The 57,671-nt window shown below is 44.5% G+C and carries 47 protein-coding genes and 1 riboswitch (2 of these 48 running past the window's edge); of the genes, 21 read left to right on the top strand and 26 right to left on the bottom strand.

The window, feature by feature from the left end; all coding sequences use genetic code 11:
* A protein-coding gene (locus Q1A86_RS09195; RefSeq protein WP_299805702.1) for an ABC transporter substrate-binding protein crosses the window boundary here: on the bottom strand, positions 1 to 1,270 show its 5' portion. 263 nt of this gene lie to the left of the window's left edge; 1,270 of the gene's 1,533 nt are visible here — the first part of the coding sequence; its start codon is at positions 1,268 to 1,270; the stop codon falls past the left edge of the window.
* A gap of 186 nt (positions 1,271 to 1,456) precedes the next feature.
* On the opposite strand from Q1A86_RS09195, the gene nikR reads away from it, so the two are divergent.
* Complete coding sequence (gene nikR / locus Q1A86_RS09190; protein ID WP_299805700.1) at positions 1,457 to 1,867, top strand: nickel-responsive transcriptional regulator NikR; 411 nt, start codon at positions 1,457 to 1,459, stop codon at positions 1,865 to 1,867.
* Positions 1,868 to 1,893: 26 nt separating this feature from the next.
* On the opposite strand, the gene Q1A86_RS09185 is transcribed toward nikR, so the two are convergent.
* Entirely contained in the window at positions 1,894 to 2,685 is a 792-nt protein-coding gene (locus Q1A86_RS09185; protein ID WP_299805697.1) for a helix-turn-helix domain-containing protein, read from the bottom strand.
* Between the two features lie 117 nt (positions 2,686 to 2,802).
* On the opposite strand from Q1A86_RS09185, the gene Q1A86_RS09180 reads away from it, so the two are divergent.
* From Q1A86_RS09180 to Q1A86_RS09170, 3 genes are all read left to right on the top strand, one after another.
* The gene (locus Q1A86_RS09180) at positions 2,803 to 3,924 is read left to right on the top strand and encodes a multidrug effflux MFS transporter (RefSeq protein WP_299805695.1); all 1,122 of its coding nucleotides are present in this window, start codon (positions 2,803 to 2,805) and stop codon (positions 3,922 to 3,924) included.
* A 268-nt stretch (positions 3,925 to 4,192) separates the two neighbouring features.
* Complete coding sequence (locus Q1A86_RS09175) at positions 4,193 to 4,861, top strand: YoaK family protein (protein ID WP_299805693.1); 669 nt, start codon at positions 4,193 to 4,195, stop codon at positions 4,859 to 4,861.
* 134 nt (positions 4,862 to 4,995) lie between these two features.
* Entirely contained in the window at positions 4,996 to 6,987 is a 1,992-nt protein-coding gene (locus Q1A86_RS09170; protein WP_299805691.1) for a hypothetical protein, read from the top strand.
* Positions 6,988 to 7,043: 56 nt separating this feature from the next.
* On the opposite strand, the gene Q1A86_RS09165 is transcribed toward Q1A86_RS09170, so the two are convergent.
* Positions 7,044 to 7,538, bottom strand: a complete 495-nt coding sequence (locus Q1A86_RS09165; protein WP_299805688.1) for a peptidylprolyl isomerase — start codon at positions 7,536 to 7,538, stop codon at positions 7,044 to 7,046.
* Between the two features lie 362 nt (positions 7,539 to 7,900).
* Here Q1A86_RS09165 and Q1A86_RS09160 point away from each other — a divergent pair, with 362 nt between their 5' ends.
* Positions 7,901 to 9,286, top strand: a complete 1,386-nt coding sequence (locus Q1A86_RS09160; protein WP_299805686.1) for an aminotransferase class V-fold PLP-dependent enzyme — start codon at positions 7,901 to 7,903, stop codon at positions 9,284 to 9,286.
* Between the two features lie 103 nt (positions 9,287 to 9,389).
* On the opposite strand, the gene Q1A86_RS09155 is transcribed toward Q1A86_RS09160, so the two are convergent.
* The 6 genes from Q1A86_RS09155 to Q1A86_RS09130 form a co-directional block, all read right to left on the bottom strand.
* The gene (locus tag Q1A86_RS09155; RefSeq protein ID WP_299805684.1) at positions 9,390 to 11,759 is read right to left on the bottom strand and encodes a bifunctional diguanylate cyclase/phosphodiesterase; all 2,370 of its coding nucleotides are present in this window, start codon (positions 11,757 to 11,759) and stop codon (positions 9,390 to 9,392) included.
* Positions 11,746 to 12,669 (bottom strand): transporter substrate-binding domain-containing protein, encoded by a 924-nt coding sequence (locus Q1A86_RS09150; protein WP_299805682.1) that lies wholly within the window; start codon positions 12,667 to 12,669, stop codon positions 11,746 to 11,748. Before Q1A86_RS09150 ends, Q1A86_RS09155 begins: the two co-directional genes overlap by 14 nt.
* Before the next feature lie 442 nt (positions 12,670 to 13,111).
* On the bottom strand, positions 13,112 to 14,278 hold the full coding sequence (gene norW / locus Q1A86_RS09145; protein WP_299805679.1) for an NADH:flavorubredoxin reductase NorW: 1,167 nt from the start codon (positions 14,276 to 14,278) through the stop codon (positions 13,112 to 13,114).
* A gap of 4 nt (positions 14,279 to 14,282) precedes the next feature.
* Complete coding sequence (gene norV, locus Q1A86_RS09140; RefSeq protein WP_299805676.1) at positions 14,283 to 15,764, bottom strand: anaerobic nitric oxide reductase flavorubredoxin; 1,482 nt, start codon at positions 15,762 to 15,764, stop codon at positions 14,283 to 14,285.
* Between the two features lie 347 nt (positions 15,765 to 16,111).
* Positions 16,112 to 17,218, bottom strand: a complete 1,107-nt coding sequence (locus Q1A86_RS09135) for a cysteine synthase A (RefSeq protein WP_299805673.1) — start codon at positions 17,216 to 17,218, stop codon at positions 16,112 to 16,114.
* Between the two features lie 147 nt (positions 17,219 to 17,365).
* Positions 17,366 to 18,520, bottom strand: a complete 1,155-nt coding sequence (locus Q1A86_RS09130; protein ID WP_299805670.1) for an aminotransferase class I/II-fold pyridoxal phosphate-dependent enzyme — start codon at positions 18,518 to 18,520, stop codon at positions 17,366 to 17,368.
* A 382-nt stretch (positions 18,521 to 18,902) separates the two neighbouring features.
* On the opposite strand from Q1A86_RS09130, the gene Q1A86_RS09125 reads away from it, so the two are divergent.
* Together Q1A86_RS09125 and Q1A86_RS09120 are read left to right on the top strand one after the other, a co-directional pair.
* Positions 18,903 to 19,214: an Mg2+ and Co2+ transporter gene (locus Q1A86_RS09125; RefSeq protein WP_299805667.1), complete on the top strand. Its 312-nt coding sequence runs from the start codon at positions 18,903 to 18,905 to the stop codon at positions 19,212 to 19,214.
* Positions 19,211 to 20,242, top strand: a complete 1,032-nt coding sequence (locus Q1A86_RS09120) for an efflux RND transporter periplasmic adaptor subunit (protein ID WP_299805665.1) — start codon at positions 19,211 to 19,213, stop codon at positions 20,240 to 20,242. The genes Q1A86_RS09125 and Q1A86_RS09120 overlap by 4 nt, the downstream gene beginning before the upstream one ends.
* Before the next feature lie 61 nt (positions 20,243 to 20,303).
* Here Q1A86_RS09120 and Q1A86_RS09115 read toward each other — a convergent pair whose 3' ends face one another.
* Positions 20,304 to 20,978 carry a Bax inhibitor-1 family protein gene (locus Q1A86_RS09115; protein WP_299805663.1) on the bottom strand — a complete coding sequence of 225 codons (675 nt, stop codon included), beginning with the start codon at positions 20,976 to 20,978 and terminating at the stop codon, positions 20,304 to 20,306.
* A gap of 271 nt (positions 20,979 to 21,249) precedes the next feature.
* Between Q1A86_RS09115 and Q1A86_RS09110 the strand changes: the two genes are divergently transcribed.
* Positions 21,250 to 21,501, top strand: a complete 252-nt coding sequence (locus Q1A86_RS09110; protein WP_248471200.1) for a DUF2999 family protein — start codon at positions 21,250 to 21,252, stop codon at positions 21,499 to 21,501.
* A gap of 192 nt (positions 21,502 to 21,693) precedes the next feature.
* Here the strand turns inward: Q1A86_RS09110 and Q1A86_RS09105 are convergent, their stop codons facing one another.
* Entirely contained in the window at positions 21,694 to 23,019 is a 1,326-nt protein-coding gene (locus tag Q1A86_RS09105; RefSeq protein WP_299805658.1) for a toxin-antitoxin system YwqK family antitoxin, read from the bottom strand.
* Between the two features lie 145 nt (positions 23,020 to 23,164).
* Positions 23,165 to 23,656, bottom strand: a complete 492-nt coding sequence (locus Q1A86_RS09100; RefSeq protein ID WP_299805657.1) for a MarR family winged helix-turn-helix transcriptional regulator — start codon at positions 23,654 to 23,656, stop codon at positions 23,165 to 23,167.
* Between the two features lie 135 nt (positions 23,657 to 23,791).
* Between Q1A86_RS09100 and Q1A86_RS09095 the strand changes: the two genes are divergently transcribed.
* Positions 23,792 to 24,688, top strand: a complete 897-nt coding sequence (locus tag Q1A86_RS09095; protein WP_299805654.1) for an EamA family transporter — start codon at positions 23,792 to 23,794, stop codon at positions 24,686 to 24,688.
* Positions 24,689 to 24,791: 103 nt separating this feature from the next.
* A riboswitch (purine riboswitch) is annotated at positions 24,792 to 24,891 on the top strand.
* 109 nt (positions 24,892 to 25,000) lie between these two features.
* The gene (locus Q1A86_RS09090; RefSeq protein WP_299805651.1) at positions 25,001 to 26,371 is read left to right on the top strand and encodes an NCS2 family permease; all 1,371 of its coding nucleotides are present in this window, start codon (positions 25,001 to 25,003) and stop codon (positions 26,369 to 26,371) included.
* A 71-nt stretch (positions 26,372 to 26,442) separates the two neighbouring features.
* On the opposite strand, the gene Q1A86_RS09085 is transcribed toward Q1A86_RS09090, so the two are convergent.
* Both Q1A86_RS09085 and Q1A86_RS09080 read right to left on the bottom strand, forming a co-directional pair.
* Positions 26,443 to 27,975, bottom strand: coding sequence for a TerC family protein (locus Q1A86_RS09085; RefSeq protein ID WP_299805648.1), 1,533 nt, complete (start codon positions 27,973 to 27,975; stop codon positions 26,443 to 26,445).
* 382 nt (positions 27,976 to 28,357) lie between these two features.
* Positions 28,358 to 30,925, bottom strand: coding sequence for a hypothetical protein (locus Q1A86_RS09080; RefSeq protein WP_299805645.1), 2,568 nt, complete (start codon positions 30,923 to 30,925; stop codon positions 28,358 to 28,360).
* A 238-nt stretch (positions 30,926 to 31,163) separates the two neighbouring features.
* Here Q1A86_RS09080 and Q1A86_RS09075 point away from each other — a divergent pair, with 238 nt between their 5' ends.
* Complete coding sequence (locus Q1A86_RS09075; RefSeq protein ID WP_299805643.1) at positions 31,164 to 31,424, top strand: hypothetical protein; 261 nt, start codon at positions 31,164 to 31,166, stop codon at positions 31,422 to 31,424.
* Positions 31,425 to 31,468: 44 nt separating this feature from the next.
* Here Q1A86_RS09075 and Q1A86_RS09070 read toward each other — a convergent pair whose 3' ends face one another.
* From Q1A86_RS09070 to Q1A86_RS09060, 3 genes are all read right to left on the bottom strand, one after another.
* Positions 31,469 to 32,239, bottom strand: coding sequence for a hypothetical protein (locus tag Q1A86_RS09070; protein ID WP_299805641.1), 771 nt, complete (start codon positions 32,237 to 32,239; stop codon positions 31,469 to 31,471).
* A 2-nt stretch (positions 32,240 to 32,241) separates the two neighbouring features.
* The gene (locus Q1A86_RS09065; RefSeq protein ID WP_299805639.1) at positions 32,242 to 33,408 is read right to left on the bottom strand and encodes a BamA/TamA family outer membrane protein; all 1,167 of its coding nucleotides are present in this window, start codon (positions 33,406 to 33,408) and stop codon (positions 32,242 to 32,244) included.
* Between the two features lie 202 nt (positions 33,409 to 33,610).
* Positions 33,611 to 36,877 (bottom strand): HD domain-containing phosphohydrolase, encoded by a 3,267-nt coding sequence (locus tag Q1A86_RS09060; RefSeq protein ID WP_299805636.1) that lies wholly within the window; start codon positions 36,875 to 36,877, stop codon positions 33,611 to 33,613.
* A gap of 279 nt (positions 36,878 to 37,156) precedes the next feature.
* Here Q1A86_RS09060 and Q1A86_RS09055 point away from each other — a divergent pair, with 279 nt between their 5' ends.
* A complete protein-coding gene (locus tag Q1A86_RS09055) occupies positions 37,157 to 37,438 on the top strand; it encodes a pyrimidine/purine nucleoside phosphorylase (protein WP_220765378.1) in 282 nt (93 codons plus the stop codon).
* A gap of 184 nt (positions 37,439 to 37,622) precedes the next feature.
* Here Q1A86_RS09055 and Q1A86_RS09050 read toward each other — a convergent pair whose 3' ends face one another.
* Positions 37,623 to 38,027, bottom strand: a complete 405-nt coding sequence (locus Q1A86_RS09050) for a hypothetical protein (RefSeq protein ID WP_299805631.1) — start codon at positions 38,025 to 38,027, stop codon at positions 37,623 to 37,625.
* Between the two features lie 102 nt (positions 38,028 to 38,129).
* Positions 38,130 to 39,089 carry a tetratricopeptide repeat protein gene (locus tag Q1A86_RS09045; RefSeq protein WP_299805628.1) on the bottom strand — a complete coding sequence of 320 codons (960 nt, stop codon included), beginning with the start codon at positions 39,087 to 39,089 and terminating at the stop codon, positions 38,130 to 38,132.
* A gap of 391 nt (positions 39,090 to 39,480) precedes the next feature.
* Between Q1A86_RS09045 and Q1A86_RS09040 the strand changes: the two genes are divergently transcribed.
* Positions 39,481 to 39,759 carry a hypothetical protein gene (locus tag Q1A86_RS09040; RefSeq protein WP_299805625.1) on the top strand — a complete coding sequence of 93 codons (279 nt, stop codon included), beginning with the start codon at positions 39,481 to 39,483 and terminating at the stop codon, positions 39,757 to 39,759.
* Between the two features lie 354 nt (positions 39,760 to 40,113).
* Positions 40,114 to 40,470, top strand: a complete 357-nt coding sequence (locus Q1A86_RS09035) for a hypothetical protein (protein WP_299805622.1) — start codon at positions 40,114 to 40,116, stop codon at positions 40,468 to 40,470.
* 266 nt (positions 40,471 to 40,736) lie between these two features.
* On the opposite strand, the gene Q1A86_RS09030 is transcribed toward Q1A86_RS09035, so the two are convergent.
* Entirely contained in the window at positions 40,737 to 42,383 is a 1,647-nt protein-coding gene (locus tag Q1A86_RS09030) for a BCCT family transporter (protein ID WP_299805619.1), read from the bottom strand.
* A gap of 435 nt (positions 42,384 to 42,818) precedes the next feature.
* Here Q1A86_RS09030 and Q1A86_RS09025 point away from each other — a divergent pair, with 435 nt between their 5' ends.
* Together Q1A86_RS09025 and Q1A86_RS09020 are read left to right on the top strand one after the other, a co-directional pair.
* Positions 42,819 to 43,379, top strand: a complete 561-nt coding sequence (locus Q1A86_RS09025; RefSeq protein WP_299805945.1) for an excalibur calcium-binding domain-containing protein — start codon at positions 42,819 to 42,821, stop codon at positions 43,377 to 43,379.
* 264 nt (positions 43,380 to 43,643) lie between these two features.
* Entirely contained in the window at positions 43,644 to 44,204 is a 561-nt protein-coding gene (locus Q1A86_RS09020) for a hypothetical protein (protein WP_299805617.1), read from the top strand.
* Positions 44,205 to 44,465: 261 nt separating this feature from the next.
* Here the strand turns inward: Q1A86_RS09020 and Q1A86_RS09015 are convergent, their stop codons facing one another.
* The 5 genes from Q1A86_RS09015 to Q1A86_RS08995 form a co-directional block, all read right to left on the bottom strand.
* On the bottom strand, positions 44,466 to 45,437 hold the full coding sequence (locus tag Q1A86_RS09015) for a transposase (RefSeq protein WP_299805615.1): 972 nt from the start codon (positions 45,435 to 45,437) through the stop codon (positions 44,466 to 44,468).
* Positions 45,438 to 45,600: 163 nt separating this feature from the next.
* The gene (locus tag Q1A86_RS09010) at positions 45,601 to 46,413 is read right to left on the bottom strand and encodes a hypothetical protein (protein ID WP_299805613.1); all 813 of its coding nucleotides are present in this window, start codon (positions 46,411 to 46,413) and stop codon (positions 45,601 to 45,603) included.
* Complete coding sequence (locus Q1A86_RS09005; RefSeq protein WP_299805608.1) at positions 46,401 to 46,616, bottom strand: hypothetical protein; 216 nt, start codon at positions 46,614 to 46,616, stop codon at positions 46,401 to 46,403. Before Q1A86_RS09005 ends, Q1A86_RS09010 begins: the two co-directional genes overlap by 13 nt.
* A 601-nt stretch (positions 46,617 to 47,217) precedes the next feature.
* Positions 47,218 to 48,861, bottom strand: coding sequence for a chaperonin GroEL (gene groL, locus Q1A86_RS09000; protein WP_299805605.1), 1,644 nt, complete (start codon positions 48,859 to 48,861; stop codon positions 47,218 to 47,220).
* A gap of 89 nt (positions 48,862 to 48,950) precedes the next feature.
* Positions 48,951 to 49,241, bottom strand: a complete 291-nt coding sequence (locus Q1A86_RS08995; protein WP_012156885.1) for a co-chaperone GroES — start codon at positions 49,239 to 49,241, stop codon at positions 48,951 to 48,953.
* A 251-nt stretch (positions 49,242 to 49,492) separates the two neighbouring features.
* On the opposite strand from Q1A86_RS08995, the gene Q1A86_RS08990 reads away from it, so the two are divergent.
* The 3 genes from Q1A86_RS08990 (at position 49,493) to Q1A86_RS08980 (ending at position 52,178) form a co-directional block, all read left to right on the top strand.
* On the top strand, positions 49,493 to 50,854 hold the full coding sequence (locus tag Q1A86_RS08990) for an MATE family efflux transporter (RefSeq protein WP_299805603.1): 1,362 nt from the start codon (positions 49,493 to 49,495) through the stop codon (positions 50,852 to 50,854).
* A gap of 90 nt (positions 50,855 to 50,944) precedes the next feature.
* On the top strand, positions 50,945 to 51,601 hold the full coding sequence (locus tag Q1A86_RS08985; protein ID WP_299805600.1) for a Qnr family pentapeptide repeat protein: 657 nt from the start codon (positions 50,945 to 50,947) through the stop codon (positions 51,599 to 51,601).
* 178 nt (positions 51,602 to 51,779) lie between these two features.
* Entirely contained in the window at positions 51,780 to 52,178 is a 399-nt protein-coding gene (locus Q1A86_RS08980; protein WP_299805598.1) for a c-type cytochrome domain-containing protein, read from the top strand.
* A gap of 68 nt (positions 52,179 to 52,246) precedes the next feature.
* On the opposite strand, the gene Q1A86_RS08975 is transcribed toward Q1A86_RS08980, so the two are convergent.
* Positions 52,247 to 53,197, bottom strand: a complete 951-nt coding sequence (locus Q1A86_RS08975; protein WP_299805596.1) for a LysR family transcriptional regulator — start codon at positions 53,195 to 53,197, stop codon at positions 52,247 to 52,249.
* Between the two features lie 196 nt (positions 53,198 to 53,393).
* Between Q1A86_RS08975 and Q1A86_RS08970 the strand changes: the two genes are divergently transcribed.
* Both Q1A86_RS08970 and Q1A86_RS08965 read left to right on the top strand, forming a co-directional pair.
* The gene (locus tag Q1A86_RS08970; protein WP_299805594.1) at positions 53,394 to 54,476 is read left to right on the top strand and encodes an efflux RND transporter periplasmic adaptor subunit; all 1,083 of its coding nucleotides are present in this window, start codon (positions 53,394 to 53,396) and stop codon (positions 54,474 to 54,476) included.
* A gap of 153 nt (positions 54,477 to 54,629) precedes the next feature.
* Positions 54,630 to 57,671, top strand: partial view of an efflux RND transporter permease subunit gene (locus Q1A86_RS08965; RefSeq protein WP_299805592.1) — the 5' portion only. The gene runs 36 nt beyond the window's last position; 3,042 of the gene's 3,078 nt are visible here — the first part of the coding sequence; it begins with the start codon at positions 54,630 to 54,632; its stop codon lies beyond the right edge, outside the window.

Here is a 57,671-nt window from a genome sequence, read left to right as displayed (position 1 = left end):
CCGAGTTGAAATAACCTTTACCTCGGCTCGCGCTATGATAGACAGCTCTGACTTCAGTGGCGCTGTGACTACCAAAACCTAACAATACAGGCTGGCGATGCATCTGCAGATAGATAGCCTCCCAACTCTTACCTACAGGTTTGATCTCTATACCTAACGGTTTAACCATCTGCGCGACCGCCAGTGCCAATTGTTGACGCACCGTGTCACCCGCGAGGTAATAGAGAGTCATGCTGGCTGGTACACCATCTCGGTAACGTAGGCCTTGTTTAACCTGCCAACCGTTTTGATCGAGTAACCGCTTAGCCGCAGCGAGATCCGGCTGACTCAATGGTGTCTTGACAGGCCCCCAAGGTAAGCCATCGGCTATCGAATAGGCTGGAGTAGCAAAACCATCGAGCAACTGCTGCACCAGTACATCACGATCGACAGCCATATCGACAGCTTGACGGATCGCCGCATCGGATGTGACATCGTTGCCTATATTATCTGCTTGGGCTGGCACCATAGGCCAAGCGATGCCACGGTTATCGACGCTACCTATGCTCCACAGCTTATAATTCGGCGGCAATATCTTGGCATATCGCGGGGCGATCGCAGCGAGATCCAGCTGGCCAGAACGCAACCTGGCATAACGGCTATCTTCATCGCTAAAGGTCACGATAACTTTGGAGAACTCTGGCTTTTGTCCGTAATAGTAAGGGTTTGGCTCCATGATAAGCTGCTGACTTCTATCCCAGCGCACGAAGGCTAAGGGACCGGAACCAATAGGTTTGAGACCATATTGAGCGCTATAGCTCGCCTTGGGAACAATAGCCAAATTAACCAAGTTATCGATAAAGGTGATGTCGGCTTGCTTGAGATAGAATTGAACACGGTAGTCATCTATGATTTCAACTCTATCGAGCTGAGTTAAATCATGCAGTGAGGCGCTTTTCTTGGCTGTATCAAAGCTAAATTTCACATCCGCAGCGGTTAACCCTGTGCCGTCGTTAAACTTAACCCCTTGGCGTAGCTCGACAGACCAGACAAGACGATCATCGCTCAACTGCCATTGCAGTGCGAGATCGCTCACCAAGGCCAAGGCGTTATCACGTTTGATCAGAGTCGACTGAAATAACGGACGATTATATTTACCCCAGCCATAAATAGGATCGAAGCCCGTTTCGGGCTCGGCGCCTAAGGCAAGTGTCAGCACTTTATCTGTACTAGCCACACTCGGTAGGGGCAACAACGAAATAGAGAGAATGAATAGAATTAACGACTTCACAAGATCACCAGCAATCCTTTGAGTAATACTATTTTTAGAATCGTCACACTACACTCAATTGTTCAGTAAAACAGCTCCTCAACAAAACTAAATACAGCATCGTTGACCTAGATCAGTTTTCTAGTCATGCATCTTGTTTATACCTATAAGATACTAAAAGTAATTAAGTTTTATGGAATTTACTCTATGCCTAACGACACGATTCGTTTTACGGTTTCTTTGCCTAAGTCCCAGTTTGAAGAGATTGAACAAGATCTATTACAGCGAGGCTATCAATCCCGCTCTGAGTATATTCGCGATCTGTTCCGAGACCGTTTAGTCGATAAACAATGGAACGAGAGTAAAGAGGATGTGGTCGGTGTGCTGACCCTTATCTTCGATCATCATCAACGCGGTCTCACTGAGAAACTGATTGAGATCCAACATAACCACTTAGTACATGTCTTGTGTAGCACCCATGTCCATGTCGACCACCACAACTGCCTAGAGACCATCATTATCAAAGGGCAAGCGGCGGAACTTAACGCCATAGTTAACCGAATCTCCGCGTTAAAAGGGGTCAAAGTTGCGCGCTTAAGTCGTGCAGGCGTGGTTTAATTTAGACTCAAGCACCTTGAATAATTTCAATAATGTTTCTTGAAGTACTGGCTTGGCGTATTGCCAAGGTGCTGCTTAAAAAAACTGATAAAAGCACTGTCGCTAGCAAACCCCAGTGAAAATGCCACCGTAGAAACGCTATTACCCTCGGCTAATTGCTCTATCGCCGTCTGCAAGCGCCACTGCTGGCGCCAGGCTTGATAGCTCATACCAGTTTGTTTACTAAAAATCCGCGAAATAGTCTTTTCACTGGCGCCTATCTCACCCGCCATCAACTTAAGCTGCTCAGCTTGATGTTGGCCTGCCTGCAGCCGTTTGAGCCAAGCTTGTAAGCGTTTATCGTTAGGCATAGGCAGCGATAGCTTGAGTTCTTTAGCTGAATGGAGTTCTTCAACAAATAGTGCAATAAGTGCAGTCTGTTGTTGCTCCGGCATATCCCAGGGCCACATGGCCATTCGCTCGATCAGTGCCCCAAGCAAAGGATTGACCCCGAGTAACTTAACCGTGCGAGGAAGATCGCTGAATACGTCAATATCGAAATAGATTGAACGGTAGGCCACCACATTTCGCATCTTTGCACAGTGCTCTACCCCCGCAGGGATCCACGCGGCCTTGGTTGGTGGTAGCACGCATTGGCGCTTACTTGAATCTGCTTCATACAAGGTTATCGACATACACCCGTATGGTGCATACAAAAGTTGAGCTTTTTGATGGTGATGCATTCCCGAGTCATGATGGCCCACATCCGCCGCGATACCAACGACACTAGCCTCCATCCTATCAACATCAAACTTTGTTTCATGATCAATTACAGCCATTAATGACCTTGTCCTATTTCAGCTGTTTTTAGTCTTTCTTATTGTAATCGCCCTAATGCGATATCGCTATACTCTCAGCCCTAATGAGTTACCAGCCTTAAATATGACGGAATGATCATGAAAAAAAGACCCGAGATCTGGTTAATCACCAGTTTAATGATGTTTCCACAAATCGTTGAAACCATCTACAGCCCTGTGCTACCCAATATTGCTACAGCCTTTAATGTCAGCCAGCACGCCGCCTCACAAACGCTATCAATTTATTTTGTCGCATTTGCTCTAGGTATCATAGTTTGGGGACGCTTAGCCGATGTCATAGGCCGTAAAAGCACTATGTTACTGGGCTTGCTGAGCTACGGCATAGGCTCCATTATTGCGATCCAAAGCTTAGAATTTGAATATCTGTTATTTGCGCGTAGCTTGAGTGCATTTGGCGCAGCGGTGGGATCCATTGTGACACAGACCATGCTGCGTGACAGTTTTCAAGGGCCTGAACTGAGCAAAGTATTTTCAATTATGGGAATGGGGATAGGGATTAGTCCTGCGCTAGGGCTGATCTTAGGCAGCATTCTTGCCAGTGAGTTAGGCCATAGAGGCGTGTTTTTAGCGCTTGGGTTATTGGCGGTGATCTTGATGCTGTTATCTGTTTGGCGACTACCAGAAACCCAGAACACAAACGGCAAGGCCGCCCCCATGAAACCACTCGCGATAAAAATGTGTAAAGACATCATGCTATGGCGTAATGCTCTCTTAGTTGCGAGCTTTAACCTGATGCTATTTGGCTATTATTCTCTCGCCCCTTTCATGTTTAACCAGCTCGGATTCACCGAGAAACAGTTCGGCATGAGCGGTATAGCACTCGCCATTGGCGTGCTCGCTGGTAGCGCGAGCAATAAACATTTAATCAGTAAGGGTTGGCAAGTCGAGACATTGATATCCTTAGCCTGCATTGCAACTTTATTAGGGGCAATAGGCGTGTACCTGAGTCAGTCTAGCCTGTTATTTTTACTGCCAATGATGTTAACCGTATTCGGATTTGGGATCGCGATTCCCAATATTTTAAGTCAGGCATTACTCGATTATAAAGAGGCTGCGGGTACTGCTGGCGCATTATTTGGTTTGGCCTATTATCTGCTATTAGGCGCAGGCTTGGCAGTCGCGGCAATCAGTCAGAATCTAGCCCAGCTACTATTAATCAGTGCGCTTATCTGTACAGGGTTAACGCTCAAAAAGCGCTAACGTCATTAGCTTTAGTCAGCAAGCAATAAGGAGAATAGCATTGCTGACTCTTGCACAATAGTCTGTGTAGATAAGGAGAAAATTACCGCTACTTTTGCGATCGACACGGCAGTTTAGTATGTTGAACATTGGCAAAATATAGGCCTTAATCCGAAAGCTTACCGCTGGCGGGTTTAACATCCATATTACCTATAACTCAATGACTCAATAACCCGCATACTTTACCTCACAAGTAGTGCTATCTATTGGGTGCAACTAAGGCATGACTGTGATTTCTAGACTTCCTAAATGGGTTGAGTATGGCGCGTTTATTCTGGCTTTTACGGCGGGTAGCGTGAATGCCATTGGTTTGCTGGGGTTCGAGCATCAGTCAGTCTCTCACCTGTCTGGCACAGCTACCTTAGTTGGCACTCAGCTTTTAAGCTCGTCACCCACAGTCTTGTTTCATCTGCTGGGGATCTTAGTTAGCTTTATGTTTGGCGCAACAATTTCTGGCGCCTTCTTATCCGGCAGCAGCGTGAAACTAGGACGTCATTACGACACCTTGCTACTTATCGAGGCTGGCTTACTACTGTTTGCCATCTATCTGCTGCAAGATGGCACCTATTACGGCCACTACATGGCATCTGCAGCCTGCGGCTTACAAAATGCGCTGGCGACCACCTATAGCGGCGCTATCGTTCGCACCACCCATGTAACAGGAATTTTTACCGACTTAGGCATCATGCTCGGCGGCATCTTAAAGGGAGAGAAGTTTGATAAGCGTAAAGCCATACTGTTTTTGCTTATCATCGCAGGCTTTATCTCTGGCGGCGCCTTAGGCGCTTATCTGTTTACTAAGCTGCAATTCTTTGCCCTGCTTGCCCCCGCAGCGATCTGTATCGCTCTGGCAATGAGCTATCGATTTTATAAGGCTTTAAATCCCCCTAAGCCCTAATATCAAACCTTAGGTAACACCAAACAATGTTGTTGCCGCTTTGTTATCAACGAATAAAATGTGTACGATATGACTAATTAAAAATGAGCCATATCATTGAACACAAAATGCATATGGCCAAAAAGGACTTTGGCATGAAGCATACACCAACTGCGCTCACTATTTTATTCCTCCTATCAGCCTGTGGAGGCAGTGGAGATGATGCAAAAACACCTCCAGTAACAGAGACTACACCTCCAAATATCGTAACACCCGAACCAAGTAAAGTGATAATCAGTTCTGCAAACTATGAATTAATTAATGTTTTCTCTTGGACTGTTCCAGAGGCGTCTATTCAGCTGGGAATGCTCACAAATAATCACTTAAATATATTGCTAGCAAGCAATGATTTATCTGTCGAGCATATCTGTGAAAATAACGGAAGTGCATCCATAGAACTGCTAGATAAAGACAATTCGAATGGTGTTTCTACTGGAGATGAAGTCAATATTGATTACGCTAATTGCCAAAGCAAAGCACTGAATACTATTGTAAGTGGCAAGCAACACCTACTCATTAATGCCCTATCTTCAGACTCATCAGAGCTGATCTCTGATTTTGATATTAGCAGTGAGTCTAATGGTGATATCACCCAAGTTTTAGGCGCGTTTAAAGTGCTAAACCGTAACAGCACAAGCCAAGATTACCTTTCAGTTGAACATAGCTCCGATGTTAAGTTCTCATATTTAGATATGACTGATACTTGGTCTACGTTATTTGTTGAAAAATCCATAAACAACATCGATAAAACTTATGACATTACATTTAATTTCCAACTTTTATCTGATGGTTTAGAAAGCATAGTGAGCTGTGAAACGAAAGATGAAGTATCTGGCTTAATTTACGGCGAACCTAATATATTTTCCATCTACTGCTATGGAGGAGAGAACTCACTACTACACGTTAAAAACTCACTTGAGACCGAGGAAGATGGTGTAGGTAGCGTTTCTAACAACCAAGAAACTTTTACGTTTTCTCATCATTTTGAAGACACTACTGAAGGGGATTTATTTCAACCTATTACGCAGATTTCTATGGATTTTATGTTTGATCTAGCAACAGCAAACATACAAGATCTGCGGATTGAATCAGTTATTGTTGACGGTCTCCAGCATTTTGCATATGTCATTGGCTCTAACTTCAGCGACGGCTCGAAGGGCAATATCCACAAAGTTAATTTAGCGACCATGCAATCAAAAGAGCTTGTATCGACTCAAGGTATTATCAAGCTAGCTCAGCTTTCAAAAAATGGTAACATACTGTATCTGCTAGAGAAAACTGAAACAATCGAAGGCTACGACTATTCAAATGTTAGTATTTATAGCACCGAAAATCTGTCCAAGGTTTCGAGTATAGATTTTAATCAAATCATTAAGGATACTTGTCATTCATGCGAAGCCACTAATATAACGATTTCAGATATCATTACCTCCCCGACAGAAAATGACACTTGGTTTGCAGTCGCTTATTTCTCAATAGGTGGAAATGATAAACACCAATTGTTGATGTTAGACACAAATGGTGTCGTTGCTTCTTCACCAATAATAGATAATAACAATTCTGTTTGGTACGGTGATCGAATTAGCCTAGCCATCGACGCAGATCACAAGCTGTTTACCCTACATAAAGAGAGGAATAACAGCGATCAATGGTTAAGTCAGTTTGAACTAAACGCAGGCTCTATCGAGTTTATAAAAAAAGTTAAAGCTGATGATGGTGAAAGTACAAACAACATCATTTTAATGGGCAGTGCTAATGGCCTAGTGTTTACAGAAAAAGGAAAGTTCTTTAATGCAGAGACACTCAATTTAGAATGGAGTGCGCCTTTTGAGCCTTGGATGGAAGCTAAACCATACCCTTTAATAATTAGTAGTGAACTAAATAAAGTTTATCAGCTACATGGAAGCAACTGGGAGCCAAGTTTCAAAACATTCTCGCTCGATACTGGTGCTTATATTAATCTAGAAAAGGCTGATTATATTGAAGGGGCCTATGAAGGATTAATTATCAGTAACGGAGGTGCTGGATATATTGTCGCTGTTGCGCCAAATAAAATTACTCGAATAGGTAAGAGCTACCTTCCCTAACCTAGAAATAAATGCAGTCTCTGCCACGAGACTGCATACAAATTATGCCTTAAAAGTTATTGCTTAATTGTCACTTTCTCAATAACTATAGCTTCTCTTGGCACATCATCATGATCGCCTTTAGACGTTGTTTTAGCACGACCTATTTTAGTCACCACATCCATGCCTTTAGTTACTTGACCAAACACCGCATAGCCCCAGCCTGCATTGGTGGTCGCGGTATGATCTAAAAAGCTATTGTCGGCTAAGTTAATAAAAAACTGACCAGTCGCCGAATGGGGCGCATCAGTGCGAGCCATGGCAATACTACCACGCACATTTTTAAGGCCTCGGTTGGCTTCGTTGACGATAGCCGCTCGAGTGGGCTTTTCTTCCATCTCGGCAGTAAAACCGCCACCTTGGATCATAAAGCCTTTTATGACGCGATGAAAAATCGTGCCCTCAAAAAAGCCATCTTGGCAGTACTTAATAAAGTTCTTGGCGCTAACAGGCGCCTTGTCCAGATCCAGTTCAATCTCGATATCGCCTAAATTGGTGGTAAAAATAATCATAGTACTCACACTCTCATCATGCGCTTATTGCGGCCAAAGAAATATTTTACTCCGAGTTAAGGAAAAAACTATATTTTTAGCTCACAAGCTAGCTACACCCACACTAAAATGTCTACTTTTAAGCCATATAAATAGATAACACTAAATTACAACACAAAACGTCAAAAAAATGACTCAAGCATTGATAAATAAAGATTTTTGTCACAGGCCGCCAAGTCCAAATGTGGTGAAAATCACGTTAAAAATCGAAATAACTCGATAAAATTCCCCCCAGTAACTTGCTTAACTCCCAATAAACAAAAAATATAAAACAATAAATATAAATCATTATTTTAAAACATAAAAAATAACAAGGAAAAACAATGATCCATAAATCTGAAGCCAGCTTAGCTAACGCAGGACGTCGAGGCTTTCTAAAAACCACTACAGGCGTAGCACTTGCTGCGGTAGGAACAAGTTTACTGCCAAGCGCTGCACATGCGAGCAGTAGCGATCATGTTGAGCCTTTCCGTGGCCATGGATCTGAACAGGGTTTCTGGAATAAGGTTCGCAATGAGTTTATCCTAAACAAGCGTACAACTTATATGAATATTGGCACATCTGGCACCATGCCAAGACGTGTACTAAAAGACTATAATCATGCTAACGAGCAAATCTCTATTAATCCTTGGAACAGCAATATTCCAACCTTAGATTATGCCAAGCAGATTGCCCCAAGCTTTGGCGCCGATGCACATGAATTGGTATTAAGTCGCAACACAACTGATGGTGTGTGTACCATTATTAATGGCCTACAGTTTGAGTACGGCGATATCATCTTAACCACTAACCATGAACACCCTGCTGTCACTGTACCATTAAAGCATGTAGCAGAACGCTATGGCGTCGAAGTCATTGAATTAGCTCTACCTGTCTACACGCCAAACAATGAAGTCAGCAGTGATGATTTCGTGCAACTCTTTAACGATGCGGTAAACCTATATGGCAATCGTGTACGTATGATGGTGTTCTCTCACGTGACTTACACCACAGGCACCACGCTTCCAGCTAAGCGCATCTGCCAAGAAGTCGCTATTCCAAACGGTATCGTAACCTTAATCGATGGCGCGCATACCCCTGGCATGTTTAACTTAGATTTCCACGATATCGATTGTGACTTTTACTCGGGTGCAGGTCACAAGTGGCAGTGCGGCCCTGGCGCTACAGGCTTCTTGTATGTGCGTGATAATGCCAGCCGTTTGTACGAATTTTGGAGTGACCGCGCGACACCACTTTGGTTTATCAACAGTTCATCATCAGCAACAGCGATACAGTCTAAATTACAATCTGTTGGCCAAGATAACTATCCAGCCAAACGCGCACTAGCCAATGCTTGCGCACTGTGGGATGAAATTGGACGTGATGCGATTGAGGAGCACATTCTAGATTTAAGCGCGCTATGTAAAAAAGAGTTAGCTAAGAAGTTCCCTGACGCGATGCTCTTCGCTCCTAATATTCGTGAGCTTTCTAGCGGCCTAACCAGCTTTAACCCATTCGATGATCTCAATGATGGTGTGCTACTCACTGAGTTCCGCGACCGTTTACATGAAGAGTACGGTTACATCGTTAGAACCACCTCTTTCTACTTAGATCCAAATGACAGTATCAAGACTCACACTTTACGTATTTCGACTCACCTTTTCCACAACAAAGATGATGTTAAAGGCTTAGTAAAGGCGATGAAGCAACTACATCGTGAAATGAGATAAGACCAGTACTATAAAATATGAGCCAATAAAAACGGCCCGGCTGTTATGATTTACATAACAAGCTGGGCCGTTTTTTATCTTGCTATCTGACAATTAGCCTTGGCTAACTGACTCGCTCAGCTTCTTGCGCTAGACAGGCATTCTTCTGGTCGCGAAGCAACAACTGCGTAAACTCGGCAGCCGGAACAGGGCGACTAAACAGGTACCCCTGACCATATTCACAATTGTGCTGCTGTAAAAACAGGGCTTGCTCATCGTTTTCAATTCCCTCGGCAACCACCTTAAGTTTTAACGATTTAGCCATCGCCAATATAGCCGATACCAAGGATTCATCAGATGAGCTCGTTGTCATCTTATTGATAAAGGCACGATCAATTTTAAGTTTAGTGAACGAAAACTTCTGCAGATAACTAAGCGCCGAATAACCAGTACCGAAATCATCAATAGATAAGCCTACGCCAAGCTGCTTTAAATAAGATAGCATCTGCATCAAGGCATGCCCTTGGTCAATCAATAAGCTTTCGGTCACTTCCATATCGAGCTGACTGGCAGGCAAGCCAGTTGTACGCAAGACATCAACTATTCGCGACTGAAGTTGTTCGCAATATCTGAATTGCACACTAGAGAAGTTAATCGCAATCGTTATCGGGCTTATCGCTTGCCAGCTTGCCGCCTGAGTACAAGCCTCGTGTAAGACAATGTCACCGAGTCGATGGATCAAACCATTTTTTTCCGCTAACGGAATAAAATCCTCTGGCGAAACAAAGCCAAGCTCACTATCGGTCCAGCGCATTAAGGCTTCGGCAGCGACAATCTTACGGGTAGTAAGATCTAAGATCGGTTGATAGTAGATCTCTATATCATTTTGCTGAATAGCCTGATGTAAACGTACGTTGAGGGCAAAACTACGCTGCACATCCAGGTTCATCTGCTCATCATAAAAATTAAAACCGTTTCTCCCCATATCTTTTACGCTATACAGGGCGGTGTCGGCGCGTTTCAGCAGAGTCGAAGCATTTGCACCATCTTTAGGATAAACAGACATGCCGATACTGGCCGAGACAAAAAACTCTTGCTGCTCAATACGAAACGGCTTTTCAAATACAGATAAAATGCTGCTAGCGACCAATTTGGCCGAGTCTTGATGCTGGATCTCCGGCACAATTACCAAGAACTCATCACCACCTAAACGAGCGACAATATCACTCGTACGCATAGACTTTAGCAGGCGCTTACTGGCTTGCTTTAATAGCAGATCTCCGGCGTGATGGCCCACAGTATCGTTAACCTGTTTGAAATTATCTAGATCGATAAACAGCAACAGAATTTGCGTCTTTTTCACATGAGCAGTACGGATCAGCTCCTGCAAGCGAGCCATGCCATGGGTGCGATTGGCTAAGTTGGTTAGTTCATCATGAGTCGCCTGATATTCCAGCTTACTTTCAGACTCCTTACGCTTAGAGATCTCTTCATGTAGCTGAGTGTTTTGCATCGCCAGTTTTTGTTGTTGCTCTGACGATAACTCCACCTGGGTCTGTAGCACTAAGTTAGCGTTATTCACCCGCATCAGGTAGATCAGCCCTAGAAAGACGGGCAGCGCCAGTAGAGAAATCCCAACAATAAACCAGGTCGAGGTAAAAATATCTTGCTCACTAACCGGTTTAAACCAACTTTCTAACACAAGTGGCGTCGACGCGACCTTTTTCTCAAAGTAGATGATCCTAGCATTATCATTGTAATAGCGAGTCTTACCCAGTTCTGCGTCAGATTCACAGCCTTGTAATGAATTCCAAACCAGTATGTCTCCGATAGGGGTTACCAAGGTCAAGCAGCTGCTACTATCCAGGTGCTCCTGGGTCGAGAGCAACTTAATCAGCAGATCTGTATTTAAGGTAGCCACTAGGATCGCAACCGGTTTATTCTGATGATAAATCGTCTGCAGTAACTGAATGGCGACCCCTTCTACACCTTTAACAACCTGAAGTTTATGATCTTTACTTTCCATCTCTTTCAGAGGAAGTTGGTTAATATCAAACGCCACCTCTGGTCGGGTATTAACAATAACGGTTTGCCCCACCCCGACGACCATCACCCTTGAGAAGATCTGCTGCTCATCCATCATGTTTGATTGAGTAAAAGATTCTATTGTTTGAGTCAGGCTAAATAGACTCGAACCTAAGCCATATTGCAGTGACATACCTGCAGCTAAGTTGGAGAAATAGGTATTAACGTCACGAATCTGACTGAGGTTAGCAATGTTTTTTTCACTGGCATTTAAGAAAAAACTCAAGCTTTCAGCATAATTACTCACCCTTAAGTTAAGCTCGCTGTTCTGTGACTCTTTCAAGCGACTCTGACCTAAGTTGGTCACGGTCAAAATAAGGATTAAATAGCCGCTTAATAGGATGCCTGCAATGATGATAGCGGTTTTGCTGTTAAACCATTTAAAGTGTTTCATGTTACTTGTGAGCATCTGCTACGGCTTGTTCAAAATAGTCTTGGTAATAATGGAACACTGTAGGGTAGTATTTTTTTACGAGTTTTCGATAACTCCCATCAGCACGGATCTGGTGAAGGTATTGATTAAAAGCTTCTCTAAGTTCAGGTGAGTTCTTACGAAAACCTATCGCCATTCTCTGCTCTTCAGAAATAGGGCCGATGATCTTGATTGAATTTGGCCATTTATCTATCGCGATCAAAGAGTCAGCCACATCCAATAAAGTTGCTTCAGCCTCGATGCTTAGCAAAAAAGGCACCATCTCATTAAGCTGTAACTGTTTCGCAGGCAGGATGATATTGGCCTGAGTAGCCTCAAGATTATACAGATCGGGGTCGAGACAGGACTGCTTCATCGCTATGATATCGCGATGTTTGATTAATTCTTTTACCTGGATAACATCGTCAATAACAGAGCCTGTAGGCTTGATAGGGCTAAGATTGGAACTTGTGCGTGCAACTAACCATACAGCTGAGGGAAAGTAGTCATCAGAGAAATCGATTAACTCTTCACGCCAATCCAATATGGTTAAACCATTGGCAATGACATCTCCAACTATTGGCTCCTGCTCACCATAAACGACTTTATGATTGATAAACTGGCCATTGCGCCCAGTCAACTTCCCAAAAACATTGGTCCATTTAGCGGGGATAAACTCATAGTCAACACCAAGATAATCGGCGAAGTTTTGCATCAGCTCAATATCAAGACCACTGTGGGTTAACTTGTTACCTTCTGAATACTGAGAAACGAAGTTTGCATAGGGAACGCCTAGGTGGCGTAACACTCCTTCAGCTTTAATCTCGGCTAAATCCCTTGCCATGACTTGAGCCGTCGATATCCCACAGATAAGCACCAGCAGCTGGATTATAAACCTTGATTTCACTTGAAACACCTTCATAAGAGCCTGACAAATTTAGAATCGTTTAGGTAAAATTTGAGTCCACGGAGTATACCTTGAGTCAACATTAAGTCCACGACGTAGGCAGCAATTTTAGCAATCGTGATAGTATTTATTTACTTACTATAACAAAATTAAAATTAGTATTTTAAAACATATAGATAAGCGATAGTTAACAAGCTGTTTATTACAAGGAAACAGTGTTAAAACATGTCAAAAAAATGACAAGTGACAGCAAAATGTTCAGTAAAAAAACAATAAAAAAAACCAGCAAAGCTGGCTTTTTTATTGACCGGTATTGTGGAGTAAAACTCATCCAATAAGACTAATTTTATTGTTCTCTACTTCCCGGTTTTCGATAGCACAAAAATGCCAAGTCGATTATTTTAAACAAAGCGACTTGAAACTCAAGTTAACTCGTACAAGCTTAGTTCTCCGCTTTACCTAAGCTCTTAAGCAAGCCAAAAGCCTTATTCATATGCTGCTGTGCAACCACAAAACCTTGCAAGCGTTCATCTGTATCGAATGCTTGTACACAACTTCCCTGCCCATCGATATCTAATTGCCAGCGATTAACCTGTTGCACAGCTTGTCCTGCCAACTGAATAGGATAAAGCGGCGTTTTAACCTTTATCAACATGGCAGGCAATACGACGGCCGTCGCTTGGCCTAATAAGGTTTTAGCAAGTGCATTGGCGCAAACTAAGGCTGGCTGCAAATAAGCGAGTACCTTACCGTCAATCTCGGCGCAATCACCTAAAGCATAAACATCCATTGCCGAGGTTTGCATTTGATTATCCACCACAATTCCTCGATTAACCGCTAAACCCGCTTGCAGCGCTAACAGGCTATTAGCCTGGAGACCTGCGGCAGAAATAACAGTATCAACAATTAACGACTCACCATTTGCCAGCTCTACCTGCAAAGCTCCACTTTCTTGGCTGGAGTTAATGCTACTCACTTTATTATTAAGCGCTAACTGTACGCCTAATTGCTGCATCTGCTTACTTAGTTGAGTCGCTATGTATTCAGGGAGCAAATTGGCCATAAGTTGATCGCAAGGATCAACTGTGATGACCTGCTTACCTGCAGTTGTAAGATCCATCGATAACTCGGTACCGATCAAACCGCCACCTATCACTAACACTCGCTTAGCCAATGCAAGCTCTTGCTCAGCGGCTTGATACTCTTGCAAACTATTGAGTGTCACAATGCGCTCAATAGCGTTACCTGACATCGGTGGTACAAAAGCCTTAGCACCAGTCGCAATCACCAACTTTGTGTATCGATATGCCTTACCCGCGACCATGATCTGCTGCTGTTCAGGAGCAATTGAATCTACATAAGTATTAGCAAACAACTCAAAATTCAGTTGCTCTGCCATCTCTAAACCAGACGCTCTCACCAGATCGCTCGCCAGTTGCTGTTTAGACACCACATGGCTTAAGTCTGGCTTATTGTAATCATCGCCATTATCAGCAGTAAAAACCTGGATCTTTACCGTTTGATCGCTACGACGAATGGCCTTAATAAGCTGATAGGCGGCAAAGCCACTACCAATGATAACGATTGGCACATCACGTTGTTCGCTCATCAAGTTATGCTCCAGCTATTGGTTGAAACACTTCTTTACCAATGCCGCATTCAGGGCAAAGAAAATCTTCAGCCACATCAGACCAAGTGGTTCCAGGTGCGACATCTTGATTCGGCTCACCAATGGCAGGGTCATAAACCCAATTACATACGGTACACAACATCTTTTGACTATCAACAACCGCAACGCTTGCGCCACTTTTAGCAGTAGGCGTAAACGACTCTACACTGCTATCTGTTGTAACTTGTTCACGGTTAACTATGTTTTGCTTAAGCGGCTCAGACAGATCTTTAAGCGCCCACTGCTTAGCGACATGTTGGCCGTACTCACGGCATTCACGCATGGCTTTGCCATCTGGACGCCACTTAGTTTTCATGCCATAGGTCGTTTCAAAGCCTGCATCGGTTAAGCGCGTATGAATACGATCGACCGCGCCGCCATTCCAACCAAAACTACCAAAGGCAGCCGCCTTCTTATTTTTAAAGCGTAGACCTGTGATCTCCTCTAGCATGCCAGCTACTTTCGGCATCATCACGTTATTCATGGTCGATGACCCCACCAAGATCCCTTTCGATCTAAAGATACTGGCTAGAATGTCATTCTTATCTTGGCGCGATACGTTAAAGACTTTCACTGCAACACTAGGATCCACATCATGGATCCCCTGAGCAATCGCATCGGCCATCATACGGGTGTTATTCGACATCGAATCATAAAATAGAGTAATGCGATCTTCTTGGTAATCATTAGCCCACTCAAGATATTGGTGGATGATCTGCGTTGGGTTATCGCGCCATACAATACCGTGTGACGTTGCGATCATATCGACCGGAACATTAAAGCTAAGCACTTCATGGATCTTCGCAGTCACTAAGGCACTAAATGGCGTTAAGATATTCGAGTAGTAACGCAGGCATTGATCCATTAACTCTGTTTGATCGACTTCATCGTTAAACAGGCGCTCATCGCAATAGTGCTGACCGAATGCATCGTTGCTATACAGCACAGCGTCACCGGTTTGGTAAGTCATCATGCTATCAGGCCAGTGAAGCATTAGGGCTTCGATAAAAATCAATTGCTTGCCATTACCAATGTCCAAGGTATCGCCAGTTTTTACAACATTAAAATTCCATTCAGGGTGATGGTGGTGACCCACAATGGAGTCCACCGCATTTTCAGTGCAGTAGATTGGGGTATTGGGGATCTTGGCCATTAGCGCGACTAAGGCGCCAGAATGATCTTCTTCGGCATGATTGATGACGATATAGTCGATCTCATTAAGATCGATCTCCATCTCAAGATTTTGGATAAACTGCTGACTAAAGCGATGATCAACCGTATCGATCAATACCGTCTTTTGCTCACGAATAAGGTAACTGTTATAGCTAGTCCCTTTAGTCATCTTGTATTCGGTACCATGGAAGTCCTGTACTTCCCAGTCACGCTGTCCTACCCAATGAATGTTGTTTTTGACATGGATTGTCATATTGCCACCTATTACTAAAATTCAAATCGTGCATTAACACTAAACCTGAAGCTGTAATAGCAGCGAACGTGCCAACATCCCAACCAATTGATTCTAAACGATATACAAGGGTGGCAATAAATTTAACACTGTCTTTTTGATAGCAAAAATAAATGTCAAAATGATAAAGAGCAGTCAATAAGACAACACCCTCTCAACGATCTCAGCACTAACCATAAGGGCTATTAATAAAAGCCATCTAACGGCTATTTACACGCCAATATACGGCCAGAAATGACTGGTTACCTTAGCTAAAAAAGAGCAATTAAGTTTGCGGCAAATATTGTATCAATCACGCTCTCGATGAGTTAATCAAGCCTGCTACAGGCATCAACCGAAACAATTTTTGAAGCAGGTTCTGTTTGGTAGCGAGTAAACATCGCCGCTATGGTTTCACTGTCACCAGCAAAGCCTTTCTCGCTAAGAAACTGTTCATTGTAGAGCTTACATGCTGAGCGCTCTGGAAGATCACAATAGAAGGTCACTATGGTTTTGCCTTGGCCCATTTTAGCTGCGGCGTACAAAGCCCCAGCGACATTAAGCGCGGCGCTGCTGCCAAGCACTATGCCGTCGTACTCTCTCACATGACGGGCGATGGCCACGAGATCGCGATCCGGTAAAGTAATGGCCTTATCTATCTTGGCCTGACGGAAGTTTTCAACCAAGCGCATAATCCCGATCCCTTCGGTAAACGAGCTACCCGTTGCGCGGTACTCTCCATCCTTTAAATAAGCGTAGATCCCTGAACCATCGGGATCCACCAGCCAAGTTTGTAACTGTGGATTTTGCTCTGACAGATAGCGAGAGTTACCGGCGATCGTGCCACCTGTCCCCGCAACAGAGACTAGGGCATCAATTTTGCCTTGGGTTTGACGCCAGATCTCTGGACCAGTATTGCGATAATGCGCTTTAAAGTTACTGGTGTTTTCAAATTGATCGGCCCACCAATAATCACTGTTGGCTTCACCAAGCCGCTTAGCCGTATGATAAAAATGATCGGGATTAGCAAACGGGCAGGCATCGACCAACTTAAGCTCGGCATCAAACAAGCTGATCATCTGCTCTTTCTCTGGAGCTTGCCCTTTAGGCATCACCACCAGCATCTTAAAACCTAATGCTTTAGCCACTAAGGCCAAGCCGATGCCGGTATTGCCTGCGGTACCTTCAACGATTGTCATGCCTGGCTTTAATTTGCCGCTGACGATCGCGTCTTCAACCATCTGCAACGCGGCGCGATCTTTAATCGAACCACCAGGATTTTGTTGCTCGCACTTAAGCAAGATCTCACAACCTGTCAAATCACTGAGGCTGTTGATCCGCAGCAGATCGGTATTGCCAATAAGATCGGTGACATTGCTAGAAATAAAGGGACGGCTTGTTGAAGCACTTGGATCGGATTTAGATACAGTTGGCATAGGGTGGGACTCTTTATGGTCTTAATTTTTACAATATTAGTTTTTACAATAGTAGTCACAGAAAACACTAAAACCAAGTCCATCAAACTGCTAAGCTTAGCAGCCGCTCGCCAACCTCACGAACGAGCTGCAAGTTTGAATGATGTTTTACACCCAGCCTAACTCGCGGAACTTTGCCAAAGTCTTGCAGAAGTATTGCATCTGCGCTGGCGTGCCAATCGATAGTCGATTCCAGCCTTCGCCGTGATTAAACGGACGACCAACCAAAATCCCCGCCTTTGCCATACGCTGCATATACAGCTCACTGTCGCCATTGACCTTATGGAAGATAAAGTTGGTTTCACTCGGTTGATAATCTAAACCAAGCTCTTTAAGCTGCTCATAGACCAATTCTTTAGCTTGGCTATTTGACTTAAGACTTAGCTCAAGCCATTGCAGGCTTTCAAGGCTGGCTTTTGCGGCGACACAACCAATTAAGTTAGCGTTATCGATACTCGCTTGCGCCTGCATCTGCTTAATTAACTCACCATGAGCGACACCGTAGCCGACACGTAAACCTGCGAGTGCATAGATCTTTGAGAAAGTACGGCACACCACAATATGCTGTTGCCCTTGCTTGATTCTGTCTACCGCAGAAACAAAATCAGCTTGCGCCACATATTCCACGTAAGCTTCATCAACAATAAAGCTAAGTTGGCTCGATGCTTGATCTAACCATTGGTTTAACTCGCTTTGCGGTAACAACACCCCAGTTGGATTATTCGGGTTGCACAGATACACGATTGACGGACCATTATGCGCCGCGACTTTAGCCTTCATCGCATCAAGATCTGTTTGCCAATTACCATCAAGCTTAACCTTAACCACTGGTACACCGCGCGCCATGGCGTAATCGATAATCACGCCGTAGCTCGGGTCAGGCATAACTAACTGAGTATTAGTTTGCACCAGTGCATCTAGTGCCATTTTTAGTACTTCAGATGAACCGTTACCGTAAATAAGCTGCGAGGTTTCTAATGATAGATTGCTAGCAATCGTTGCCATTAAATCGCTACGTGCCGCATCTGGATAACGCCAAGCATTAGGCAATACTTCAAGAACTGCTTGTTGTGCTTTAGGTGCGAGCCCCAATGGATTTTCGTTAAAGTTAAGCGGTATCGCTTCAGTGGTATTCACTGTTGCAGCTGCAGGAGTTTGCGTAGAAACAGCGCTTGAACTACAACCTAAAGTCGCTAAGCTAGATGCAGCAGCACCTGCATAAAGAAATTGACGACGACTTAACTTGAAAGAACCTGATTGCATAGTTAGTTATTATTATTGAATTAATATGTTCAGCAATATTCGTATTAATTGCTCATTCTCGCTAGTGGTTCAAGACTAATTTGCAATCAAGATCACATTCTTGTGCTACTAAAACCTATCCAAGCCTATATAAAAGCCCCAAAAATGACCACCAAACTAAAATAGAAAGCATAAGGCAACAAAAGCTAAAACAAACACAACTAAACCACTGATTAAAAGTGGATAAAAATAATGAAAACCAAAATTTATACTCACCTAACTCTATAACCAACAATTTATTAGCGACTGCCCCCTAAGAGTTCAACTTGGGTTCAGCAAGCCCACGTTAACATCAGGCATCGAAATTAATTGAAGCCGATGATGATCCATCTAAGAGAGTTGAATGAAAATCCACGATACCGAGCTAGTTTATGAACACTTACCCAGTGTAATGGTACTGCTTGATTCAGTTGCCTTTATGTGGGTAGTTACCCTAATCACTATCGGTATTTTTAGCTGGTTAGCGTTAAAGTTATGGCACCTACATTCTTTGCCCAAGTACTTAGCGAAAGAGCGCGGTATGCGACAGGCTAAGTTGGTCTTTTGGCTTTGTATGTTAGGTCTGTTCTGGAAGCCGCTTTGGGTACTGGCTGTAATCGCTATCGTCACCGATTGGGATAGAGCACAAGAGTGGATTAGAGGGACACGCGCATGAAAGAGATAATGCTGCCGTATATTTTTATTGTCTGGTTATTGTTCAAGTTCAAGGTGATCAAATCTAGGCCGCGTAACTATTTTATCAGCGTGTTTGTAGGTTGCTTAATTGCACTCACTCTATTTTTAGCTCACCGCTTTTATTCGCCTGCTGATTTGACCAACTCCACGACAGTGAGAGCCCCCCATGCGATTTTGTCACCTGCCATTGGTCAGCAGATAGAATCAATCGAAGTCGATCACAATCAACAAGTCAAAAAAGGACAGCTTATCTACACCTTGGTCGATGACAAGGTGAGTAGTGCCATTGATGAGATCAACGCGCGGATCAACGAGGTTGAGCGCAGCATAGAAGCTACCGAGGTGAAGCTCGCCCAAGCTAAGCGCACCCATAAACGTAAGGCCGAACTTGGCCAACATGTTAGTGAGCGTGACTTAGAAAATGCTGAGGATAATGTTGAGATAATCAAAGCCGAACTCAAGGTGCAGCATGCACAACTTGAGGTGCAATATGCTCAGTTAAGAAAGCAAGAATTTGAGCTCAAACGTCTAGAGGTACGCGCACCGTTTGACGGCATGGTCACCCATGTTTATATCGCCGATGGCTCACGAGTCGGTGCAATGCACTTATGGGATATCAAGCGTAAATTTGTCGAAATGCGTATTCCGGATCAATCATTTGCCTATATTCAGCCAGGGCAGTTTGCCGAGTTTTATATTGATGCTTATCCGGGGCAGATTTTTAGAGCCAGAGTGCACAGCAAGGTTGAAGCCACAGGTGAAGCTCAGGGCGATATTTTACCGCGCGAGCAGATGGTATCGCGTCATATCAACTTAGGCTCTATGCCTGTTGGCCGCACTGTCGTGCTAGAAGTCGATGAAGCCACCATGGCGATGCTCCCCATTGGCGCAACAGGTTCTGCTTGGATAAGCGCAGATAAGCCTCTGTCGATATTAGGTTTTCTCGATATTATTGGCGGCGCGACAGTACGATTGACCGCAGTGAAAGCCTACCTTAATCCGCTATAGTGATTTAATAGCCCAACAAAAAAGCACAGCTTAAGCTGTGCTTTTTTGGATAAGCCTTAACTTATTTCTTTGATATCAGCTCTAATATACGTAAGAACAGGTTAATGATCTCCATATAAAGCATGCCACCAAAATCAATCGCTTGATCTAATGTATCGCCGTACTTGCAAGCAGTCGCCCAGAAATAGCCAATATAGCCACACATGCAAGCTGCTACAATCCAGTGAATAGCATCATGGCTATGGCCAAAAATAACTAACCAACTCAGCTCAATCACCAAAATCCAACCAGTGATCACTGCCAGCACCTTACCAAAATGAATAAATAGATTCGGCATCAGCGTCGCAGTAATGATCATTAACAAGGTAATCGTCGCGGTATATTGAATCGCTGTTACAATCTCACTGTAGGAGAATTGTTGTAAACACAAGTTAAGCAATAAACCGACGCTTAACGTGAGTATGTTGTAGCCTAAAAAGCTATATAATGGCGCCTCATAACGAAACATTATCAGGAAGCCTAGCGTCGAAAATACCAAAAATCCGATCAAAATAAACCAAGGATTAATAGCATTAATCCACTCAGTCGGGAAATAAACAACTGTCAGGTAGTTAGTAGCAAAGCCCCAAATTAGCACTAAGCCAATCACTAAGTTGAACACTCGTTTGCTAACGCTTCTATCTTTTAAAAACAGCCCAGATAAATAATGACTCAAGCCTGCTTGTGAATTTTCCATGTAAGCTATTTCCTAGCAATAATACGACGTTATACGCCAACTGCTGCGCAGCTTAACTAAGGTTTAAATTTAGCTATATCACTAAAGATTAACTTTGCAAAATACGTCAATAAACAGCGAGTTAACCGGCCAAAATTAATACAAGGTTCGGCTTAACGCTAACCGCTGTAAAAGTCCCCCCCCACTGAGCGATAAAACTCACTCCACCTTGGACGTCGATGAGTGCTAGAATCTATGCCTATTTTATTTTAGCCAATATAAAGGTAATGCAATGAACCCGATTCTTGCGATCTTAAAAGAACATAACGTCAGTGATGAGCAAGCTAAAGAGCTGTTCCAAACGCTAACTGAAAATCCAATGATGGCTATGGCAGTAATTGGCCAACTTGGTATTCCACCAGAGAAGCTACAGCAGCTAATGGGTCTTGTTATGCAAAACCCGGCTTTGATTAAAGAAGCGGTTGAAGAGCTAGGCTTAGACTTTGCAAAAGTTGAAGCGGCAAAAGCCCAGCTGCAAAAGTAAAAGCGTCTGCTCTTGCAGCAAGCAGCTTGAATACTGCAACAGAAGTCATCCTAAACGCCTTGTGCAGCTACAAGGCGTTTTTGTTTATAACGGCCATTAGCAGTAAACATTTCTCGTATGCACTAATCATTAGTGTCATTCATAGGCATTCTAGGTAAGTGCTGCGTTCGCCCCCTTAATAAACCTCAAGCTTTAATCACGCGCCATTATCTTAGGCTCTGCAAACTTAGGGATAGTCAAATCACTAGGCGTGATAGGTAGCACAGCACCAATTACATCGTGGCCATCGCTGGCATCAACAAACTTCCACGTTTTACCGATATCGGCAGAGTATCCCACTAAAGCAGAGTTCCTGAATATCTTGCCTTCTGCAGTTTGTGTAGTAATTGTCATCGGCAAATAAGCGCAATACTCCTCGCCATCGATAAACATTTGGGTGGGCTCAGTAAAGGTAGCTAGATCTTGACTAAAAGCACCTGACTTCATCTTTTCGGTGAACTGCCAAATAATTCGCTGATAAGCGACTCTTGCGCCTTCAAACATTATCTCTTCATCGAGAATAAAGCGCATGAACGTATCAACATCATTATCACTGATGCTTTGCTGAAACACCTTGGCGGCGGCGAGTGCCTTTGCAACCATTAACTGACCTTCTAGGTCGTAATACTTCTGCTGACCACTGGGCTGCCCATTAATAACCGCCGTGTCCCACTTCAGTTGTCCATTAGGCCAAAATTCTTGTAGTGTGCCATTACCTTGAGCATCAAAATTGGCTCGTTGATCTAGTGTGCCATCCTCTGAATAAGATTCAGCGAAGCCGACTATCTGGCCATCTTTAAAGTTACGCTTAGCTCTTAGGCTGCCGTTGTCGTGGTAATCTGTAAACTCGCCCTGCTCTATACCTTCGTCAAAATAGCCCTCTTGTGCGAGCTGACCATTTTCATGAAAACGCTTTCTTATTCCTGCAGGGTAGTGCTCGTCATAACGCAGCGTGCCATCCTCATAAAAAGTCTGCCAATGACCCACTCTATCAATTCCTAGCTCATAACCGCGGATCTTCAATTGGCCATTATCATAAAACTTTTCAACTAACTCAGGTTCTGGCTCGATTTTGGGCTCGACGGGGTAATCGGCCGTTTTCATAATAAAATCAGTACTGAATGACTCGCCTTTCTCTTGTTCCTCTTCTGGCAGCGTCGCCAAAACCGGGAGTAACGCCTCTACTGAATGGTGTAATTCTCGCTTGGCAAACGCGTCAAATTCAGCAGAACCACTAGACTCTTTAATCTTAGTTTGTACTTCAGTACTTTTTTCAGCGTCATAATCTACTGCAACCACCACTTTTAACTGACTGAACTCTGTATGACTTAGCACCGACTTTTGCGCCGCAAACAAAGTTAATAAGTAACAGCGTTCAAAGGTTTCACACTCAAGTTGAGCCGATTTTTGGCTACAGCCAGCGAGTAGCAAACTCGCTAAGATTAAAGGAAAAAAGATAACTGTTTTAGCAAACGTCATAGAGTAATAGCCAATAGCAACAATGTATTGCGCATGCTAAAGCAAATACTCTGTCGAAGATAGCAACAGGCTTAACGTACAAGGGTTAAATGCGTTAATAAAAAAGGCCAGCAATCATGCTGGCCTTACTTTATGGAATTTGCCGTTATTTAATGCCTTCAAAGCCTGCTAGCCAAGTCTTGAGTAATTGATTCAGCTCTGGTTTTTCAGTAGCTGATAATTGCTCAACGAGTTGATGCTGAATACGCACGTGATCTTCAATCGCTTTATCTATGGTATCAAAGCCGTTTTGCGTTAAGGCCACCGACACGCTGCGGCGATCATGTTTACTGTGTACTCGCTCAATTAAGCCTTTAGATTCTAGCTTGTCTAAACGATTGGTCATCGCACCAGAAGTCAGCATCATCGAAGATAACAAAGCTGACGGCGTAAGGCTAAATGGCTCTCCCGAGCGCCTTAAGGTCGCCAGCACATCGAATTCACCCATCGTCAGACCGAACTGCTTATGACAAGTCGCAATTTGCGCTTCGATATGTTTTTGCAAACGCATAATGCGTCCAAAAATTGCCATCGGCAGCGTATCTAAATGCGGTTTTTCCTTGCTCCACTGCGCTATGACCTTGTCGATATCTTCCATTTTTCACCTTAACTTAGCATCAATCATTTGCTGACGGACTAATATAGCTTAACGTAAAGATACTTTACAAAAATAAATTATGGGCACACAATGAAATATATCTCCACATGGAGATACTTAACATAAAGGTAGTTTATGAATGTTTTTCTGGCAATGATCCCCGCATTTTTTTGGGGTACCACTTATGCAATGACCCAACTCACTTTGCCAGACTGGCCGCCACTCTTGCTGGGCGCGATTCGCGCCCTACCGGCTGGCTTAATCCTGTTGGTAATTAAGCCTAACTTACCGAACAAAGCCGACTGGCCCATATTGATTAAACTCGGTGCTATCAATATCGCGCTGTTCTTTAGCCTTATTTTTATTATGGCTCTCACCTTGCCATCAGCCATTTCTGGAGTCGGTATGGTGTCAGTACCAGTATTTGCCATGCTATTTCATTGGCTGTTCAGTAAACAGCGCCCTAATGCGCTGCAAGCCCTGTCTGGTGCAATGATTATTATCTTCGCTTGGTTACTGTTTGACCCAAGCTCAATCAACTTGAGCCCTGTTGGTTTAGCCGCCATGCTCGCTGCCATCAGTTGCATTATTATCGGTAGCACCATCACCAAAGCGTTAGGCACGCGCATTCACTGGTGGACGGTACTCACTTGGCAGCTGATTATTGGCGGGGGGATCTTGCTTATTATCTCGGGTTGTCAGGCGCTGATATCACCCGATAAGTATCTGCATTTGGCTGCCGAGTTTACTCTCTTGAATGGTTTTGGCTTAAGCTGGATTGTGCTTCTGAACACTGTACTCGGTTATGGCTTATACGTATGGCTATTGCAGCGTATGAGTGTGGTTGATTTTACCTTTGGCAGTATCGCGAACCCAATCGCTGGGATTATCAGTGGCATGCTGTTAGTGGGTGAATCTTATAGTCCACATCAATATGCACTGATGGCGGGCATGATTTTAGCTTCCATTTCACCGGCTTTAATCCAAATGCTAAGGCAAAAAATAGCAAAGCCAGCGGCGGGTAGAAGCTAAGCATTACTTTGATATTCTATCTATTTTTTGTTTGTTCAAAAGATTGATCAATCGCACACTTTGATTGTAATTGTTTGCGCAACTCCAGCAGCTGCGTACAATCCGCGCCAACAATTTATTGTGCTGTATATCGCTGGAAATTTGGTCCAGAAGTCTCTACCACAAGACCTAATCTTGTGACTACAGCCCAATCACCGTCCGTTGCCAAACGTCTACAACACTTGGCAGCCCAGTGGTATCTGCCAATAAATTTATTGAACTCTTAGCGCTTAAGAAAATGAGCGCATCAATAATCACTAATAAGGCATCACTGTGGCGATCTCTAGCTTACTTCAACGTGCGGGGCAGTCCCGCTATATGGAAAATACTTTCCAACTATCTAAGCGCAATGCCAATGTTGGCACCGAGCTTTACGCAGGCTTTATTACCTTCTTAGCCATGAGCTATATTTTGGCGGTCAATCCAGCGATTTTAGGTAGCATTGAGGGCATGGATAAGGGCGCGATCTTTACCGCCACCGCATTAGCCGCCGCATTAGCCACCCTAATAATGGGTTTCTTCGGTAATTATCCTGTGATGTTAGCGCCTGGAATGAGCATGAACGGCTTCTTCAAGGGCATGTTAGCATCGAGCTCTGTGGCACTGATTTGGCACGAAGCGCTATTTGGCATATTCCTCTCAGGCATCGTCTATCTGATCTTCTCGATGACTAAAATTCGCAAACAGATGATCGAATCGATCCCAGAGGATCTCAAGCTTGCCATCACCGTTTCTCTAGGCCTGTTTATCGCCTTCCTCGGGCTTAAAAATGCTGGGATCATCGTAGCCAACCCCATCATTCTGGTTAGCATGGGCGATATTACCCAGCCCCAAGTTGCCATCGCCTTTATCAGTTTGTTTGTCGCGGTAGGCTGTATGGTGCGCAATATCAAGCTGGCTACCTTTATCGCCTTTATGACCTCTATTACCCTGACACTTATCAGCGATGCAGTGTTAGGCACTCAGTATGCTCCCATCCCTGAAAACTGGTTTAGCGTGCCGCCAAGTATAGAGCCGAGCTTTGGTAAAGTATTCAACTTTGAATTTCTCACTGTAGATAAGCTATTTGATCTACTGTTTATTGTGATCATCTTCTTTATCGTCGACTTCTTCGATGGCCTATCGACGATTGTGGGCGTGGGTAAAGACGCGGGTATTATCGATAAAGACGGCAAGGTGCCGAACGCTCGCTCAGCGTTAGTGGCCGATGCGGGCGGCACGGTTATCGGTAGCGTACTGGGCACCACCTCAATTACGGCTTTTTCAGAATCGGGGATCGCGTCAGCTCAAGGCGCCAAAACTGGCCTTGCCGCTGTAGCGACAGCCTGTTTATTCCTGCTAGCGCTATTTTGCTACCCAATATTTTCCATGTTTTCCACCGCTATCGTTGCCCCGGCTATGATTGTTGTCGGTATTTACATGGTTGGTCGCTTAGGGCAAATAAACTGGGACCATAAACCGTCTTGCATTGCCGCCTTCTTCACTATCATGTTCACCATTTTAAGCTTCTCTCCTGCTAACGGTATGGCGATGGGCTTTATCAGTTACGCATTTGCTATGGTGGTGGCAGGTAAAGGCCGTGAAGTCCATCCAATCATTTATGCTTTATCTCTGATTTTTATCGCCTACTTAGTAATGCTTTAATCCCAGCAAGGAACAAACCATTCAATAAAAAAGGGTCTGCAATGCAGACCCTTTTCTTTGCGTAAAACGAATTAACTCGCTTGAATATGACTCACCTTAACGAGAGAGACTTTAAATTCGTCAGCTTCAACGATTTCAAACTTTAGTTTGGCAAATTCAACTACGTCACTCACCTTAGGAATGGTTGAGTTCAAAGTTAATAGTAAGCCTGCTACGGTAATGTATTCCTGCTGCTTATCGATTAAGCCTATGGTTTCTAGGCGAGATTCTAAGTCGTGCAGTGAAGTAGAGCCTTTAACTAACCAGCCATCGTTACACACACTGATTTCTGGGGTCTCACCAATGTCAGGGAACTCACCAACAATCGACTCGAGTAAGTCATGCAAGGTCACGATCCCTTGAATGCTACCAAACTCATCGGCAAGTACTGCCATGCCCGCTCTTGACTCTCTAAAGCCATCGAGTAAACGAATCACGTTAATGCTATCTGGCACAATATACGCGGGGAAGCCTGCAGCAACATCCGCCAAACTTTCACCCGCTTCAATGCCTAGCAGCAAGTCTTTACTGCGGACAATACCGATTAAATTATCCAAGGTTCCACTACACACTGGGAAATTTTGGTGGCGACTATTTTTAATCGTCTGCTTAATTTTATCGGTGCAGTCCTCAGTATTTAACCAAACAGTCTCACTTCTTTGGGTCATAACCGTACGTACATTACGCTCTGAAAGCGACAGTACGCCAGTGACCATCTCACGCTCAGCATCACCAAAACTTACAGGGGCAGGCTCTGCGCCTTCATCGTCATTATGAACATTGTAATGTTTATTACCCATTAAGCGGAAAATAGCCTCGGTTGTACGCTGACGTAGAGGTACTCTCTCTGCATGTTTAGCGTGGCTAGATTTAATCATCTGGTTAAACATCTCAATTAAAATTGAGAAACCAATCGCAGCATACAGATAGCCTTTAGGAATATGGAAGCCGAAACCTTCTGCAACCAAGATAAAGCCAATCATTAATAGGAAGCTTAAACACAATACGATGACGGTCGGGTGCGCATTAACAAAGTTAGTAATCGCCTTTGACGCCAACAACATCACTATCATAGAAACAATCACCGCAATCATCATCACGGTTAAGCTGTCGACCATACCGACGGCGGTAATAATTGAATCTAATGAGAACACCGCATCAAGGGCCAAGATCTGGGCTATGATCACACCGAAACTGGCATACACATTGGCGCCTTGCTGTTGATGTAAATCCCCTTCCAGACGCTCATGGAGCTCATGAGTTGCCTTAAACAGCAGGAACAGACCACCAGTAATTAGGATCAGATCTCGAGTCGAGAAGCTGAAATCATAGACACTAAATAGCGGCTGAGTCAGCGTAACTAGCCAAGACACAATACTCAACAGACCTAGTCGCATGATAAGCGCCAGAAATAAGCCGATGGTTCTGGCCTTATCTCTCTGCTCTGGCGGAAGCTTTTTAACTAGAATTGCAATGAAGACAAGGTTATCGATGCCGAGTACGATCTCGATAATGATCAGGGTAATTAAACCAATCCAAATTTGGGGTTCAAGCAGAAATTCCATCGTGTGTTTTATTTTCTAAAACTGATACTTGTGGATCAGCCCAGTCAATAACTCCTAAAAAATTTAGCGCATTAAAGTAATTAAGCGCATTTATATTGGAGAAATCAGAAAATCTATAATTAATTAAACTTTAACTTTGCCATTTATATCGCAAAACGTACCAACTCATTCTCAAAGCCCCTATAAAAATCAACAGGCAAACCCTAATTTTTCAATAACTTAACACGGAATAATCAAGACTAATACTTATCAGAATAAGAAAGTGCTCTACTCAGAGTGTTTTTGGCTAACTAATTCGAGACGAATGGCTGGGCAACAAACAGCAAAAAAGGCCAAGTGAAAATCACTCGGCCTTTTTGAAAATGACGAGACTAAATGGCGATTATTGAATTTCGAATTCGATGTCTAATTCTGATTCATTCAAACATGTCTCATCCGACTGCACCAATTGATCGAGCTGATAGTAATGACAAACATCAAGCTCACCTTCTGCGTCGAAGTCTTTACGCTTCAGCCTATGTCCTGTCTCGCTATACCAATAAACATTTTTTTGCTGGTAACCATTTGTGCCGTAACCATAAGTGATCACATCTGGCCCAGCATCACGCCCATAAACCCAATCACCTGAGTCATTGGTTTGCATCCAAGCTTGATATTGAATATCACCATTAGTGAAATACTTAACCACAGAGGGCGCATCGAACGATATAACATACCGCTCATTTTCAACCTTAGACTCCATCTCAAGTATTGGCTTATCCTCCTCATCTAAAAGGTCGTAATAAGCAAACGAGGTATAGCCATCAGGGTGAGTATTTATACCTTGGCGGAATGTCCATGCATGCTCGGGGTTACCCGATGAATAAAACCGAGTCATAGCAGGTTCACACTGGTTATGGTAGGTATACTGGCCATCCTTAACATAACCCGTAGTAACATAACCGGCACTGTCAGTTTGCTGCTGAATGGGGTAAACCGTACCGTCTGTATCAATAAAGTGTTGGCACTCGTTAATAGGCTCTATGATAGGTTGATCATTGGTATCGATAGCATATTGGTTATCTAAATCGAGCTCTGTCTTAACGCCCCCTGCGCCATTATCAAACTCACAGCGAGTGTAAAGCACGTCTTGTTTAGTGTTTGGGTCTAAATAGCTACACCACTGCGGACCACCATCTGAACTAAATACCTTCTCTTTTTCACGGGTCTGTTCAGCATCATGCCAAACCATACTGCTGTATGTTGATGCATCATCATCGGCATAAGTAATTAAATCTGGACCAAATGCACGGACAAATAACTCAGCAGCACCAGCAGTCCATTGTTTAACTCGGATCCTACCGCTAGGGTAATACTCATAGACTGAAGGTTGATCATCTAATACAACTCTGTGCCCACTCTCATCTTCACGGGACTCGATTTTCTTAATCGGCTCGCCAAAAGCATCAAGAGCGTCATAATAACTGCGATACGAGATCTGACCGTTATTATGGTTTATGCCATGCAAGAAGTGTATTTGCTCTGATACATTACCGGAAATAAAGTACTCAATATAGGCTGGTTGGCAATCGTGATGGCGGATAAATTGCTGCTCAATTTCATAGCCCCATTCTTGAAGTTTCACCCCTGAAGCATCGATACTTTCCTGCATAGATATGAGATAAATATTTCCCTTATCATCCACGTAGTTTTCACATCGGTCGATTGGCGTTGACACAATGCGTTCAACCTCGACGGCGACTTGCTGAACTTGTACCGTCTGCTCTCCCTCTTCCGCTAGGGTTAGCTCTTTAGATTGCTGATATGTTTCTTCCCCTGCAAAATCAACACTATGGGTCGTTAATGTTAGCAACTTATCGGCAGGGACATGCAACAACACTCCACTCCACACCCCGTCAATATTTTCCAGTTCAGTCACCAACTCTTTATCATCAAAGCTCACTTTGGCAAAAGTCGTAAAACTGGTGTCTTTGCCTTCACTAATCGCCGGCACATTAGGCGCCGAAAAGGCACTCACACCATTGGTGACCTGCAGTGGAACATCTAAATAAACCCTAAGATCCTCGGGATCTGAAACAACTAAATTCACCTCGGCATCAAGGGCTGGGATCAAGTCTAGGCTTTCTTGAGTAACGCGAATCGTAAAAGAGCCAGCATTCAACGGGGTCACTTCACCATTCTCATCAACTTTGGCTATCGCCTCATCGGAGCTAGTAAAACTCAAGGCGTTACCGTTACCACCAGAGGTTACTAATCTAACTCGCTCACCAAAGGCGGTCAGCGCTGCGTCTATCGTATCTATCGCCAATGGAGAGTAAACGGCAAGATTAACCATCTCAGAGTGACTGGCATAATCTGACTCTAGAGTCAGCTTAAAACTTAATGCTTGCGCGCTGATATCGCTTGGTACACTAAACTCTAGTGTCGTCGAATCGGTATCAATGACCTCAACAGTCTGACCCGTTTCTTGCACCCAGGAGTACGAAATCGGATAGACAGCTTCTGCGCCCAACTTAACCGCGAGGGTCACAACCTCATTGGCAATATAGGCCTTATTGGCACCGTTAACGGTCAAATCGGGAATGGCGGGATCGACCACATTCAACGTAATGGTGAGAGGCTGAGACTGCGCGCCCTTATCATCAAGCGCTATGACTTGAACATCATAGACGCCCGCCGTCATCGCCGAGCCGAAAGTCAGTGATGGGCCGCTAATCACCAGATCTAACTCCGTACTCAACAACTTGTAACTCAACACATCACCATCGGCATCACTGAAGTATGTCGCTAACGGCAATGCACTATTTTCTTGGCCTAATATCATTTCATGGTCTATGCCATTTGATATCAACATTTTCGGAGCGGTATTGGGCTGCGCTTGAGTCGTTTCATCACCGCCGCCACAGGCAACTAATGACATTATAGCTACAGCTATTAGTGCTTTTTTCATCCTTAAAACTCACATAGTTAGTTAAAGCGAGTATCCATAAACCTCACACCAAGCTGTAACATACATATCACAATCGAAACAATCAATGCTTACTGTTCTTTATAAATCAAAAGATTAGCCATTGTATACACAATACAATTTAGCGCCTGTCGAGGGGGTAAATCGCAATGAGTCCTTAATCTAAACTCAAGAGAAAGAATAGTGACTCTGTACGGAGGCTTGTACTGTCGATATTGATATGACAGATGTAATTGGTTTGATTGGTGTGGCTGATTTAATTGGTGTAATTGGTGTAACTGACGTGGTTGATGTGATTGATGTGGTTAATGTAATTAGCGTGGCTGATTTAATTGGTGTAACTGATGTGGCTGATTTAATTAGTGTAATTGGTGTAATTGGTGTAACTGACGTGGTTGATGTGATTGATGTGGTTGATGTAATTAGCGTGGCTGATGTGGCTGATTTAATTGATGTGAGCTTTAAATCAGTGCGGCTATAACAAGTAACCTTACCCAATGAGGTAAGGTTACTTATGAAACAAGCTTAGCCACAGGATGAGCTGTATTGATTAAGCTGGATAAGCCCACGTAATATAATGCCGTGATAGCGAGCTTTAACGAGTTGATAATCCATAGCGGGCGCAAAATAGTAGGTCACTTCTTCGGCACCGGTCTGCTTAACCGGAATTAAGCTTAACTCCCCCCAAGGCGCGATGTTAGCTGTTACCTGATCTTGCACATAGTATTGATACGGCTCGATGGCATCTGAAGCTTGCCTGATTAAGCGAAATTGTTGTCGCCCTTTCAGCAGATATTCACGCATCTGAATCGCCAAAGTATCGACATCTCGTAATGGGATATCTGCCGATACATAATTTTCGATATCCCCATCAATATCAACCTGCGATTCACGGCCGTTATCACTGAAGGTCGCTTGCATATCTCTAGCGCGAAACCCTGTCACCTTCTGATGAAATTTATTGGTAAGCCACTGGCCGCTGTCATTCGACCAAACTAGCTCAGCCCTTTGTTGATACTTAGTACCAATACCTAAGATGCTGGCTTGACTGTTTGAGGTGACAACCGCCGCTTTCCCCTGCCAAGTCTCGGTGCGATCCATAGTGCCGGTATGGATACCACTGAGGTAAATGTCGTATTTTGCATTACGACTGCACTGTTTTACGGGCTCTGACAACGACGTGGCAGAAGGTGCTATTGGCAGCGTCTTTGCATCGCTAGCAAAGGCGTTATTCGCTGAAGCTAGCATTAATGCCAGCCCCAACGCGCTAGATAAACGGGCAGAGAAACCACGCATGATCAAAATACTTCGTTCACATTAAGGTAGAAATTGGTTTCATTTTCACCTACACCAATATCTAAGCGTAAGTTAATATTGTCTTTGATTTTAAAACGGAACCCGGTGCCGTAAGAGGTCATCAACTCCTCATTAAGATCGCTGACCTTAGAGGCGACACTGCCGACTCCCCCCCAAAACACCATGCCGTAACGCTGGAAGATAGGTAAGCGATATTCAACTTGGCTCATCATCATCTGCTCGTCACGGTAGCGACCTTTAATGTAGCCACGCATCGCTCCTGAGCCACCTAAGTCTGGCAACATGTTCCAAGGCACATCGCCATTGGTAAAGTGCCCCTGCACTTGCCAGGCGATAAGCCCTGGCGCAGAACTCAACAGAGAGGTTGAACTCAAGTCAATATAGTTCGCTAACTCGAGGTTGTAAGTCGAAAACGATGAGTACTCGCTGTTTTGATAAAGACCGGCGTCGATCTGAAATAACCAACCTTTAGTGGCATTTAGTCGATAGTCGCGAGAGTCATAAATGCTGGTTACCACCACACCCGAGCTAAAGTTATTCGGTAAAATATCTGCAGAATCCACAGGCAGCCCTGTTTCAACTAACTCTAACTTTTCAGCACTGGCATAGGTAAAGTCAGCCCCAACACCGAGAAAATAGTTATCGGCAACTTCAGTCATAAAGCGAGGCTTAAAGCTATAAACTTGCTCCTCAAACTCATGATGATTCGCGTCAATATTGCCCTGTTCAATACCTTGACCGTAATAGACCGCGGCTTCGTTATGTAGCTCTAGCCCTAGCTGCAAACGCTGCTTACCGCCGTTGAAAAAGGTCATGTTTTCAACTTCGACGCCATAAGAGTTGTTCATCGACACAAATGAGTTCAACACCAGTGATGAAGGCTGCTCGTCGCTGGCCGCACCATCGGTTTTATATAGTCCCACCATCAATAGCCCCACACCAAACTTCTTCTCCGGCGTGTAATATGCCGTTGGTAAGTAGCTCATATCGATAGGCTTAGTTTCATCAAACTCACCGTCGGCACCAAACACCGACAAGATGTCATCAACCCAAGTCGGCTGCATATCTTTCGGTGTTTCAAATAAAGGTTCAACTGCCGCGGCTTGATGAGATAAGGCCAATAGGGATAACAACAAAATCCGTTTCATAAATACTCTAATCAGTAACGAAGATAATGGGAATTAAGGGGCGGCATTCTACCATTACAAGCGTATTCAACAATGACTTTTTTTGATTAAGGATTAATCAGCCATTAATCCCCTGATAACTTATTCACTTAGAGATTAAAGCAGCCAAATTCTGTCCGATATAGAACTTGGCCGTCATCATTTAACCACGCTTTCTCATCGATTATGGCTGTAAATACTTGGCCACATCGACCTCATTTATCTGTGCCGAATCTAAGAATTTATGCGCATATTCTAGGTAAATCCCGCTTGAAAGGAACAGCTTAAAGATATCCATATCAAGATGTTCATCGAGCGCCATCTTATGCAGTATATCGATGGCAACGCTGAGGGGCTTGGCCTTCTTGTAGGGTCTATCAGCTGCGGTCAGGGCTTCAAAAATATCAGCCACCACTAAGATCCGCTCAGGGATCGATAAGTCTGCGGCGCTAAGCTTGCGTGGGTAACCCGTGCCTTTTAAGGTTTCATGATGAGTCGATGCATAACGCGGCACTCTGGCAAGCTCTGGCGGGAACGGCAAGTTCTCCAACATCTTAATGGTACTGGTGACGTGCTCATTAATCTTAAATCTGTCCTCCGCCGTTAAGGTACCGCGGGAGATAGTAAGGTTATAGAGTTCACCTAAGTTATATTGATGCTCTGGGATCGCCATCTTAATACCAAACTTAGGGTCAAACTCCACCTTGTTGACCCGCTTGATTATATGTTCTGGCTTATCTCTTAGTAACGACTCAGTGACCGGATAAACGTCCTCAGCTTCTCGCTCAACAAGATTAAGCTCTTCCACTGGCGATAGGCCCAGCCTATCGTCAAAATGACGCTGCCAGGTCATGCCTGCCAGCTGCGCTAGGCGATCTTTGGCCTCTTGGTCCATAAATTCGCCGCCAACATTAGCATTAGCGATAAACTCAAAATCATCGATCAATTGCTTGCGTCTTTCAACCAGCTCAGCATGATAAAATTCACTCGACCCTTCTCCTGAAGAACGCCGCTTAAGAGAGTCTATCTCTGCGTCACGCCACAGCACTTCAAAGCGCATTCTAACTTCATGAATGCGGTTATAAACTGCTTCAAGCTTAGTGCCCTTATCGACGATATACTCAGGAGTGGTGATTTTGCCACAGTCGTGTAACCAGGAAGCAATACGAAACTCTCGCTGCTCATCATTAGAGCTAAATTTAAAGTCTTTAAACGGTGTAAGCTCTGATTTTTCAGCCGCCAGAGCTAACATTAAACCAAGTTCAGGTACGCGGTTACAGTGCCCTGCAGTATATGGAGATTTATCATCGATTGCTTGCGCTATGAGCCTGATAAATGACTCCATCAACTCCTTTTGATTCTCTTCATAGGTTTGAATCGCAGTCGACATCTCCATCATGGACTGCGCCAATTCATCCAGCTCTTTAATATTGGTTTCAACCCGCTTCACCTCATCGTATTGACGATTTTTAATCTTATCATTTTCGATGGCCAGCAATTTTACTGGGCGAATGATGGGTGATGAAAACAGCCAAGATACAGGCAAGATAATCAATAAACAGATACTGGTGAGTAGAATAGATTGCTGGACTTTCTCAACACTCGTCGCAAGTAGTTGCTTGGTAGGCACGACTATTGCCAAGAACTCTTGACTCTCAGCAGAAAGATCTCGTTCCTCTGCTGAGGTCTCTTTACCTCCCGCTAAAGGCTTCTTACCTCTCGCTGAAGGCTTCTTACCTCCCGCTGAGGGAGCTCTAAGAGGGGTCACATAGAGAAACTCCTCGACACCATTAAGCTCACGGCGGATCAATCTTTTTTGATTTTCAGGCTCACTTGCAAGGTGAATCAGCGCCTCATAGGGAACGGTTCCCTGCGTCAGCAACGTTTGTTTCACCCCTTCACCAAACCATTTTGCTCTCAATGCTTGGGTTTGCTCTGGGGTGATATTGGCAAGCGCCAGATTTATCACCTCTATAATGTCCGCTCTGTGAGTCGGCATCACAACATGCAAACCGGTATTGAGTTTTATTGGTGAGAAGTCTACTCGTTCATGATATTGGATCTGCTCAATAAAAAACTGCTTCGCCGTATACTGCAAAATAATGCTGTTATCGAGCGCAGCAAAAACCTCTCCCTTTTCAACCGCATGTAATATCGCATAGGTTGATGGCATCTCAACTACCTCAATCTGCGGGTAGTTTTGCCTAATAACCTCAATAATCGACCACCCTGCAGGTATCGCAACTTGTTTACGATTGAGTTGCTCAATATGAGTGATCTTCGCCGTCCCTTGCTGGGTAACCAGTGCATAAGGAAGCTCAAGAAACGGCTCACTAAATTCACCGAGTAAACGCGTCTCGTCAGTTTTTATTACAGAATGCAGCATATCTAATTCATGAGCTTTATAACTTTCAGTCAATTCACTCCAACTAAAACCATTGATATAACGCAACTCTAAGCCTGTCATATCGGCCACCAGGCTAAGTAGATCGATGCTATAACCTTGGGGCATGCCCGATATGGCAAAGTCTATCGGCGCCCAATCGGTTTCATTAGAGACTAACAAGGGCTCGGTGTTTTCTACTAAGGCTCGCTGATTGGCAGTTAAAGTTAACGGTTTAGACTCAGGTATTGTAACGCCAGTTTTTCTATCCCGATTCGATGCGATCAACTCACCACTCTGCTTATAGAGATAGATTTTCTTATCATCGAACTCTGCAGCGTCTCCCCCATGCATAAGTAGATAGTCAGACAGACTTGAAAGCGCAATATCTAAGGCTAATACCGCCTCAGAGTCAGCTAACTTTATCGAATAAGTTTGCCCTGGCGATTGCAGATGCTGAAAAAGATAAGGCTCTGTCTTAGATACGTTTTTTGGATTCGCACCGACAAACCAAGGCCTGGCTCTGGCATCATATTCGCTAGCTTCGGAATGGGTAACACGTAGATTAAACTGCTCATCGAGATAGGACTGCTCTCTTTGACGTAGCGCTCCCTCACCGCTTATCGTGATAATAACCCAGCGATCTAAATGGGAGGCATTAAGTTGCTTTCTGATATTCGGAGCGGCATCCAAATTAATCAGTTCATAGAAGTCGCCATTGGGCATTCCGATATAGATGGCATAAAACAATGAATTGATTTGCATGACATCGGCAAAGGCTTGCCTAACCTCAGGATTGAAGGCGCCATCGATGACAATATCGTCGAAATTTGAAAGCAAGCGAGTGGTATTTATCGCCCGATTATCGACTTGAGTGAGGTAACTGCTGGTATTTTTAGCGGTATGATTATAGAGCTTAAGTGCGGCATCGGTGGCCATGTTTTTACTAAAGTAATACTGCAAACCTATGGCAATAACAGCGGTCACAATTGTGGCTAAAATAAAGATCCCCACCACTGTCACTCGAATGGTAAATCGCTTATTACTGATCTTGTCCAAGCCACCCATAGTATTCCAACTCTATTATTCAATCCTTGAAAACAATATTCTATAACAGAGCTGCAACAAGTCAACGCGAGTAGCATTAAGCTTTGAAATAATGGATAAAATCACCCTGTTTATACGCTAAGAATCTTTATGCTCTATTACTACTCTTGCACAACTAATCACTGTCAAATTCAGCTATTGGTAATAATGCAATTGGTGATAATATCCCGCCGTTGAGCCACAGGGCCTAGACTCTGGCTGTTTAGCCTGTGTTCAACATTCTTATCACGAGGAATAATAATGCTAGCTGTAAATGAATATTTTGAAGGTCAGGTTAAATCTATTTCTTTTAACGGTGCTGACAAGCCAGCATCGGTAGGTGTAATGGAAGTTGGCGAGTATGAATTCGGAACTGCTGCACCAGAAGTGATGCAAGTGATCTCTGGCGCGCTAACGGTACTATTACCGGGCCAAACTGAGTGGCAAACTTTCAGCGCTGGTGAACAGTTTGATGTGATCGGCGATGCTAAGTTTCAAGTCAAAGTAGCAACCCAAACTGCATACCTTTGCATCTACGGCTAATCCCGAGTTTAGGCTCGTTAGCTGTAAAACAAGTAAACCATCCACTCAATACCCCATAAGATGGGTTAAGGTGGATGGTTTTTTGCTACTACAAATTATTTACTAGTGCCTTTTTGGTAACTTTTACTATTCGCTGTTATCAGACACTTTTATCAATCGCTTTTTATATCTAGTGATAGTTAGCTTACTGTACCCAATTCACTAGCTCACCCGCAGTTTTCAAGCCATATTGTCTTTTTGTCAGCTTGCCTGACGCATCAAATAATAATAGCTCGGCAGAATCAGCACGATGCTGGCGGATAAGTTTATCACCCTCAGGTGTGCCCGTAGTTGCAATCAGAAAATGGACTGCATCGCCAAGATAATCTCGGGCCTCGTTCATTTGCTCGGTCTGACTATTGCTCATCGCTAAGCCATTATCATAGACAAACACAATCGCGGGCTTACCCGTACCGATCTCTTCATGGGTCGACTTAAATCCTTTCGGCATCACCATCACTAAGGCTGCGAACAGCGCCACGATAGAAACCACGACTCCAAGAGCAATTAAAGGCTTGCGACGAGTCTCTTTAGTATTATGTGTATCCAAGATGAAAATCCCTCTTATATCGACAAAGATAAATAATAAATCGACCCATAATAATCAGCCAACCTGAGGCCTAGATTAAAAATTAAAAGATAATATTTGAGACTAATTTACCAAAGTGGACGCTTGGCAATGTTGAAACTGACTCTGAATGCAGCGCTGGCTCATCGCTTTCGCCTGCTTTAACTGCGACCCATTAAGCTTGCCTGTGATAAATGCGAGACGCTGAGTAGCGATTTCATTACCTTGATGCTGAGCGGCAGCTAACCAAACATATATCTTGATTAAATCAGGCTCGCCATTTACGCCGTTATACTCCAAGGTTGCTAGATCTACTTGCGCTTCAACCAATCCATGAGTTGCCGCTTGTAAAAGCCACTGCTCAGCCTTAACGCTGTCGACTTTTCCCAATAATCCTTCTAAATAAATAGTCGCTAATTGACGCATCGCTAGGGCAAAGCCTCGCTCAGCACTCAGCTGGTACCAATCAACAGCCCGTTGAGGGTTGGCATACTCTTCCAAGTAAAGGTTACCAAGCACATATGGCGCTTCACTGTGGCCATTATCGCTACTTAGCTTAAGCAACCGCGCGGCGGTAACCAGATCTTTTTCACCGCCATTGCCCTCCATGTACATCAGTCCAAGCATAAACTGAGCTTCTGTCTGGTATCGAAATGTCTCTACTGTTTGCTGCACCAGCTGTTGATACCAATAACGCGCCAGTTTAGGCTGCGCGACCCCAGCGGCACCGCTTCGATATAACTCAGCTAATGAATATTGCGCCTCCGGCATGCCTTTTTCTGCCGCTATTCGATAAAAGTCCATAGCCCGGAGAATATCTCTCTCGACAAGGATCCCTTGAGCGTAGAGATACGCGAGGTTGGTAGCGGCATCAACGTCTCCTTGGTTAGCATTGTCGATGCACTCTGACGACACTACATCAGCCTGCCCAGCCACGGCATAATCACACCAAGGGTCAAATAACTTTGGCTGTAATTCATTGACCTGTGGTGGCTCCACGCCTTGCTGGCTGCTACAGCCGATTAAAGCCAATATTGCTAGCAAACAGGCTCCGAAGCTTTGCTTCGCAGACATAAAAAAGGAAAAACGACAAAAGAAAAGTCTTGGCATAGTCTCCCCGTATCAACCATGAAACTCTGAATGTTAAACCCAAACCCAAGCCCAGACCCAATGTATAGATTGAGTAATAAATAATTCGAGCAAGATAACCTATTAATTTAACTGATTAAAGCCAAATCACCTTCGCGATAGTAACCATTAATATAAATGACTTATAGGTCATAAAACTCAAGCGTTAATCTGTGGAGAGCAATAGGATTTCGATACTCTTACCTAATACGTAAATAGCCTTGGCTAGTACCGTAATTAAGTGATGGAGTCACTATGCCTGCCTGTAAAATGAATGAACTAAAACAACAAGTCGCTGCAAATAATCTTGAATAGCTATAAGCCAACTCTGACGACATCTGTTTCAGCAGATGTCTATGAGGATGAACAAGGTATTACCATTATTGATAAGCTCAGAGGCGCTGGTGTATTTAGCGATGAAGATATCTTTCTCCAGCTATATTACGACAAAGAACAGCATATGCACGACTGGTACGAGCAACAGTGGCAAGGCAAAACTGCAGCCCTGTTTGACATATTTGAGCGATACCCACGAGACGGTAGCCTAATGGCTTATGCTAAAGCAGTTAGGGCAATGGACAGGTAATCTACTTTTTAGCGCAGTAACCACAGAGTAAAGCTTATATAAAATAGGCTTTATTCCTGCTCCCACACATCCAATTCAGCTCTTTAATAAATCGCTAATGACGCACTAACATCTCATCGCTTACCAGCAAAAACGCACTCAAGTCTCATTTATTCATTTAGATTGTCAACATGCCAAATTGACAGCACATTAGAGGGAACTATTATTGCACTAGGGCGCTCATATTAGTTACCCTTGCTAAATAGGTATTTGAAATACCTGTATTGGCTACAACAATTAGGCGCTCAACTTAACAGCATATATTGCCAATTTGTATGAGTGCAGACAATGAACAAACTAATGAGGCAAGATTGAATGAATACACTGAGCAAACTATTAATCAGTTCAACCATCAGCATCGCAGCACTAGGCGGCGTAGCCCAAGCAGGCGATCTCATCTGTAAGGTCAAAGGCAGCGACGATATCATTATGAAGAATATTGAGATATTGCGCTCAAATCAGGCTTTAGTCAGTATTGATGGCAGCTACACATCACCAATTATGAATAATATTTACCGTATCGACGGCGTTGATGGTCAAGACATTAGCGAAACACCCACCTATATTGCTTACACTCAATACCCACTAGCAGATCACGAGCTGCTCGCCACGGTACAAGTTGCAGATCAAGCAGCCTTTACAGGCATGTGCAACGTTACAGAAGAGATGTAAGTCGCGCAAACCCTTATACCCCAGCCCTATGACTCAAGTGAGCACACTTTGCATATAAGCCACTCTAGATGGCTGCAAGTGTAGCCCAGCTCAAGGATCTGGAAATCCACATTTAACATAGCAAAACAGTATGGGACGACTATAGGCAATAAAAAGCCCCGCCACTTTGCAGTAACGAGGCTTAAATTAAGCTAATACAGATCCCCGTTAGGGCTTGGCTTTAATTGATTCGCCATTTACTGATTAGCTATTTATTAATTGGCTTTTTATTGCTTAGCCTGCTGATGAAGCACTGCTTTACCAAGTTGCTGCTCCGCCATTGCTTTAGCCATTTTAGGCGCTTGCCACAGTGAAGGTAGCAAAACAAACGACACTGGTACCGCGGTGATCACAATAAAGGATTGTAAGGCGGAAATACCGCCCGAGCCCATTGCAATCAATGCAATAGCAACCAGCCCCATTAATATCCCCCAAAACGCACGCATTGCGCCGCTTGGCTCGGTAGACCCTGTAACAACCACACTGATGGTATAAGTCATCGAGTCACCCGTGGTGACAATGAAGGTGGTAGTGAGGATCAAAAACAGTATCGCGATCAGCGTCGGCATAGGCAGCTGTGAAGTAATCGCCAGCAACACGCCAGGCAAGTTAAAGCCTTCAAATGCATTAGCCATAACACCAGGGTTAGCAAGTTCAAACGCAAGGCCAGAACCACCAACAACACTAAACCAGAAGCAAGTGATCAGCGGTGCGATAATAGAAATCGACAGGATCAATTGGCGAATAGTACGGCCACGAGAAATGCGCGCAATAAAGATAGCCATCATAGGGCCATAACCAATAAACCAGCCCCAGAAAAATACCGTCCACCAACTTAGCCAGTCAGCGTCACCGCGATAGAGCGACATAGGCACAAAGTTATTCACCATTCTCGCTACGCCCTGCAAGTAACCATCAACTATGAAGCTGGTAGGGCCAAATAATAGAATGAAGATAATGAGCGCAACTGAAAGCAGAATGTTGTAGCGGCTGACTAACTGGATACCACGACTTAAACCACTCAATGCCGACAAGGTATACATAGCGATGGCAAACACCACCACTAAACTTTGCGTCATTAAGGTGTCTTGAACACCAAATAGTTCGTTAAGTGCATAGCTGATCTGTAATCCTAAGAAACCGATAGGGCCAATGGTGCCAGCGGCGACTGCAATAATACAGAAGGTGTCGGTTAGGGTGCCAATCCAGCCATTAAGCGCTTTATCGCCAAAAATGGGGTACAGCAAGGTGCGCGGCTGTAATGGCAAACCTTTATCGTAATGCAGGTGCATCAACACGATTGCCGCTAAGCTACCGAGTATCGCCCACGCTAAGAAGCCCCAATGTAGGAAAGACTGTGATAAGGCATTGATTGCCAAGGTGCGCCCCTCTGCTTCACCGTAAAACGGTGGCGAGGAGACGAAGTGGGCGATAGGCTCAGCGGCAGCCCAAAATACACCACCACCCGCTAATAGGGTACACAGGATAATCGCCAACCATTTGAAGGTATCCATTTCCGGCGCTTTAAGGTTACCCAAGGTAACATCACCAGTTCTAGCAAAGGCTAAGTAGAGACCAATAACAAAGTTAGCCAGCAGCAGAACTTGCCAGAAAGGGCCAAACCATAGGGTGACTTTAGAGAATCCAACTTGAATGACGCTGGACAGAGCGGAGGTGTCGAAAACAGCAAGCAGTACGAAGAGAACGAGAAAGCCGCCACTTAACCAGAGTACAGGGCTGGCAAAGGCGTTGGAGGTTGATGCGTCACTTCGCTCTGGCGGATGTGCCGCAAGGTAATTTTCATCAGTTGATTTACGCTCAACAGATTGTGTCAAATTCGACATTAAGTATTCGCTTTTGTCGTCGTCAGCCATAAAATATGAGCTCCGACACTATAAATTAGTGCGGCAAATTTTAAGCTGAACGGTGAATTTTCCTCGGCTATTGCAAAGACTTATAGCAAGTTTGCAAAGGTTGAGGCTGTAAAAGGGGCGATATTTTAACACATACGAAAGTAGGAATAAAATCTAGGCAAATAACAGAAAAGTAGCAGCAAATATTAGGGAATAGTGAATTATTTCAATTTAAAAGTAATTTCAAGCATTTAATCTCCTCTCGCACCTATTCAATCTAACTGGCAATTTAGCTTGCCATTTATGATGGATTGCAACGGCCAACTTTAGTTATTTTTACTTTGAAATTAATCAATTAGTTTGATCATAGTTAAGGCAGAAAAACCAAGCGTCAGGTAATATCTTCCAATAAAATTTAAATCGCTATAAATACCAAGGAAGCCATACAAGATGCTCATGGAAAGAGGCACATTAGTGCGTTGGAACGAGGACAAAGGCTTTGGCTTTATCAAGCCTGATGCCGTAAATGCTCACGACGTATTTATTCATATATCGGTACTAAAGCATATGGCTCGTAAACCCGTTGTGGGCGACCAAATCCAGTTTCATAGCGAGCGCCAAGCCGATGGCAAACTTAAGGCCAGCAAAGCCAATATTGAAGGCGTGGCAGTTGTTGCGAATAGAGCTAGCAACCTGCATCCTCGCAAGCGCCAACACCAAGCAAAGTCTTCCTCTTTCAGCAGCATACTTATCTCTCTTCTTATCCTGTTAGGCCTAGGCACACTAGGTTTCAAAAAGTATGAAGAGATGACTGCAACGCCAATACTGACCAATAAAGATGTTGAGCAAATGAAGCTTAATCCAGTATTGAACTTCCGCTGTGAAGCAGGAAAAACCCATTGCAGTCATATGAGTTCATGCAATGAAGCCAAGTTTTACATCAAATACTGCCCCGGCACTCAAATGGATGGCGATGGTGATGGTGTGCCTTGTGAAAGGCAACATTGCAGCTGGTGATATTAGCCTAGTCTTCGATGCAAACATTACTAATAATCAATTAATTACACGCCAGAGTATGGCAAATTCGCCTTCTTAAGAGATGCCTACATACACTGTAATTCTCGAAACAGAGAGCCAAAGCAAGAATACGAAAGTTAACAAAAGCAAAGAAACCTACAGTTTAAATTGCAATGCGTGTGGTTGTGGCCAGCGAGTGATTTAAGAAAATAGGAAGCATTCAGGCTGTAAGATAATCGAGCCCAACAAGCTAAAGGTTAAAACATGAGTGATTATTTTTTTGTAAAAGAGAACCAGCCTGCGCCCATATATGCAGTCGCTGAAGAATTTGAAGAGGCGGCATTTAGTACTCGGTTTACCTTTCCAAGTGCCCCAATACCGGTTGTCGCAACACATAAGCCAAAACAAGCGTATCAGATCCCAGACGTTATATTAGAGCCCGAACTGGCTATATCTAAGCGCCTGTTTGATTTGATGCAACTAGAGCAATTGTATGGTGCGAACTGGATACCGATAAAGCTGATTGATCTGGGTGAACACGATTTCATGATGTTGCAATTAGCACATGAAGTCGACGTCATTTGTCATCAGCAAAGCACATTTAAAAGATTCAAACGGGGCTATATATCAGGTATGAAAACACTTGTTATAGACTCCGATAAGCTAGCGCAGATCCCACTATACAAAAGGCTGGTGTTCCGCGATACATCTTGGGGGTTCCACACCTTTTACCATAAAGATATCGTCAATCAGATCATGCGTCATGATCCAACGGGCATTGAATTCGTGCCAATTGAAACGTTTAACGAGTCGTGGGCAGGCTGATATGTATATTCCATTTAACCAAGACAATATCAGCAAAAAGCAAAGCCACCCATTATTAATCAATAACATATTAACCTCTCTTAATAAGTGCTGCTTGCAAGAGTAATCAGCATTCAATTTTTTCATATCCAAAGAGTACGAATAGCGCAGAAGCTTTAAAAGCCATGATTTGAGCAGAAAATGATAGGATTTAGACGAAAGAAGCCAACATAGACGATAAGGCTATGAGTAATATTCGGTGGTGAGCTTTAACCGTGTTATCTATCCAAGATACTGACAACTGTTAGCAAAGTGCCTTCGACGCTTCTCCAAGTGTTCACAATAATAGGTTAACTCCTGCAATGACCCAACGGGACCATGAAACAACTTGCCAAAATCTGTAGCCAACTTGAGCCAATTTTCACTAGGAATATTAAGCCTTTCCAATATCCTTGCAGCACTTTGGGAAATAGCACCGTGCTTATCATCACGAATGATTCGCCCTGTCTCGTCGACAAGTGTGAGGTAGTCTTTCAGCGAGAAATTAATGCCTTTTGATTGGAGCTTTGTCTCATTACCTATAAACGGCAATAACTTAGCAGGTTGTTTACCCCTTAAGGCTGCGGTAACTCGAAGTTGCAAGCTAGTGAAATCAGACTTTTCTGGGGTCTTTGCAATCTTGGCACGAATAGGATTGAGCTCAACATAAGCCATACAAGCTAACACTGCAGCTTCATCAAGTAATGCTTGGCTTTTGAAGCGCCCCTCCCAGAAATGCCCTGTGCAGTTATCTTCATAGTTAGCCTGCCTAGCGATGGGCTCGTTGAGGCAACGCATAAACCAACTGATATCACTAAGGCGTGAGCGGTATGTGGCTATGAGGTGCTTGAGTGTAGCAACCATGTACTCTTCTACCACATCCCCCTTAGCAAACTTCTGTGTTAAATCAGTACCATTAAACAATTTATGCCATTGTTCAACGACTTCCCTATCTGACCAGCGGTTCACCATTTCTAAGTCGATATAAAGCACCACATGCAGATGATTGCTCATCACTGCATACGCAGCCACATCTATCGCAAACACCTCTGTTAATTTCAGTATTTGCGCTTCAACCCAACCTCGACGGTGGTCATAATTCTTACCTGTATATTTATCATCGCCGCATAAAAATGCACGTCGAACTACTCGACTACAGCAATGATAATACAGCGTATCTTCCAAGCTTATTAGCGTACTTCTTGCGCGGGGCATAGCAACCTCCAACTTCAGCAATAACTAAATCAACAGTTAAAGCTTAGTAAGAGGCTGCAAAACATGCCATTAAGGATGGGTGTCTATGATTGGCTCTAGCATCTACACTGAGTTAGACAAGCGGTAGAATGAGGCTTCTGAGTTAATAACGTTAAGGCTAGTTTTAAACATTAATACTTGTGCTATAGCCTGTACCAATTACCTGCTGAGTCCCCTCGCTAAGAGGATCTTGACCAATAAATTGTCGATAAGTATCAATATTAAATTGACCAATTTGATTAACTTCAGCGACAGGAAGCAAAACAACGAAATCTTCTAGCTTGGCTCCGTTATTATCATTTGGATCACCTTGGTCATTTAAATTATTTGAGTAATGTTCAAAATAGTTTGTTGTAAACTGTGGGTTAAGTGTTTTCTCATCTCTATAACCACTTAAAATTGGTAACAGCTTAATATATTGAACTTCACCAGCCTCTAATGCAGTATTCTTAACAATGCCGACATATGTCTTACGGCTATTAAGCGTTATAAGTACCGTTTTATAAGAGTTTCCTAACTCGGAAAGATACTTCTCTAAACTAGTACCTATTCGCTCTAAGACAATTTGATCAGATCTTTCTGCATTTCGGAATAAATTACATATATTTGCCCATATCACTGCATATGGAACAGCCAAAAAAGAGATTAAGAAATACTTAATATTCCGATACTCTCCAGGTTTAAGCTTCCATGTAGGTCCAATCAATCTCTCAATTGTTGTCCAATTGGTATGCTTTAGAAAAGCACTAGGTAAATTGAAATAATCGAGTATAAAAGCAGTCAGAACGGCAAATAAACAAAATAGAAAGCCACGATATCCACATCTAAAGTAATATCGATGTCCATCTTCTCTTGAAGTTAAATGTTGCTGGTGTTTAGAGGTTTTTATGTACACATAGCCAGAAAGAAAACAAACAACTAAGATTATTGCCCCCATAACGTTGCAACAGCTACAGGAACTTGATCTTGTGTATAGTCTTCACGCTTTTTAGTCTTCTGGGCATTCTTTTTACTTAGCTCAAGACCTTCAAACTTCTTAAAAACATCCATAACTGCTTTGCGGGTATTTTCATCTTTCAAATTCAGCTCGAACTCACCGCGACGATTCATCTGCATGGTTTTTACAATATCCTTATCCATAACAATTGCCTCTTAAAGAGCCCAACTAATCTAGTTATACACCGTTATAGATTATAAAAAAACCTCTCTATAGTGTAATTTATCAAGAGGAGGGTATAAATTTATGCAGCTTTTTATATTAACATCTTCATTTAGGCAAGATGAATTTAACACAAATGGGGACTGCATAACCTTTTCTTTTTTCCTCATTAGGAAATTAAGTCGGCAGAGTTAACTTAATCTAGACTCCGCTAAACCGTAACCGAAATGATGGTGTTACTAACCACACTGCTCGCCAGAAAACAAAAAGCCCCGATACCGTTAGGTATCGGGGCTTTTTCTATTCTTCTACGAGAAGTGGTTTAAGCTTTTAGGCTAAGACCAGCAGCGTATTTTGACTAATTTTTCCCATTAAAAAACCCGACACTGTTGCCAGTCTCGGGTTTTCTTTTTAGGTTTTGCTCTTAGCTTTTAAACCAAGAACTCAGGCCTATGGGGATTGAGCATTTTACGTCTAACGCAGGAAAAATCGTTCTAGAGCAAGGCTTCTTGCCATGACGTTTAGTTTTTCATAAACGAGTGGCAAGGTAACGCCGCTATAAACGATTTAGACCAGTAAAAATTACATCATGCCGCCCATACCGCCCATACCACCCATACCGCCCATGCCACCCATATCAGGTGCATCTTCTTTAACTTCAGCTACCATACACTCTGTAGTGATCATTAGACCTGCTACTGATGCTGCGAACTGTAGTGCGCTACGAGTAACTTTAGTTGGGTCTAGGATACCCATCTCTAGCATGTCGCCGTATGTGTCGTTACCCGCGTTGTAACCGTAGTTACCGGTGCCGTTCTTAACGTTGTTAGCAACAACTGAACCTTCTTCACCCGCGTTAGTCGCGATTTGACGTAGTGGCGCTTCCATTGCACGTAGTGCAATTACAACACCGTGCTTTTGGTCTTCGTTGATAACTTCAACTTCGCCGATTTTGCTTGCTACGCGTACTAGTGCAACACCACCACCAGCAACCACACCTTCTTCAACTGCTGCGCGAGTTGCGTGTAGTGCGTCTTCTACGCGTAGTTTTTTCTCTTTCATTTCGATTTCAGTCGCTGCGCCAACCTTGATTACGGCTACGCCGCCTGCAAGTTTAGCCATACGCTCTTGAAGCTTCTCTTTGTCGTAGTCTGAAGTTGATTCTTCAGCTTGGATCTTGATCTGGGCAACGCGTGCTTTGATCTGAGTTTCTTCACCAGTACCGTCGATGATAGTCGTGTCATCTTTAGTGATAACAACGCGCTTAGCAGTACCTAGATCTTCTAGAGTCGCTTTTTCTAGCTCTAGACCAATCTCTTCAGCAATAACAGTACCGCCAGTTAGGATAGCGATATCTTGTAGCATTGCCTTACGACGATCACCGAAGCCTGGCGCCTTAACAGCAGCAACTTTAACGATACCGCGCATGTTGTTCACAACTAGTGTTGCTAGTGCTTCACCTTCAACGTCTTCTGCAACGATAAGCAGTGGCTTACCTGTTTTAGCTAGACCTTCAAGGATTGGTAGCAATTCACGGATGTTAGATACTTTCTTGTCGACTAGAAGGATGAATGGGCTTTCTAGCTCAACGCTGCCTGTTTCTGGCTTGTTGATGAAGTATGGAGATAGGTAACCGCGGTCGAACTGCATACCTTCAACTACGTCTAGTTCGTTCTCTAGTGCTTGACCTTCTTCAACAGTGATAACGCCTTCTTTACCCACGCGCTCCATCGCAGTTGCGATGATTTCACCAATTGACTCGTCAGAGTTAGCAGAGATTGTACCTACCTGAGCGATAGCTTTAGTGTCAGCACATTCTTGAGAAAGGTTTTTAAGTTCGCTAACAGCAGCAACAACGGCTTTGTCGATACCGCGCTTAAGATCCATTGGGTTCATGCCAGCTGCAACGGCTTTTAGGCCTTCAGCTACGATTGCCTGCGCAAGTACTGTAGCAGTAGTGGTACCGTCACCGGCTGCATCGTTGGCTTTAGAAGCAACTTCTTTCACCATTTGTGCGCCCATGTTTTCGAACTTGTCTTCTAGTTCGATCTCTTTCGCTACAGACACACCATCTTTAGTGATAAGCGGAGCACCGAAGCTCTTGTCTAGTACTACGTTACGACCTTTTGGGCCTAGGGTTACTTTAACTGCGTTAGCTAGTACGTTTACGCCTGCTAGCATTTTAACGCGAGCGTCATTACCGAATAATACTTCTTTAGCTGCCATCTTTAATATCCTTTCAATTCTTTTTAGCCGTGGTTACACAGTTGCGCCAACAACGGCATTAATGATTTGTATGTTGCAAGAGTATGGGATTAACCCACTACAGCCATTAGATCTGATTCAGATAGGATCAGAACTTCTTCACCATCAATCTTCTCTTTCTTCACGCCGTAACCTTCGTTGAAGATAACGATATCGCCAACTTTAACGTCTAAAGGCATTAGGTTACCGTTTTCAAGAATGCGTCCATTGCCTACAGCAAGAACTTCACCACGGCTAGATTGTTCAGCAGCACTACCTGTTAGTACGATGCCACCAGCTGACTTTGATTCAACTTCTGAACGCTTAACAATGACACGATCATGTAATGGACGAATGTTCATCGATGGATGCTCCTATTATTTTTTGTTTGCCTGATCCAGTGTGTCAGGCGAGTAAAGTTAGTAACGACTCTGCTTGAATTCACTTTAGTGAAAGCAAAACTGTCGCTTGATGTTCGATACATGGGGGTGAATGTCCTCGGTTCCAAGTCCCATTTACAAAATAAATCCATTTTTTTTAACTGTGTTTTATAAAAATCGTACCATTCCTGATAGAATTCGCCCTCCGAGCAAAGACTAGGCAAGACTTCCCTATGCGAGACAGACACGGGCTGCTAACTCAGCCAATTGGTCGTGTACTGCTAAATATGAGCCTTCCAAACCTGATTGGTATCCTAACCATTCTCGGGTTCAGCCTCGTTGACACTTTTTTTATCAGCCAGTTAGGTACCGAATCCCTCGCTGCTATTAGCTTTACCTTCCCTGTGACTCTGATTATTTCCAGCATCGCCATTGGCATTGGCGCTGGGGTGTCGACCAATCTAGGTCGCTTAATTGGTGGCGGCCACGCAGATAAGGCCAAGATATTCTTGCATGACGCCTTGATGCTGACGTTTCTGTTAATTGCCTTTATCGCCCTGCTCGGCAGCCTGTGTATCGATCCGCTCTTTAGCCTGCTTGGGGCTAATGATTCTAGCCTACCGCTTATTCACGACTATATGTTTATCTGGTATCTGGGGGCGCCATTGTTGGTGCTCTTGATGGTGGGTAACCAAGGTCTACGCGCCACTGGCGATACTAAGTCGCCGGCTAAGATCATGATGCTAGCCGCCTTGATTAATCTTATTCTCGATCCGCTGCTGATCTTCGGTATCGGGCCTTTTCCTCGATTAGAGATCGAGGGCGCGGCCATTGCGACGGTGATCTCTTGGGTGGTGGCACTGTCGCTATCGACCCATCTGCTGATCTTTAAGCGTCACCTTGTGGATTTTGCTGAGCCTAATTTAAAACGCCTGAAATGCAACTGGAAGCAGCTGGCGCATATTGCTCAACCCGCAGCGATGATGAACTTATTAAACCCACTGGCGAATGCGATTATTATGGCTATGCTGGCGCGTATCGATCATAGCGCGGTAGCGGCTTTTGGCGCGGGAACGCGGCTTGAATCTGTGATGCTAATTGCGGTGATGGCATTGTCATCGAGCCTAGTGCCGTTTGTTGCGCAAAACCTCGGTGCAGGGCAAACCTTGCGCGCCCGCAACGCCCTCTTGCTATCGCTTAAGTTTGTGCTGGTATTCCAGACCTTGATCTATCTGCCGCTGCTGTTTTTAGCCCAACCGCTAGCCCAGCTGTTTAGTAGCGACCCACAAGTGGTCGAGTGGCTTAGCTTTTATATCTTAGTGATGCCAGCGGCCTATGGCCCGTTAGGCATTGTGATTTTAGTGGCGACCTCGCTCAATGCTTACCATAGGCCAATGAGCTCGCTGATCCTCAACGTCTGTCGCCTGTTCTTAATCATGTTACCGCTGGCAGCTTTAGGTTCATACTTAGGTGGCGTTAAAGGTTTGCTGTTGGCATTGCCTATCACAAACGCCATTATGGGTATCGCCTGTTATGTATTGGCGACACGGATCTCTGAGCCTGAGAAGACCGATATTCGTGTTAGCCAGAGTTAATGACTCAAGCCAAGTAAAAAACTCATTCATTACACTCAATGCATCACGCTAGAACTATAGAGTTAATTCACCACGCTAAGGAGCAGCACCATGCAAGCCATAGATCAAATCTTTAATGATGAAGACTTTAGCGATCAAGATTTGCAAGATGCCCGCTTCGAGCGCTGTAGCTTCTACCACTGCCGCTTTAACCATGCCGATCTTACCGACGCTCAGTTTATCCAGTGTAAATTTATCGCGCCCGGCGAAGATGAAGGCTGCGACTTTAGCTACACCACCTTAACCAGCGCCAGCTTTAAGCACTGCAACTTGAGCATGGCACTATTTAAAGGTGCCCGCTGCTATGGCCTTGAAATGCGCGAATGTAACCTGCAAGGCAGCGACTTTAGCCGTGCCAGCTTTGCTAACTATATTACCGCTAAAAGCTATTTCTGCTCGGCTTACATCACTCACTGTAATTTGGCCTATGCCGATCTCAGCGAGCTGTTATTAGAAGAGTGCGAACTATTCGATAACCGCTGGCGCGGCGCCAACTTAACGGGCGTTTCGATGAAAGGCAGCGACTTGAGTGGTGGCGAGTTCTCCCCTGAGCAGTGGGGCAGCTTCGAATTAACAGGCGCTAATCTGACTCGAATTGAACTCGATGGCCTAGATCCACGCGTGGTGGAGCTCGATGGAGTGATGATAAACCAGTGGCAGCAGGAGCAACTGCTGGCGCCACTAGGGCTTATTGTGACACCGGACTAGGCTCTTGGAGAAAGCATTTATCATTTAAAAATTGTCCAACATCAAACTTTAGCTTATCTGCGCCCACTGAAACCAACCACACCGCTGACTCCAGCACAGTAATTAGCATGCGCGACTATACTTAAGAAAACGATAAGCTTAAGCTCGCCACCGCGATGCCGTACCAAAGGAGGTCCCCATGACCGCCCTCAAAATAATCTTGCTGACCGCGATAATATTTTTGGTTTTTTTCCTCGGCCTAAAGCCTAACATCAGCTTTAAACATCAAGTGCAGCCTATATTTCAAGCTTCCTGCATCGAATGCCACTCAGGTACGGGGGAAGGCTCTGAGCGCTCAGGTTTGGTGCTCGATAGTTATGCTTCTGTGATGCGAGGCACTAAAAATGGCCCAGTGATTGTTGCCGGTAGCCCCGCGTCCAGCACCCTGTATCTGGCTATCGACCATCAACTAGACTCCTCTATCCAGATGCCACCTCATCATGATGATCATTTAAGCCAAGGCACAAGTAAGCCGTTAACTAGCGAGCAGATAAAAGTGATTAAAGAGTGGATCGAAGAAGGCGCTCAAGACAATTAGACAGAAAAGCCAATGTCACCGATAAGTGGCATTGGCTTACTTTTAATTGCACAGACTAACGTAAAGACTCAAATCATCGACTTGATCGCCCCGCGGATCTTCACTTCCCTATCGCAGCGGCCAGTGCCGTTGCTCATGCACGCCTCCATCGCCGTCATCATATAGTCGATAAAGCGTTGGCTGGCTAAGCTGATAAAGCGCCTCGATGGGTATACTAAGAAACACTTGCCCTCGTAGGGTTCGACATCTTCAAACAGCATCTCTAACTCTCCACTCGCGATATGCTCTTTTGCGAATGGCAATGGCATCATAGAGATCCCTCGGCCCATCAGCGTCGCCTCTAAGCAGGTCGCAAGGCTATTGACACATAAGTTACCTTTTACCGACAGGGTGCGATCTTTACCGAAGGGCACCTCATTAAAAATGCGACCATTAGGGTAACGAAATAGAATGGAATTGTGCTGCGGCAACTCTTCTGGGCTCGTGGGACGACCCGCTTTGCTTAGGTAGTCAGGGCTGGCAAAAAAGTGCACCGTTTCGCTAATGATATGGCGTGCGACCATCTCATTCTCGTTGAAGGCATCTTCGAGCATAAAGGCTAAGTCGATGTTATTGCGGATCATATCCTGCGGCTCTGTACTAACGATAATCTCTACCGTTAACTCAGGGTGCAGATCCATAAACTCGAAAATAGCATGGGTGATATGGATAAGCTCTGGCACCGGAAAAATTAAGATACGTAGGTGTCCCGTCACCTCTGACTCTTCACCACTTAGCTCAGATAGAGTCTGCTCTAGCGTGGCTAACATGACTGTAGTTTTATCATAAAAATGACTACCCGAAGCGGTTAAGGTCATCGCCCGACTCTGACGATGAAACAGCTTAACGTTAAGCTCTTCTTCTAGTCCGTGCAGGCGGCGACTCAGGGTCGATTTTGGCAGGTTTAATATGTCTGCGGCCTCCACTAAACTGCCGGTTTCAACAATTCGATGGAACAGGGTGATATCTTCGGTTTTCATCTAATACATCTCTAGCATTTAACTCGCTGACTACGGGCGGTTATCACTTTGCTCACACTCACTAGTCTAAAGCAAGCTTTAATAGTCTCATTATATGGAACCCATGGTTCCATATAATTCCATTTTACTCAACTCTAATGCCTGATATCTTTGCTTTCCCAAAATATTAGCCACACGTTATATGGATATTTGCACTATGAATAAGCTGACGATTTCTGTTTCACTCCTCTTGTTGACGGTAATCGTTAGCGGTTGTAGCGCGGAATCTACCGAGGTTACGCCGACAAGTATTCGTCCGGTTAAATTACTAGAAGTCACAGACGTTAATGCAGGCACCTTGCGTACTTTCCCTGCTAAGGTGGCCGCCACTAAACAAGCTGAACTCGCTTTTAGACTCTCGGGACACTTGGTCGAGTTTAATCTTGTCGAAGGTCAGCATGTTAAAAAAGGCGCTGTATTAGCTCGCTTAGATAGACGCGACGCACAAAATACCCTACTTAACCGTGAAGCCGACCATGAACTGGCTAAGGCTGATTTTAAGCGTAAGGGGGAACTGCTGCGCCGTGAGCTTATCTCTCAGTCCGAATATGACTTAGCCTCGGCGCAGTTAAAATCGTCGAAAGCTAACCTTGCCAGCGCCCAAGATCAGCTTAGCTATACCGAGTTAACCGCCCCTTACGACGGCACAGTGGCTAAGATCTCGATTGATAACTACCAAATGGTTCAAGCTAATCAGCCAGTGCTGATGCTACAAAAAGACAGTGATATCGATGTAGTGATCCAGGTCCCTGAGTCACTCGCCAGCAAGGTCACTCAATTTAACCCCAATGCCATCACTCAGCCTGTGGTGCGATTCGCTAACGACCCCAGCAGCAGTTACGGCGCGTTATTGAAAGAGCACGCGACTCAAGTGACGCCGGGAACCCAGAGCTATGAAGTGGTATTTACCCTGCCCCGTCCAAGTAACATGACAATACTGCCCGGTATGAGCGCCGAACTCACCATGGATATCAGCCACAATACATCACGCACCTTAACTGCCGTATTGCCAACTAGTGCCATCAGCAAACGCGATGAAGACGGCCTTAGCGTAGTTTGGGCTTTCGATGCCAAGCTTGGCAAAGTTAACCAACAGGTAGTGACGCTTGGCAAAGTGACAACCGACGGCGTAGAGATTGTCGATGGCATCAAAATTGGCGACCAAGTGGTGGTTGCCGGAGTGCAATATCTTTCTGAAGGTCTCGAAGTAAAGCCCCTGCGTTGGCAGCGAGGCGTGTAATCGCTAGCCATTCGCTAACGCCATGGCAGTACGCCTTGAGGCTAGCCTATGCCAGCACGCAATCAGAGTACTTCATTAAGGTGCCCTGTTGTCGCCACTTTTTATTGGTCAAAACTCAGATGTTGTGACCATGCTTTACAAGAGATTTAATCGATGAATTTTGCTGAATATTCCATAACCCACAAAGTCATTAGCTGGATGTTTGCCCTACTCTTGCTAATTGGTGGCAGTATCTCGTTCTTAAACTTAGGCCAATTAGAGTTCCCCGAATTTACCATTAAACAAGCCTTAGTCGTCACTGCCTATCCCGGAGCCTCGCCAGAGCAGGTGGAGGAGGAAGTGACTCTCCCCCTCGAAGATGCCTTGCAGCAACTCGATGGCATTAAACACATCACCTCGGTCAACAGCGCCGGTCTGTCGCAAATTGAAATTGAGATCAAAGAGAATTTTGATGCCAGCGAGCTGCCACAAGTCTGGGATGAGGTACGCCGTAAGGTCAACGACAAAGCCGTTGAACTGCCACCAGGGGTTCACGCTCCTTCGGTGATCGATGATTTTGGCGATGTCTACGGCATCTTGCTTAACGTCAGCGGCGAAGGCTACAGCGATAGAGAGCTACAAAACTACGCCGATTTATTACGCCGTGAGCTAGTGCTGGTCGATGGGATCAAGAAGGTCACCATAGCAGGTAGAGTCAATGAGCAGGTAGTGGTCGAGATCTCCCAGCAAAAGCTGAATGCGCTTGGCTTAGATCAGAATTATATCTATGGTCTTATCAACAGCCAGAATGTGGTCTCAAATGCCGGTAGCATGTTGGTGGGCGATAGTCGCATCCGTATTCACCCAACCGGTGAGTTTGATAACGTACGCCAGATGGAGCGTCTGATCATCAGCCCACCAGGCAGTGCTAAGCTTATCTATCTTGGTGATATCGCTAAGATCTACAAAGACACCGAAGAGACCCCATCGAACATCTATCACGCCAGTGGTAATAAGGCCTTGTCTATCGGCATCGCCTTCTCTAGCGGCGTTAACGTGGTTAAGGTCGGCGAAGCAGTCAATGAACGCATGAGTGAGCTTAACGGCGAATTGCCTATCGGTATGGCACTGGATACCGTTTACGATCAAAGCAAGATGGTGGACCAGACGGTCAATGGCTTTCTGGTTAATCTGGCCGAGTCGATTGCGATCGTTATTGGCGTATTACTCATCTTTATGGGCGTTCGTTCTGGCCTATTGATGGGCCTAGTGCTGCTATTAACAATTTTGGGGACCTTCATCATGATGAATGTGCTCAATATCGAACTGCAGATCATCTCTCTAGGGGCACTGATCATCGCCCTAGGTATGTTGGTCGACAATGCTATCGTGGTGACCGAGGGCATACTGATCGGCATAAAGCGGGGTCAAACTCGTTTAGAAACTGCCAAGCAGGTGATTGCGCAAAACCAGTGGCCACTGCTTGGTGCCACCATTATTGCCATCATCGCCTTCGCGCCTATTGGTCTGTCGGATAACGCCACCGGCGAGTTTTGTGCATCCCTATTTCAAGTCTTATTGATCTCGCTGTTTATCAGCTGGATCACTGCCATGACCTTAACGCCTTTCTTCTGCAACTTGATGTTTAAGGATGGCGTTAAGGCGGAGGCAGAAAATGACAATCCTTACAAAGGCTGGCTATTTCAGTTATATCGTCACAATTTAAACTTCGCCATGCGCTTTAGAGGCCTAACCTTAACTTTAGTTATCGCCGCACTAGTCGTTTCGGTTATCGGTTTTGGTCATGTGAAGAACGTGTTCTTCCCGGCATCGAACACACCGATGTTCTTTATCGATGTATGGATGCCTGAAGGCTCAGATATCAAGGCAACTGAGAGGTTATTGAGTCGTATCGAGGCCGATCTACTCGAGCAGAAAAAGACCACTGACACAGGCCTAGTCAACCTCACCACTGTGATTGGCCAAGGTGCTCAGCGCTTCGTGCTGTCTTATGTGCCAGAAAAAGGCTACAAGGCTTATGGCCAGATCTTGCTGGAGATGACAGATCTGCAAACGCTAAATAAATATATGCGTGTGCTTGAGCGCGAACTGAGTCTTAAATATCCCGAGGCGGAATACCGCTTCAAGTATATGGAAAATGGCCCCAGCCCTGCCGCTAAGATTGAGGCCCGCTTCTTTGGTGAAGATCCACGGGTGTTGCGTCAGCTAGCAGCGCAGGCTGAAACCATATTAAAAGCTGAGCCGACAGCCGTAGGAGTGAGACACAACTGGCGTAATCAGGTGACCTTAGTGCGTCCGCAGCTGGCACAGGCACAAGCGCGAGAAACCGGGATCAGTAAGCAAGATCTCGACAACGCTCTGCTAACCAATTTTAGTGGTCAGCAGATCGGCACCTATCGTGAAAACAGCCATCTGCTGCCGATCATTGCCCGTGCCCCAGCCGAAGAGCGACTCGATGCTCAAAGCATCTGGAAGCTACAGGTGTGGAGCAGCGAGAACAATACCTTTGTACCAGTAACACAGCTAGTATCAGACTTTGCCACCGAGTGGGAAGATCCCTTGATCATGCGCCGAGATCGCAAGCGAGTGATCTCAGTGCTTGCCGATCCGGTTAACGGCACTGATGAAACCGCGGACTCGGTATTTAGAAAGATCAAAGCCGATATCGAGGCAATCCCACTTCCTGCGGGTTACGAGCTTGAATGGGGCGGTGAATATGAAACCTCAATGGAGGCGCAGGAGTCGGTATTTAGCTCGATCCCGCTAGGTTATTTGGCCATGTTCCTTATCACTGTGTTGCTGTTTAACTCGGTCAGGCAGCCGCTAGTGATCTGGTTTACCGTACCGCTGTCGCTTATCGGTGTGGTCTCTGGTCTATTGCTGTTCGATGCGCCCTTTAGCTTTATGGCGCTGTTAGGCTTACTTAGCTTAACCGGCATGATCATCAAGAACGGCATAGTATTAGTGGATCAGATCAATCTAGAACTTGCTCAGGGCAAAGAGGCTTACCAAGCGGTTGTCGACTCTGCAGTGAGTCGTGTGAGGCCTGTTTTGATGGCAGCCATTACGACTATGCTCGGTATGCTACCACTCTTGTCTGATGCCTTCTTCGGCTCCATGGCGATCACCATCATCTTCGGCCTTGGCTTTGCCTCTGTACTCACATTAATCGTTTTGCCGGTGACCTACACCTTA

The sequence above is a fragment of the uncultured Shewanella sp. genome (assembly GCF_947497935.1).
Classification (GTDB): domain Bacteria; phylum Pseudomonadota; class Gammaproteobacteria; order Enterobacterales; family Shewanellaceae; genus Shewanella.
The sequence above is the reverse complement of the archived record's forward strand: the minus strand, read 5'-3'. Positions and strand labels throughout refer to the sequence as shown.

Bases quoted from the DNA above. Each gene is read 5' to 3' on its own strand.
- Q1A86_RS09010 (WP_299805613.1), bottom strand. From the start codon at position 46,413: ATGGGGGCAATAATCTTAGTTGTTTGTTTTCTTTCTGGCTATGTGTAC.
- norW (WP_299805679.1), bottom strand. From the start codon at position 14,278: ATGAGCGAACAACGTGATGTGCCAATCGTTATCATTGGTAGTGGCTTT.
- Q1A86_RS09085 (WP_299805648.1), bottom strand. From the start codon at position 27,975: ATGGAATTTCTGCTTGAACCCCAAATTTGGATTGGTTTAATTACCCTG.
- Q1A86_RS09070 (WP_299805641.1), bottom strand. From the start codon at position 32,239: ATGCGTGGTTTCTCTGCCCGTTTATCTAGCGCGTTGGGGCTGGCATTA.
- nikR (WP_299805700.1), top strand. From the start codon at position 1,457: ATGCCTAACGACACGATTCGTTTTACGGTTTCTTTGCCTAAGTCCCAG.
- Q1A86_RS09130 (WP_299805670.1), bottom strand. From the start codon at position 18,520: ATGCAATCAGGTTCTTTCAAGTTAAGTCGTCGTCAATTTCTTTATGCA.
- Q1A86_RS09180 (WP_299805695.1), top strand. From the start codon at position 2,803: ATGAAAAAAAGACCCGAGATCTGGTTAATCACCAGTTTAATGATGTTT.
- Q1A86_RS08975 (WP_299805596.1), bottom strand. From the start codon at position 53,197: ATGAAAACCGAAGATATCACCCTGTTCCATCGAATTGTTGAAACCGGC.
- Q1A86_RS09030 (WP_299805619.1), bottom strand. From the start codon at position 42,383: ATGGCTGACGACGACAAAAGCGAATACTTAATGTCGAATTTGACACAA.
- Q1A86_RS08990 (WP_299805603.1), top strand. From the start codon at position 49,493: ATGCGAGACAGACACGGGCTGCTAACTCAGCCAATTGGTCGTGTACTG.
- norV (WP_299805676.1), bottom strand. From the start codon at position 15,764: ATGACAATCCATGTCAAAAACAACATTCATTGGGTAGGACAGCGTGAC.
- Q1A86_RS09160 (WP_299805686.1), top strand. From the start codon at position 7,901: ATGATCCATAAATCTGAAGCCAGCTTAGCTAACGCAGGACGTCGAGGC.
- Q1A86_RS09110 (WP_248471200.1), top strand. From the start codon at position 21,250: ATGAACCCGATTCTTGCGATCTTAAAAGAACATAACGTCAGTGATGAG.
- Q1A86_RS09080 (WP_299805645.1), bottom strand. From the start codon at position 30,925: ATGAAAAAAGCACTAATAGCTGTAGCTATAATGTCATTAGTTGCCTGT.
- Q1A86_RS09155 (WP_299805684.1), bottom strand. From the start codon at position 11,759: ATGCTCACAAGTAACATGAAACACTTTAAATGGTTTAACAGCAAAACC.
- Q1A86_RS08995 (WP_012156885.1), bottom strand. From the start codon at position 49,241: ATGAACATTCGTCCATTACATGATCGTGTCATTGTTAAGCGTTCAGAA.
- Q1A86_RS08970 (WP_299805594.1), top strand. From the start codon at position 53,394: ATGAATAAGCTGACGATTTCTGTTTCACTCCTCTTGTTGACGGTAATC.
- Q1A86_RS08980 (WP_299805598.1), top strand. From the start codon at position 51,780: ATGACCGCCCTCAAAATAATCTTGCTGACCGCGATAATATTTTTGGTT.
- Q1A86_RS09100 (WP_299805657.1), bottom strand. From the start codon at position 23,656: ATGGAAGATATCGACAAGGTCATAGCGCAGTGGAGCAAGGAAAAACCG.
- Q1A86_RS09060 (WP_299805636.1), bottom strand. From the start codon at position 36,877: ATGGGTGGCTTGGACAAGATCAGTAATAAGCGATTTACCATTCGAGTG.
- Q1A86_RS09075 (WP_299805643.1), top strand. From the start codon at position 31,164: ATGACAGATGTAATTGGTTTGATTGGTGTGGCTGATTTAATTGGTGTA.
- Q1A86_RS09055 (WP_220765378.1), top strand. From the start codon at position 37,157: ATGCTAGCTGTAAATGAATATTTTGAAGGTCAGGTTAAATCTATTTCT.
- Q1A86_RS09105 (WP_299805658.1), bottom strand. From the start codon at position 23,019: ATGACGTTTGCTAAAACAGTTATCTTTTTTCCTTTAATCTTAGCGAGT.
- Q1A86_RS09135 (WP_299805673.1), bottom strand. From the start codon at position 17,218: ATGCCAACTGTATCTAAATCCGATCCAAGTGCTTCAACAAGCCGTCCC.
- Q1A86_RS09020 (WP_299805617.1), top strand. From the start codon at position 43,644: ATGAGTGATTATTTTTTTGTAAAAGAGAACCAGCCTGCGCCCATATAT.
- Q1A86_RS09095 (WP_299805654.1), top strand. From the start codon at position 23,792: ATGAATGTTTTTCTGGCAATGATCCCCGCATTTTTTTGGGGTACCACT.
- Q1A86_RS09170 (WP_299805691.1), top strand. From the start codon at position 4,996: ATGAAGCATACACCAACTGCGCTCACTATTTTATTCCTCCTATCAGCC.
- Q1A86_RS09035 (WP_299805622.1), top strand. From the start codon at position 40,114: ATGAATACACTGAGCAAACTATTAATCAGTTCAACCATCAGCATCGCA.
- Q1A86_RS09165 (WP_299805688.1), bottom strand. From the start codon at position 7,538: ATGATTATTTTTACCACCAATTTAGGCGATATCGAGATTGAACTGGAT.
- Q1A86_RS09025 (WP_299805945.1), top strand. From the start codon at position 42,819: ATGGAAAGAGGCACATTAGTGCGTTGGAACGAGGACAAAGGCTTTGGC.
- Q1A86_RS09065 (WP_299805639.1), bottom strand. From the start codon at position 33,408: ATGAAACGGATTTTGTTGTTATCCCTATTGGCCTTATCTCATCAAGCC.
- Q1A86_RS09125 (WP_299805667.1), top strand. From the start codon at position 18,903: ATGAAAATCCACGATACCGAGCTAGTTTATGAACACTTACCCAGTGTA.
- Q1A86_RS09185 (WP_299805697.1), bottom strand. From the start codon at position 2,685: ATGGCTGTAATTGATCATGAAACAAAGTTTGATGTTGATAGGATGGAG.
- groL (WP_299805605.1), bottom strand. From the start codon at position 48,861: ATGGCAGCTAAAGAAGTATTATTCGGTAATGACGCTCGCGTTAAAATG.
- Q1A86_RS08985 (WP_299805600.1), top strand. From the start codon at position 50,945: ATGCAAGCCATAGATCAAATCTTTAATGATGAAGACTTTAGCGATCAA.
- Q1A86_RS09120 (WP_299805665.1), top strand. From the start codon at position 19,211: ATGAAAGAGATAATGCTGCCGTATATTTTTATTGTCTGGTTATTGTTC.
- Q1A86_RS09115 (WP_299805663.1), bottom strand. From the start codon at position 20,978: ATGGAAAATTCACAAGCAGGCTTGAGTCATTATTTATCTGGGCTGTTT.
- Q1A86_RS09005 (WP_299805608.1), bottom strand. From the start codon at position 46,616: ATGGATAAGGATATTGTAAAAACCATGCAGATGAATCGTCGCGGTGAG.
- Q1A86_RS09015 (WP_299805615.1), bottom strand. From the start codon at position 45,437: ATGCCCCGCGCAAGAAGTACGCTAATAAGCTTGGAAGATACGCTGTAT.